This window comes from Streptomyces sp. NPDC079167 (assembly GCF_040686735.1).
Taxonomy (GTDB): domain Bacteria; phylum Actinomycetota; class Actinomycetes; order Streptomycetales; family Streptomycetaceae; genus Streptomyces.
In genome coordinates, this window is record NZ_JBFBLO010000001.1 from 848,462 (window position 1) to 903,734 (window position 55,273).

The following is a 55,273-nucleotide window of genomic DNA, read 5'->3' on the forward strand; positions in this document are numbered from 1 at the left end:
CGGCCGTGCCCGTGCGTATCGCCGGTGCGGCTGAGGCCTCGCCCGAGGGGCTTGCTTTCAGGATGCGTAGAAGCCGGAGCGGTTGTAGTCGGCGTCCGCGAACTTGAAGCGGTAGATGGTGCCGTCGTTGACGTCGGTGGCGATCGCCGTCCACTCGTTCGCCCTCGTCGTCTTGTAGTTGGTCTGGCAGTAGTTGAGGCTGCCCGAGGGCTTCTTGTAGAAGCAGACCTTCACGCTCTTGGCGTTCGGGATCTTGATGTTGATGTCGTCGCAGTTGCTGGTCGCCGACCAGTAGCTGTTGCCGGTCGGCGCGTACTGGGTGCCGTCCGACTTGTAGAAGGACTTGTAGCTGCCGTAGCAGGTGGCCGCACTCGCGGACGTCGCGCCGGCCAGGCCCCCGCCTGCCAGCGCACCGGTCAACGCGATCGTGACCAGCAGGCTCCGCTTCTTCATGGTGCTTTCTCCCCCGTGACGACCGACGCTGTGCCATCGCCCATCGTGGCGGCGTACGCCGGTCACGGGCACCTGGAATGTTCCAGGTACCCGTGTCACCGAGCGGCTGGTAGGCGACGGGGCCGGTCCGTCAGGGGGTCCGGTCCTGTCCGCTGCCGCTGGGCGCGTGGCTCAGGTCCACCACACAGAAGATGTTGCCGTCCGGGTCGGCGAGCACGACGAAGTCGGGGTCCGGCGGATACAGGTCCCAGTCGACCGTCTGCGCGCCGAGGCCGATCAGGCGGCGCACCTCCGCCTGCTGTTCCTCGGCCGTGTCCACGAAGAGGTCCAGGTGGACACGGGGGCGCGGCTCGGCCGGGGATGCGCTCTGCATCAGGCCGAGCGCCCGGCCCGAGCCGCCGGGGTACTGGAGTGTCCGCCATGTGTCGCTCGCCCACTCCTCAGCGACGACCAGGTTCAGCGCCTCGGTCCAGAAGGCCACTGCGCGAGGGATGTCCGTGACACCGATGACAGGGATTCCGAGTTTCAGCATGGGGCGAGCCTAATCAGGGGCCAGTCGTCCCCTCGCCCCGTCAGGGGGAGGGAAACAGGTCGAAGCGCCGGTGCCGCCCGTTGCCGGGCGTAACGGCATGTCGGCCGGTATCGGGACCGTGCCGGGCCCTGGAGCGCAGGGGGTCGGTCGGGCAGGCTAGTTTGCTCGGATGAGTCTCCTTGATGATGTGGCCGAGCGCGACGGCTGGCGGTGCTGGGTATGTGACGAAGCGGTCGATCCCGACGAGTCGGTGAACGACCCGCGGGGGCCCAGCGTCGACAGCCGGACCGCCGACCGGAAGGCCAAGGTCGCCGAACGGCTCGCCCACCGCGGATGCAACACCCGCAAGGGCGCGGTCAAGGTGGCCATCGCCTGGCCGGACCACCTGTACGTGGTCGAACCCGCGCCGCTGATCACCGTCGCCGGAAGGCTGGAGCGCAAGGGGGGTCGCGAGATGGTGGGCCGTTGTCCGACAAGGCGGGACGCCCAAGAGGCGGCGGACTGGCTGGTGGACCGGTTCTCCCGCCTGGTACCGGGACTGCCGGTGACGGCCGACATCGAACCGGGCGGCGGCCAGTTCCTCGTCATCCTGGCCGCAGGCCGCCGCTGACCATCACGAGCGCCCACTCGCGCCCGACGCCGGCCTGTCCTGGCCGAGCTGACCCACATCGCTCGCCTGTGCTCAGCTACGGTCGATATCGCCGGGCCGCACCCGTGACGGGGGCCGAACCGGAACACAGCACATGCTGCTCCGCGGCCTGGATGTGCTCCTCGTTCATCGACCGGGGTGCGGCCCTCGTCCCACGCCCACACGGCCTGAGCAAGTCCCGCTCCCTCCCGTCGCTCCCCCACGCCGAGGCCCACACCCGGTGGACATGGGCGTCGGCATCGACCGTATCGTCGGCCGGCTTCCCGTCGGGGCCTTTGCGCAGCCGGGCGCGGTAAGCCAGTTCGCAGCTCGCGCCGGTCAACTCTGGAACGAAGGAAACATATGGCTCGCCCTTACGCATCCGGACCGAAACAGTTCGTCTTCGTCGGCGGTGACGGTGACAGTCAGCAGGTCTCCGTAGGCGACCCCCAGGAAGCCTACGTAGCATTCTCCGCGTTCTTCCACGGTCGGGATTCCGACACCTACACCATCGAAGACGAACCGGCCGGTCAGAGCTTGGTGCTCATGCCCGGTCAAGGTGTGATCGCCCGGATCGAAGCGGCGGAGCAGCCGCGGTCGGAATATCTCCAGGTCGGCAGGGCCAATCGCTACCTGCCGAGCGCGATGCTGTTCTTCGAGAACGGATATGCGGGCCTCGACCACTTCGGCCAGTGGTTCCCGGACCTCGCCGACCTCGACGCGTCACCGGAGACCCGCGGCGCCACCCGCGCCGCCACTGTCACGACCGAAGCCGCGGCCATCAAAGAAGTCGCCCGGATCTGGGCGGACTCGGGCATTGTGGACCCGAGCAACCAGTACTACGTCTTCTTCGACTCGCATGATGTCGACGACGACCGAGCTGAACGAGCCGAACTGTTCAGGTTGATCGATTTCCTCGGCATCGAACGAGTCGACGCCCCGGCCGAGGCCGCCGAAGGTGAAGTCTGGGTGCGCACCGACGTGCGTCTCGACGCCGAATTCGAACGGTGGTCCTGACCAGGCACTGCGGCAACGATCCTCCTGCTGACCGGCTGCTTCCTGAAGCCCTCGATCCGCCGTCACCGTGTGCAAGCACCCTCGTCGGCGCGGGGTGGCTCGGCGGCCCGGAAGCCTGACACGCTGCATCCTGTCGTGCCGCCGAAGCCGCAGGCGGCCACTTCCCGCACTCCGGCCGGGGCGGGCGTACCCCGGAGGGCCCACGGCCGGCCTGCGGCCGGCCTTCCGGATACGCAGTACGCCGCAGGAGTCCTCGCCGCCCTCGTCAGCCCGTCCGGGGGCCGGGGCGGGGTGTGGGCCCGTGCGGTGGGGGCTCGTCCGGGGGCCGGGGGAGGAAGTTGATGCTGTCGTCCATCAGTTCCGTACGGGACCAGGTCCGGTAGTTCGCCGGAGGGATGTCCGCGTTCGGCCACTGCGGGTCGGCAGGCGCGTAGCTCTCCTCGGACAGGCCCGCGACCTGCAGCAGGTCCAGGAGCATGCGCTGCGTCAGGGGTTCGTCCAAATACTCGGCGGCGTCCTCGGCCCCCCAGCGGACCACTGTCTCGGCTGCCCGGGCAAGGCCCTCCACGCTGGCCGCCGGAAACGCCAGAGCGAGGGAGACCTTCACGATCTCGACGGCGTCCTCTCCGCGCACGGTCTACCGCCTCCTTTCGCAGACGATGCAGAGCCCGACGAGGGCGGTGAAGAGAAATCCCATCTTGCTCGTGTTCTGCGCCTGGCGCAGACACTCGCGCCGGTCGAGATGGGCGTACTGCGGAGTGGACATGATGTCCCGGACGTAGACCTCCCAGTGGTCCTGCGCCCGCTTCCAGTCGTTTCGGTGTGCGACCCGGACCCAGGCGTCGACGAACTCCTGCCGGGCGTGGTTGCCGTGGAAGTAGGGCCTCAGGTCGTCGATCAGCCCGGGTGGCCTGAGCCGCTGGCCCCAGGTGCGCTGTCGGAAGAGCGAGTTGGCGGAGATCGACTTCACGCTGCCGATACGCGTCGTGATCACGTGTCCGGCGAAGCCACCGATGATGGCCGGGACGAGGAGCCAGCCGAGAAGGGACAGGGCCCAGAGAAGGGTGTGCTTGGGCGCCTCGATCAGCGTGAAGACCTCGTACACGCCGCTCGGGCTGCCGGCTCTGGCGGCGAAGACGTACAGCACGAGCAGGCAGAGGGCGATGGGGACACCCCAGTCGAGCACCCACTGTGTGACGCCCTTCAGCGCCTTGCGCGATCTCCAGGCGCGGCGCAGTCGCGCCGTGAGCCCGGACCGGCCCGGCGGCAGATCCAGGTGACTCGGGACAGGAACAGGGCCGTGCACCAACTATCGCCCCCCGGCTGGTTTTTGTGACAGGCACGCGGCCACTGGTCGTCGTGCTCCCCGGCTGCCGCAGTCGGCTTCGCCAGGGCGATGGTCAGGATAAGGGTCGTGCCGTCGCCTCCGCTCCTCGCTGGGACATCGCGGGACCTCCCGGACCTGCCATGCTGCCCGAGCGCCCGCCGGTCGGTCCGCCCGGCGACGGCACCGGACTCGCCCTCCTCCCCCTTCAGCCGCCGCTCAGCGGCGAGCCCCATGCGGCTTCGTGCCGGGGTCGCCCCAGGAGGTGGGCGAGCAGTCGCTCCGCCGTCTCCGGCGCGGTCTCCTGCGGCGCTCCGGCCGAAACCAGGGCGGCCCCGAGCCTTGCCGGCGCCGCCTCCGGCACCTCCAGGTCGTCGAGGAGGGGGAGTGCCAGCAGGAGCCGTGCGGCGGCGTCCTCGACTCCTTCGGCCGTGCGGCATGGGTGGTCGGCCATACGGACGAGGTCCTGCCACGTCAGCCCGGCGCCCGAGAACTCCCCTTGCCGGCTGCCCGTCCGCTGCGCACCGCTCCCGCCCTGGTGGGTGAGGAGATAGTCGATGCCGTAGTCGCCGACGAGGTTGCGGTAGATCACCACGGCTCCGGGACCGTGCGCGGCGGGTATACGGAACACCGGCCACCGCCCGGGGTCGAACAGGGTCTCCGACAGGGCATCCGTATCAGCACCGTCGTCGCCGAACCACTCCGGAGAAGCGCGCCCGGCGCCCGTCCCCCCACCGCACATCGCCAGGAGGTGGTTCGACCAGAAGCCCCGGCGGGCCAGCAGCGGCTCCCCCGCGACCAGCGGAGCGTCATATCCCTCGATCAGCACCCTGTAAGCCTGCCACCGCCCACTGACACAGCCGGGTCAGCGATCCGCCAGGGCTCCGGCCTCGCAGCCGTACGCGTCCGTCCAGCACCCCGGGGTGCGGGACGGACGCGTACGGTGGCTCAGTCGCAGAGCAGCGCCCACGAGTTGTCGGGACGCCAGGTCTTCTCGCCCGAGGACGCACCCTTCCAGCTGAACGTCGCCACCACACCGAAACTCGACGTCGGCCACCTGCACGGGTCGACGGTGGTGGTGGCCGCCAGGTCCTGGGTGTCCTTCCAGCCGTCGTAGTCCTTCGTGGTCCGCAGCGTCACCCAGCCGTTGCCGCTGAAGCGCTGGAGCTTCACGTCGGTGACCTTGACCTGGTAGCTGCCGCCGCCGGCGACGTCGGTGATCTTCGCCCGCGCCCGGTAGGTGTCGGCCGTCTCGTCCCACCAGACGGCGGCGCACCGCTTGACCGCGGTCCCGTAGCACTCCCACGCGCTCTCCGCGGATGCCGGTGACGGTGTGAAGACGATCGACGCGCCGAGCGAAGCGGCGACCAACGCGCCTGTCGTACCGAACCGGCCCACACGCTTGAACCTCATGAAAACCCCCTCATGATTCACCAGTGATTCCGGGGGACCTTATCCAGCAGGCGGAGGCGATTGCGGCGACGTGCGGAGCGGTTGCCCCGCTGTGACAAAGTAAGAATTCGGTCCCCCGCAGCCCGCAATCCAAGCGTGTTACGGAACTGACGCGTCCCCACCACGTACTTCTGGAAGGCTGGTGACCGAGTACATCCCCGGCCCGTCGCTCCATGCCCCTCCACGGGGGCTGCGGGTCGTTGGGGAGTTACGGACACAGGTGTGCCCGATTTCAGGGGGTTTGGCCGTCCGTAACTTCCCAACGACGCCCGGCGGCGCCCCCTGCGCCCGCCCCGCTGAGCGTTACTTCTCCGGTGCGGGCTCCTGGTCTCGGGAGGGGGTGGGGGCCGGGGTCGGGGTGGACGTCCTTGTGGGGCGGGGGGCGATGGCCGGGGCCAGGAAGACGGCCACGGCTACGAATCCCAGGACGACGATCATGGCGGAACGCAGCCCGTAGTGGTCGCCGAGGAAGCCCAGCCCGGGAGGCCCGACGAGGAACGCGATGTAGCCGATCATCGCGACCAGGCTGACGCGCGCCGCCGCGTCAGGGCCCGAGTCGCCCGCCGCCGAGAGGGCGACGGGGAAGCCGAGCGAGGCGCCCAGGCCCCAGAAGAGGACGGCCGCGCCCGCCAGGACGGGCGAGTCGGCGAAGATGACGAGGGCGAGCCCGAGGGCCGCGGACAGTGCGCTGGCCCGGACGACGGGGGCGCGGCCGAAGCGGTCGATGAAGAAGCCGCCGCAGAAGCGGCCGAGCGTCATGGCTGCGGCGAAGCCCGCGTAGACGGCCGATCCCAGGGCGGGGTCGACGCCGTGGCCGTCGACCATGAGCAGGGGCAGCCAGTCGTTGGCGGCGCCTTCCGCCAGCGCCATCGCGAGGATGATGCCGCCGATCAGCAGGAGGCGCTGGTCCTTCCAGACGGCGGGGCGGGCCGGTGCGGTGCCGCCCTCGGCGGACCGCGCGCCCTTGGTCCTGCCGACGCCGGCGGGGATCGCGCGGATGGCGTACAGGAACATGCCGATCGCGATCACGGCCATGGCCGACAGGTGCCACAGCACCGGGAACTCGACTGCGGTGCACAGGATGCCGAGTGCGGCCCCCACGACGGTGCCGAGGCTGAAGAAGCCGTGCAGGGTGGGCAGGACGGTGCGGCGGGCGAGCTGCTCGACCTCGGCGCCGTCGATGTTGATCGCCACCTCGCCGCCGCCCATCCCCGCGCCGAAGAGGAACAGTCCGGCGGCGACGGTGGGCGCGGAGGTGAACACGGCCCCGCAGCCGATGACCACCAGGCCGGTGATGGTCAGCACCGCTCCCACGCCCATGACCGGCCGGGTGCCGAACCGTGCGACCAGTGCGCCGGAGCCGAGGATGCCGAGCATCGAGCCGACGGACAGGCCGAAGAGCACGAGGCCCATCTCGGCGGTCGACGCCCCGAGCTGGTCCCTGATGTCGGGTGTCCGTGTCACCCAGGAGGAGATCGACAGGCCGGGTATGAGGAAGAAGAGGAACAGTGCCGTCCGCCGACGACGTGTGGCCAGGTCCATCAGTGACGCGCTCTTTCAGGAGTGCACGGCCGGGCGGACGCCGCCCCCGGATGAGTATGTACAAACGTACACTCTTGTGCGGAGCGCGACACGGTCCCGCTCGTTCCAGGACCCGCCGGCGGCGGCGTCAGCGCGCCCGGCGCCGACGCCGGAAGTAGGCCACCGTGACTGCCGCGAGCAGGGGCCCCCAGGCCAGCAGTGGTAGGTAGCAGGCGGTCATCAGCCAGTGGCGGCCGCCTTGCGGGGACTCGGGGGCGCCCATGTTGTCCGGATCGTTCCAGACGAACGCGCCCGCGACCGTGACGAGCGTGACGAGCGCCGCGCCGAGCGCGGCGGGGACGACCGCCGCCATGACGGGAATTCTCCGGCCGCCCAGGACCGGTAACCGGTGCGGGAGTTCCTCGCCCCATCGGTGGACCAGGCCCAGGGTGAGCAGTCCGGCCGCCTCGGCGAGCAGGCTGAGACAGACGAGGTAGAAGGACTCGGTGCCGGGGAAGTTACGAGGGTGAAGGGACTCGTCGGTGAATCCGGAGTCCCATCCCAGGGCGATGGCGATACGCCACAGCCCGGACGGCACCGGAGTCAGGGCGGCTGCGTGCGCCGCCAGGCGGACGGCACGGTGGATCTGCGGCGCGGCCGGTGCGAGCGCTCCGGCCGACAGGGTGTCAGCCACGGCGGATGGCCGCCTCGGGCTGCGCGGGCGACTTGGTGATCTCGGCGTGGACCACCTTGTAGCCGCCTGTGATCACGGTCGTGAACGGCGCGGGTGCCATGCACGTGCCGACTCGCGGACTTACGTGCAGGCCGTTCTCGTCCACGTGCCCGGGGTCGACGTTGACCACGCCCCACGAGAAGCCGAGCCGGTCCGGCTCGCCCTTCCGGCCCTGCTGGACGCTGATTCCCAGCCGGGCGCCGATCTCCTCGACGTTCGACTTCGTCACCACTGCGGTCAGGGTCGCCGTCCGGCCGCTGGTGACCAGGCAGTCCACCGCGGCCTCCGCCCATCCCGTGGCCCCGCCCGGAGCGGTGTGGGAGATTTTCAGCGTGCCCCGGGCGTCCGTGGGCAGCCCCTCGGGCACTTCGGGAAGCACCGGCCGGGTGAACGGCTTCTGTTCCGCGTGGACGGTGAAACGGATGTCGTCGTCGAGCGACTCGATGTAGGAGATGCGCGCCGCCCCGTGGACGCTCGCCGCTTCTGCCGGCTTCTTCTCCACGGACGCGGCCGGGACGGCGGCGGTGACCAGCCCGGCTAGGACGGCGACGGCCGCCGTGGCGCCGATCACGGTGGTGCGCATCATGAAACCCCAACTCCCTTGTTCGCATCAGCGGTTGTGGGCATCAGCGGTTGTGCTGAGCCGGTTGGCTGAACGGCTCAAGCCTCGCCTCCGGCACACCCGGATCCCATCCGCCGATCGGCAGAACAATCCCGTCGTCGCCCGGCTCCTCTATGCCGTTGGGCATAGAGGCTCCCGGACCGCCCGCCCGTACGCTGATCACCATGTGGGAAGCAACCGGCCCGGCCCTCATGGCGCTTGGCGCTTTGCCGTCGCTCGTCGCGGCGTGCGCACTGGTGTGGGCCGTCGCCCGCCCCCGCGCCGCGGTCCGTGAGCGGCTCGGCCGCCTCGCCCCGCCGACCACGGCATGTGCGGTCCTCTCCCTGATCACCAGCTTCACCCTGCCGCAGGCCGGCCTCGCCGCCGGCTGGAAGCTCGTGGACTCCGCCGCCCTGTTGCTCCTGCTGGCCGTGGTCACCCGCTGGTCGCCCCTGCGCGGACTCGTGGCGGCCCTCCCGCCTGCCGCCCTCGCGGTGTCCCTCTGGCCGCTGCCGCTGGTCGCCGGTGTGTCCCTCCTGGAGGCCGTCGGGGTCGTCGCCGTCTGGCTGCTCCCCGTAGCCGCCGCGGTGACGGCCGGCGCCTACCCCCGCCGCCAGGAACTCCGCCGCCGGAACGCGGTGGCAGAGGCCCGCAGCGCCCAGCGCCTCCAGCTCTCCCGCGACCTGCACGACTTCGTCGCCCATGACATCAGCGGGATCGTCGTCCAGGCCCAGGCGGCCCGCTTCGTCGCCGCCTCCGATCCCTCCCGGGCCGTGCTCGCCCTGGAACGCATCGAGAAGGCGGGCCTGAGTGCTCTGGCCGCGATGGACCGGACCGTACAGATGCTGCACGATTCCGGGACCCCCACCACCGAGCCGCTCCCCGGCGTGTCCCGACTGCCCGACCTCGTGGAGGACTTCACCGCCGCGGGAGCCACCGAGGCGCATCTGGACCTGCCTCCCCGGGCCACACAGGCGCTGTCCCGCGAGGTCGGCGCCGTCGCCTACCGCATCGTCATCGAGGCACTGACCAACATCCGCCGACACGCCCCCGACGCCTCCCGTGCCACCGTCGCGTTCACCCCCACGGCCACCACAGTGGAAATCCGGGTCACCAACGACCGCGGTGCCGGACCGGCTCCGGCCCGCCGCCCCCGGGGCGGCCTCGGCCTTCCCGCTCTCGGCGAGCACGCCCGGGCCCTCGGTGGAACCCTCTCGGCGGGGCCGCACGGCGACGGCGGCTGGCAGCTCACCGCCGTCCTGCCTGCCACGCTCCCGGAAGAGATCCGATGACGACGCCCCCCGGCCCGACCCGCATCCTCATCGCCGACGACCAGGAGGACATACGCAGCGGCTTCCGCCTGATCCTCACCTCGCAGCCCGACATGACCGTGGTCGGCGAGGCTCCGGACGGCCTCACCGCCCTTGACCTGGCCCGGTCCCTGCGCCCCGACCTGGTCGTCGCGGACATCCGGATGCCGGGCCTGGACGGCCTCGAACTCACCCGGCGGCTCGCCGGCCCCGGCGTGGCCGACCCCACGCGTGTCCTGATCGTCACCACCTTCGACCACGACGACTACGTACGCACGGCGTTGCGCGACGGCGCCTGCGGGTTCCTGCTCAAGCGCTCGGGCCCTGGGCTGCTCATCGAGGGCGTGAGGGCGGCGATGGCCGGGGACCTCCTCGTCAGTCCTCAGATCACGGTCCGGCTGCTCCGGACCCTCGCCCCCGCCGCCGCCCCGGCACCGTCGCCTCTCACCGCGCGGGAGGGCGAGATCGCCCGGCTGGTCGCAGAGGGACTCACCAACGCCGAGATCGGGGACAAGCTCTTCATCTCGGCGGGTACCGCCAAGACGCATGTCGCGAACGTCCAGGCGAAGCTGAAAGCCCGTAACCGGGTGGGCATCGCCGCCTGGGTCTGGGAGAACGGCCTGGCCGGTCCGGCCCCACGGGCGTAGGCGCACGCTCCGGGCGTTCCGGCCCCCACGCGTCAGAGCCAGCCGTGCTCCCGGGCGATGCGTGCGGCGACGTGCCGGTTCTCCGCGCCGAGCTTCATCGCCGCGGCCGAGAGGTAGTTGCGGACGGTTCCGCTGGACAGCGACGCGCGGGCGGCGATGTCCGCGACCGGGGCCCCGTCCTCGGCGTACGACAGGACTTCCGCCTCCCGGGGTGTCAGGGGTGATTCGCCGGCGGCGATGGCGTCGGCGGCGAGTTCCTGGTCGACGTAGCGGCCGCCGGTGTGGACGGTCCTGATGATCTGCGCCAGTTGCTGCGCGGAGACCGTCTTGGGCACGAAGCCGCGCACCCCCACGCTCAGCGCGCGCTTCAGGGCCCCTGCACGGGCGTGGCTGGTGACGATCATCGCGGCGCAGCCGGGCACGACGGCGCGCAACTGGTCGGCGACCGCCACGCCGTCGAGGCCGGGCATCTGGAGGTCGAGCACTGCGACGTCGGGGCGGTGTGCCGTCGCCATGGCCAGCGCCTCGTCGCCGGTTCCGGCCTGTGCGACGACGGTGATGTCGTCCTCCAGGGTGAGGAGGGAGGCGAGCGCGCCCCGGATGAGGTGCTCGTCGTCCGCCAGCAGGACCCTGATCATTCGGCTTCCTCCCAGGGGATGCGCGCGGTGAGGCGGAAGACTCCGCCGGAGTGCTGTTCGAAGGCCAGCGTGCCGTTCAGCGCGGTCAGGCGTTCCTTCAGCCCGGCCAAGCCTGTGCCGGTGCCGGGCTCCGCCGCGGACGCGCCGTCGTTCTCCATCATGAGCAGGGCCGTGGCCGGACCCGCCGTACGGAGTGACATGGTGCAGCGGGACGCGCCCGGCGCGTGGCGGAGCACGTTCGTCGTCCCCTCGCGCACCACCCAGCCGAGGGCCGACTGCACCTCGGCGGGCAGACGGTCGGCGGGCCCGTATTCGATGCGGCAGTCGATGCCCGCGGCCTCCAGGACGGAGCGCGCTCCGGCGAGTTCGGTGTGGAGGTCGGCGGTGCGGTAGCCGCGGACCACCGAGCGGATCTCCCGCTGGGACTCCCGCGCGATGTTCTGCACCTCCTCCATGTGGTCGACCGCCTCGGGCCGGCCGCGCCGCGCGAGCTCTGCGGCGAGTTCGCTCTTGAGCGCCACGACCGCGAGGTTGCGGCCGAGTACGTCATGGAGGTCGCGGCCGAAGCGCAGGCGTTCCTCCGCGACGGCCAGGCGTGCCTGCGTCTCACGGGCGGCCGCCATCTCCTCGACGAGCCGCACACCCCAGCCGGAGGCCAGGGACGCGACGGCCATGAACGGCACCATGACCGTGGTCGCGCCGATGAGGAGGACCAGGGGCTCGCCCGTCAGCCCCGCCATGGCCGCCCCTGCCAGGGACGCCGCCGAGACGACCGCCACGAGGGCCGCCCCCGCGCGGGGTCCGAGTCCCAGCACGGGCGGGCCCGCGTAGAACATCAGCAGCCACAGCATGAAGGCCGTCAGGTCGCCGTTCTCGATGCGGCCGGACGACAGCAGCACGCATCCCCATGCCGCTGTGGCCGCGGTCACGGCCGTGTACACCGCCACGAGCAAGTAGGGCCGTGGGCCGACGGCGAGGTAGTGGTGCAGGGCGGAGCGCCACAGCAGGAGCTGGACTCCGGCGTGCGCCGTGCCCAGCACGATCACGGTCGCCGGCACCAGCACCCCGAAATCGCCGCGCACGACCCAGATGGTCCACAGCCCCACCTCGCAGACGGACATGAAGCCCACGCTGCTCACCGCGTAGCGGCGGTACCGGCTGGGGCCGTCCGGACCGCCGAGCCTCTCCACCCAGTCCTCCACGCTCATGGTGCTCATGGTGCTCATGGTCCCCGACTTCCTCGTCCGTGCGGGCATGTACGCCCTCGCGCGCACGGCCGGCGTCCATGCGCCCGTGTGCCCATGGCGCACTGTCAGCCGCGCGGGCCCCAACGGAACCACTGCCGCACGCCGAGGACCGCCACACCTGTCCAGGCCAGGGCGGCGAGCAGCAGGCGGATCTGGTCACCACCGCCGAGGCTGCCCGTCCAGCCGCCCTGGAGGAGGTCCATCACCGGCGAGAAGGGCAGCCAGGCGCTGATGTCTCCTGCCACGCCAGGCAGTACTCCACGCGGTACGAACATCCCGGAGCCGACCATGCTCAGCAGCCAGAACGGCAGGAAGGTCAGCTGCGCGCTCTCTGCCGTCCGGGTGACCGCGGCCGTCAGCGCGCTCGCGGCCACGAGCATCGCCCCTCCCACCAGGAGGCCGAGGACCACCAGATGCGGTGCCGCGGGTGCGGGGGCGTCCAGGACCACCGTCAGGCCGATGATCAGCAGGACGCACTGCACCAGCGCCAGCAGCAGAGCCGGGAGCGCTCCGCCCGCGAAGATCTCCCAGTCGCGCACCTCGCCCGTACGCAGCCGCTTGAGCACGAGGCTCTCACGACGCGTGACGTACACACCGACCAGATTCGAGTAGACCGAGAAGATCAGCGCCAGGCCCAGCGAACCGGGCAGCAGGACGGTGGCGATCGACAGGCCGGTGCCGCCCAGGTCCAGGCCCTTCACCATGCCCCGCATCCCGAAGGCCGTGACGGCCGGCACGAGGAGGGCGGTGACCAGCGCGGCCCGGCTGCGCAGGAGGAGCGTCAGCTCCGCACGGCCGAGGGCGGCCAGCCGGGCAGGGGCACCACTGCGCGTGGGCGCGGCCGTCCCCGGTCGTGTCACGCTCGCTGTCGTCGTCATCAGCGCGTCTCCTGCGTCTCGGTGTTCCCGGCGTTAGTGGCGTTCCCGGCGTTCGCGAAGCCCTTGGCGTCGTCGAAGCCCTCGGCGTCGTCGAAGCCCTTGGCGATCTCCATGAAGGCCTCTTCCAGCGACGCGGACCGGGCGTCGAGCGCGTGCAGGGCGACGCCCGCGTGGTGGGCCCAGGTCAGGAGTTCGGTGGTCGTGCGCTGGAGGTCCCGGGTCTCCAGCCGTACGGTCCCTCCCTCGTCGGAGTGCCGGGTCACGCCCATCGACGCGAGCGGCGGCAGTTCGCCGAGGAAGCGGTCCGGGGGCAGTCGGAAGCTGATCCGGGAGGGCCGCTCGGCCACCACGTCGGCCACCCGGCCCGTGGTGGCGATCAGCCCCTGGTGCATGATCGCCAGCCGGTCGGCGAGCTGCTCGGCCTCCTCCAGGTAGTGCGTGGTGAGGAGCACGGTCGTGCCCTGGGCCTTGAGCTCTCCGATCAGCTCCCAGGTGTCCCGGCGCGACTGGGCGTCCAGGCCGGTCGTCGGCTCGTCGAGGAACAGCACCTCGGGCCGGCCGAGCAGGGCCAGGGCGAGGTCGAGGCGGCGGCGCTCGCCGCCGGAGAGCTGCTTAACCCTGACCGTGCGCCGCTCGGAGAGTCGGGTCAGTTCGAGTGCCTCGTCGGCGGGGCGCGCGCCGGTCGTGCAGCCCGCCCACATCCGTACGGTCTCCAGGACTGTCAGCTCCGGCGGGAAGCCGCCCTCCTGGAGCATCACGCCGATGCGGTGCCGTACGGCCCTGCGCTCGTGGAACGGGTCATGGCCCAGCACCCGGACGGTCCCGCCGCTGGGGGTGTCCTGGCCCTCCAGGAGTTCGAGCGTGGAGGTCTTGCCCGCCCCGTTGGTTCCCAGCAGGGCGAAGAGCTCTCCGCGGGCGACCGTGAAGTCGACGCCGCGTACGGCCTCGAAGCCCCGGTAGCTCCGTTTCAGTCCGATGGTTTCGATGACTGCGTTCATGTCCTCCACACTCCCGGCGGCAGAGGCCGGACGGCAGTGCGGTGTGTCATCGGGTCCGTATGACGCCTGTCATGGGGGCGCATGACAGGCGTCATACCGCCGGGTACGGAAAATCCCCGTCCGGAATTGCGGGACGGGGATTTGCTCACGTATATTAAGTGGTTCTGTGTGCCCACAGAAAAGGCCCCTCACTGGGGGCCACTAGAAACACCATATCCGGCAGGGAGCGATTTTGTCAACTCGCGGAAACGTCGAATTGCAGAAGGAGCAGGAATTCATCGACCGGCTCTACGACCGTGTCGACGAGCTGCGCGGGGTCACCGCTCAGCGCGTCGAGGAGGCGCTGACACCGGTGGGGAACGGCCTGCAGGCCCGGCTCGAACGTGATGTGCTCGTCTCCGAGCGTTCCGGCCTGCTGGCCGCCCTGAATGCGGTGGACGGTTCGCTGTGCTTCGGCCGGATCGATCTCCGCGACGGCGCGGCGCACCATATCGGTCGTATCGGAATTCGTGAGGACGACACCGAGCACACGCCCCTTCTGATCGACTGGCGGGCACCGGTCGCGCGCCCCTTCTATCTCGCGACCGGTCACACGCCGATGGGGCTCCGCCGGCGCAGACACCTCACCACCGAGGGCCGTACGGTCACCGAGCTGCACGACGAGATCCTCGACCTCGGGGACGACGAGCGCAGCGGCTTCGAGGACCCGAGCGGTGACGCCGTGCTGCTCGCCGCGCTGAGCTCCGCCCGCACCGGCCGCATGGGCGACATCGTGCGGACCATCCAGGCGGAGCAGGACCGCATCATCCGCGCCCCGCACCGTGGGGTCCTCGTCGTCGAGGGCGGCCCCGGGACCGGCAAGACGGCGGTCGCGCTGCACCGGGCCGCGTTCCTGCTGTACGAACACCGTGAGCTGCTGGCCAAGCGGGCGGTCCTGGTCGTGGGCCCCAACCCGGCCTTCCTGCGCTACATCGGCGAGGTGCTGCCCGCGCTCGGCGAGACCGGCGTCATGCTCGCCACCCAGGCCGAGCTTTTCCCCGGCATTCACGCCCGCGCCACGGACACCCCCCGCGCGGCAGCCGTCAAGGGCGGTGCGGGGATGGCCGAGGCCCTCGCCCTCGCCGTACGCGACCGGCAGCAGCTGCCCGAGCCGGGCGCGCCCCTGGTCATCCCGCACGACGACGGCGACCTGATCCTCGACTGGGAGATCGCCTACGAGGCGCGGCAGTCGGCCCGTGAGATCAGGCTGCCGCACAACCTCGCCCGCCCGTACTTCACGTTCCAGGTGATCGACGCGCTGACCAGGCAGCTCACCGAACGCATCGGCGCCGACCCGTACGGCGGCCCCAACTTCCTGGGCCCGGACGACGTCGCTCAGCTCGGCAAGAGCGTCGCCACGAGCGAGGAGGTGCACGCGGCGGTCGGTGAGCTGTGGCCACTGCTCACCCCCGAGGACTTCCTCGCCGACTATCTGGCCGAGCCGGTGTACGTACCGGACGAGGACGCGCGGGCCATCAGGCGCGCCCCCGGCGACAGGGAGTGGACCCCGGCCGACGTGCCGCTCCTCGACGAGGCGGCCGAGCTGCTCGGCTCCGACGACAGTGCCGAGCGGGCCGCCGCAGAGGCGGAGCGCCAGGAGCGGGTGGCGTACGCACAGGGTGTCCTGGAGCTGTCCCGGGGTTCGGAGTCGTACGAGTTCGAGGACGAGGACGAGTCGGAGCTCCTGGCCGCCCACGACATCATCGACGCCGAGCGGATGGCGGAGCGGCACGAGGAGGCCGACCACCGCAGTGCCGCCGAGCGGGCCGCCGCCGACCGGACCTGGGCGTTCGGGCACATCATCGTCGACGAGGCGCAGGAGCTGTCGCCGATGGCGTGGCGGCTGCTGATGCGCCGGTCGCCGACCCGCTCCCTGACCCTGGTCGGTGACCCGGCGCAGACGTCCGAGGAGGCGGGCATCGGCTCGTGGGAGAAGATCCTGGAGCCGTATGTCGGCGACCGCTTCGAGCATGTGCGGCTGGGGGTCAACTACCGTACGCCCGCCGAGATCATGGAGCTGGCCGCCAGGGTGATACAGGCCGAGGACCCGTCGTTCGAGCCGCCCGGATCGGTGCGGTCCACCGGTGAGACCCCGTGGACGCGGGACTCCGGTGCCGATCTGGCGGGCGCGGTGGCGCGGGCCGTCGAGGAGCTGACACCCGAGGAGGGGCGCCTCGCGGTGATCGCGCCGCGCGAGCTGCACGACGAGATCGCGGCCCCGCTCGACGGGATCACCCCGGGCGCCGAACCCGATCTCACCCGCTCCGTGGTGCTGCTGGGCCCGCGTGAGGCCAAGGGACTCGAATTCGACCACGTGCTGGTGGTGGAGCCCGGGAGGTTCGGGACGAGCGACCTGTACGTGGCGCTGACCCGCGCCACGCAGCGGCTGGGCATCGTCCACCGTGAGGAGCTGCCCGCGTCGCTGCGCTGAGGGGGCGGGTGCTCGACCTGGCCGGCGGTTCGGGCGAGATGCTCTGCACCTGGGCCCGTGACCACGGCGTCACAGGGACCGGGGTGGACATCAGCGCTGTGTTCACCGAGGGAGCCCGCGCCCGCGCCGCCGAACTCGGCGTCGCCGACCGGGTCACCCTCGTGCACGACGACGCCTCCGGTTACGTCGCCGACGAGCCGGTGGATCTCGCCGCGTGCGTCGGCGCCACCTGGATCGGCACGGTGTGGCCGGCACCGCCGAGCTGCTGAGCAGGAGTCTGCGCCCCGGCGGCCTGATACTGATCGGGGAGCCGTACTGGCGCCGGGAAGTGCGGACAAGGAGCCTGCCAAGGCCTGCCACGCGGGCAGCAAGGTCGACTTCCTGCTGCTGCCGGAGCTGATCGAGCAGTTTGGCGAACTCGGTTACGACGTCGTCGAGATGGTGCTGGCCTCCCAGGACAGCTGGGACCGTTACCAGGCGGCGCAGTGGCTCAACCTCCGCCGCTGGCTCGACGCCCATCCCGATGACGGCCCGCGTCCTTACGGAAGCCGCGCAGCCGGGCACCCAGCGCCTCTCGTGTCTCCTGTGCCTTCTGCTCGCTCACGGAACGGTCAGGGCTTGTACTCGTTGTGTGGGATGGACTTGCCCCAGAGAAGGTCCCGGACTAGTACGCACTCGGCGACAACCGCGAGGTCCGTGATGATCTCAGAGCCCAGGACGCGCCCTGACTCGTCGAAGTGCCCCACGGCCAACGTCTTGTCGTCGAAGAGCCACCAGTCGTTGCCCGCGACGGGGAGCACCAGGCCCTCGGGCATCTCGTGGCGCGGCAGCCAACGAATGGACTCGCCGGCCTCCTCATTGACGTGGGTCGAGATGTACTCCCACCGGATGTACGGCGCGTGCGGCTCGGTGACGACGCGCACGCGGCGCACAGCCTTACCCGCGTCGGTGACGCGCTTCATGAGCTGCAACCACGGCGCCATGTACGAGTCGTCTTCCTCGGCCCCATCGAGCCACGCCCTGTACGGGCCGTCCTCGTTGGGGACTGAGTAGTCGTCCCTCAGCTCCAAGTGGAAGGCGTCGTGCGCGAAGCTCTCAAAGAGCTGGTTGCGCTCGTCGCTGGAGATCAGCTCCACGCGGTTCCTCCAGTAGCGCTGCGATCGCGGCCTTGGGGACCTCGACCACGGTTTCGTAGTCCGGAATTACCATCTGCGCCAGGGCTTCGGTGTCAGTCACCTCTTGGCCTTGCACAACGTACGTACCTTCAGGAGTGAGGACCATCAGGGGGTCCTCAAGGTGCTTGAACAGCTCGGTACATCGACACCGCATGTGTGCCGGCGGGCGACATCGCTCTCGTGATGTCGGGGCCCTCGCTGCACCCCGACTGCCATCGAACGGGCGGACGAACCGATCCCTCCAAGCTCCGCAAGCTCCAACACGACGGCTACACCGTTCGACTGGGGAACCTTCAGCGCGTGATCCCGTTCCTCGCGGAGGCGTCTCGAGCAATCCAGGAGGAGACGGGCTACAGCAACTACGTCTCCGCCTTCCTGACCCCACCGCGGAGTCAAGGGTTGCTCCATCACTGGGATCAGCAGATGGGGGTGATCGCTCAGGTCAAGGGCGTGAAGCGCTGGCAGCTCTGGCGACCGGAGTGTCCCGCGCCGATGCGCGAGTATCAGGAGTCCTTCCGCGTGTGGAACCCGGACTTCATCCCGAAGTGGGAGACGCTCGGCCCTGACATGGAAATCGCCCTGGAGCCGGGGCAGTCTCTCGTTCTCCCGCGCGGATGGGTGCACAACCCTCACGCCCTGGATTCCGATGAGGGGACGGTTCATCTCACGTTCGCGGTACGGGAGCGAACACCCCTCTGGCTGGCAGAGAAGCTCATTGCATCAGCGATCGAAAACCCGGAGTTCCGTCGCGTGGTCATGCCAAGCGATCTCCTTGGGGAGCGGGCACTCGCCGACACTCTGCGGGTGACGCGACGGGCGCTCGTGGAGCACCTCGAAGCGCTGGATGTGCACGGCTTGGCCCGCGCCGTGCGCCGGGCCTCCGTGACTGAGATGGAACCAGCGAGGTAGAACTCCAGCCCACGTGCGGTGACCCGGTCCCGGAGCTCGGGTCCCGGAGCCCGAGAGTCGGGAGGCCCTGTTCACACTTTCGGGGCCCGGAATCGAGGCTTCCGCCCGACGCTTGAGCTTCGGGATCCGGGCGTCGGGATCCGAGGGCCGGGATTCGAGCGATGCCTTTAACCGGTAGGGAAGTAAGGGGGTTTGGGAAAACCTCCCCGACCTCCCTGACCCGTCACGGCCAGCAAGTATGACTAATCGTGACCGGCTTGCGGCGGAGCGTGGCGACTGCTTACGGTGCGACAACCAAACGACCCCGGCTCGGTGTTGGAAGCACCAGACCGGGGTCTGACCGCAAGATCGAAGAAAGCGATCCCGTGGCTACCGAGCACAGTAACTCCGCCCTGCGCGCCCCCGCACCCTCGCGCCCGTACCCGATGGCCAGCCCCGGTTACGGCAAGCGCTCCATGCCTGATCAACGCCCGCGCGCAGCCGATGACTTCTCCCTGCTGCCCGCCCGCGAGCGGTACATCGCCGGGTTCATCGACCGGCTCCCCGACGGCGCCTCGATGGACGTCAAGAGCCTCGCCAAGCAGCTCCCGCTGTACGGCCAGCAGGCCGTGGGCTCGGCCCTGAAGGCGCTGGCCACCGCCGGGCATCTGCGCCGCGTACGGTGCCTCGTCGGCGAGCAGGGGCAGGTCCGCTGGGTCTCGCGGACGTTCTGGTCACGTACGGCCCGCGACAACGAGTGGTGGGCGGCCACCGAGGTCACCCCGGCGGCAGTTGATGCCGCCCTGGCAGCCCCCGGGGGCACCCCGGCGGCATCCGCTGACCCCTTGCCGGCCGCCGCCGCGCAGCCCTGCACTCCTGCGGAGTCCCCCGCGCCGCCGGAGCCCGCCCGTGCCGCGCCGGTCGCGCCTGCGGGGCCGGTTCCGCCCGTCGGGCCCGTGGTGCACGTGGTGCCCGTGGTGCCCGTGCAGCGTGTGGTGGCCTCCGCCGAGCCGTCCCCCGCCTATCTCACGTTGGCGCGGCTGGGCCGCGTCGACTCCCGTCTGACACTGTCGGCCGCCGACTGCGCGGTCCTGGAGGCCCTGGCCGCCGCGTGGTTCGACCGAGGCGTGGACGGCGACTACCTCACGCAGGCCCTCACCGCCGGGCTCCCGGCGCGGGTCGACTCCCCGGTCGCCTTCGTACGCCACCGCCTCACCGACAAGATCCCGGCGCACGTGCCCGCCGCCCCCGCGCCGCCCGCACCGGGCGCGCCCGTACACCGCGTGATGCTGGAGTGCACCAAGTGCGGTGCCCCCGGCCGCCCCGAAGCCCTCCCCGACGGCCTCTGCCGCCCGTGCCGCGCGCCGGGGGCCGATGCTGTGCCCGAGGTGGAGGTGGGCCGCCCCAGCGAGGAGGATGTCCGGGTGTTCACCGCCGGGCTCCGCGATCTGCTCAAGTCGCCCTGAGCCGAAAGGCCGACTCCCGGTACGGCCTCGCGGAACCGGGAACGCTGCCATGGGCCGCCTCGTTGACCCCACGCGCACCGCTGCGAACCGCGACCCGAGGAGTCCGAGTACATTGCCCGAAGCCCTGCCGGATGCTTCGTCCACCGCACCCCTGCCCCCGCTCCCGCCCGTCGCCGTCCAGGCGGAGCGGCTGATCGAGCTCGGGGTGCACGAGCTCGCCCGGATACCGGCCGACGACCTGCGCGCCTTCGCCGGGAGCGCGGGCCAGGACGCGGACAACGCCCTCCTGGTGGTCCACCCGGACCGTGTCCCGCCGTCCGCCCTCGCGCCGCTGCTCCGCCGCGAGGGCAAGCCCGGCTTCGTCGTCGTCGACATGCCCGACGTCGACCGGTTCGCGCCCACCTCCGCCGCGCCGCCCGACGCCCCGCTCTACCTCGTCACCGGCGTCGACCGGGGCGACCGCATGGCCAACTGGAGCCCGGAGGAGGCGCTGCCGGCCCTCGCCGAGGAGGGCCGCACCCCGCTGCTGCTCACCGAAGGCATCCACTGGGTGCTCCAGCAGCCGACGGCCCTCGCACGCAACCGCTGCTTCATGACCATCGGGTCCCGGCTGCGGAAGGCGAACGGCACCTTCGACGCGCGTACGCCCGCGATCTGGATCAGCAACGGCACCGGGCGGGACGGCCGCGAACGCCGGGGCGCGCCGAAGATCGGCTGGTGCTGGTGGGGCAACCGCCACACCTGGCTGGGCTTCGCCTCCGCGACGGGCCGCATGAGCCGGCTGCCCTGACTGCCCCGCCCGGCACGCTCCGGCCGCTCGGCCGTGCGCCCCGATACCGGCTGCGTGAGCAGCGGTTACGCACCCCACCGCATCGGGCACAGGATGTCGGGTCCGGCAGGGTGGGTCCTTCCTAACGTGAGGGACGAAAGGAAGGAGTCCGGGATGCTGGACCGGCTGAACCAGGCCCTGGATCACATCGAGTCCCACCTCGACCAGCCGGTCGACGTGGCCGGTCTCGCGCGCATCGCGGCGACGTCGGAATACCACTTCCGCCGGATGTTCTCCGCGCTGGCGGGCCTGCCGCTGTCGGAGTACATCCGGCGCCGGCGGCTGACCGTGGCGGGCGCCGAGGTGCTCGCCGGTGACCGGACGCTGCTGGACGTCGCGACCCGCTACGGCTACGGCTCCGGCGAAGCCTTCGCCCGAGCGTTCCGTGCCATGCACGGAGTGGGCCCGGGCGAGGCGCGGCGCACGGGAGCGGCGCTGCACTCGCAGCCACGGATGTCCTTCCGCCTCATCGTCGAAGGGAGCAGCAGCATGCGATACAAGATCGTGGACAAGGGTGATTTCCGTGTGGTCGGCAGGAAGGCTCGCGTACCGCTCGTGCACGAAGGGATGAATCCGGCGATCGCCGGCTTCATCCGGGGCCTCGGCAAGGACACACTGCGGCGCATCGCCGCCCTGGCCGATCAGGAGCCGTCGGGGATCGTCCAGGTCAGCGACCAGCTCGACCCGAGCCGGGCGGAGGGAACCGACTTCGACTACTACCACGGGGTGGTTACGGCCGCCGAGGTTCCCGGGGACATGGACGCCCTCACCGTCCCGGCGGGACTGTGGGCCGTCTTCGAGAACTCCGGCCCGTTTCCGCAGGCGCTCCAGCACCTGTGGCGGGATGTGTTCACGCAGTGGTTCCCGTCCAATCCGTACGCCAGCAGGCCGGGGCCCGAGATCCTGAGCGTGCGGCTGTCCGAGGACGGGTCGCAGGCCGAGGCCGAGCTGTGGATCCCGGTGGAGCGGTCCGGCGCCTGAGCGCGTCCCCTACCGGGCGCCGCCCACCTTCTCCTCGATCCACTCGATGCCGAAGCGCACGACTTCCCCGGCCTCGAAGAGGTGACTGTCGGCGGCGCCGACCCTGCCCCTGCGGCCGATCCCGGCGGCGACCATGGCCCGGCCGATCGTCTCGAACGGGTCCTGACCTTCGGGGGTGACGGCGGAGTAGTCGAAGGCCCCCTTCGACGAGTCGATGTCCCGGAAGTGGCGCCAGACGCGCCGGCCGTCGCTGTCCAGGACCGGCTGCTCGTACTCCACGAACCGTTTGCCGGGCGCCTCGGCGAGCGCCTCCGCATGGTGCAGGAGAGTGAGGGTCTCCAGCGGTGCGCCCAGCATCAGCACCCGCCCGCCCAGGGCGACCAGCCGGGCGAGCGGACTGCCGGGGCCGTGCGGGTCGTTCCATGGGTGGTCGGCCGTCAGCTCGACGGCCGCCGCACCGAGCGCGGCGCAGCTCACGTCGGGATGCCGGCTGCGGACGGCCCCCGGCCACCGGCGCAGCGCCTCGGGGAGACGGCCGTTGTCGTGGTCCGCCTCGCTCGACTCCGGTTCGTAAGCCGGGTGTTCCGCGTGTACGGCGTCCCGCCAGGGTTGCGGCCACGCGGAGAAGCCGTACGGCAGGGCGTCGTTCCAGCCGCAGGTCACCATCAGGGTCCCCCGCTCCCCCACAACGTCCCGCAGGGCGCCGATGAGGGCCTGGGAGCCGCCGGCCACGTAACCGATGGCGGACAGCCGTGTGTGGAACATGACGGTGTCGCCCTCGGCGAGGCCCAGCGCGGTCAGATCGCGGACGAGCCGTCCACGGGTGACGGGGCCGTCGGCGCGCGCGAGCAGGGCGTCCTGGTCCGGGGGTGGTTCGTCCATGGGGGCGACGGTATCGCTCCTTGCACCGCCCTGCGTGGCGGACGGACGAGTCTCTCGGCGGCGGACGGGCGGACCGACAGGCGGGCGGGCGGGCGGATGGAGAAGCCACCGGGGCGGCGTTCGACTGATCATGCGATCTTCCGGCCGGTCGCTCGTCGGTCCGGACATGGGCCGGGCACCTTGCGGGCGGCGAGCGGTGGCTTCTCGAACCGTATCCGCCGCCGTCCGCTCACCTCCGGGCCGTCGCGCGGGACAGCCGTCAGCCGAAGTCGTCGGGGACGATGCGGAGTCTTCGGGCGATGCGGGCGAGGGCCTTCTGGTCGGTCGTGTTGAGCGAGTCGAGGACGATCCGGCGTACGGCGCGCAGGTGTGTGGGCGCCGCCAGGCGCACGATGTCGTAGCCGTCGTCGGTGAGTTCGGCGAGGGTGTAACGGCCGTCGGCCGGGTCGGGTGTCCGCACGACCCAGCCGCGCTGTTCACAGCGCTTGACGACGTTGGACAGGCGGGAGAGCGACCCGCTGGCGAGGAAGGCGAGCTCTCCCATCCGCAGCTTGCGCTGCGGGGCCTCGGAGAGGGGGCTGAGCACGAGGTACTCGAACAGGGTGAGGCCGTGTTCCTGTCGCAGCGGCGACTCCAGCTTGCCGGGCAGCAACAGGACAACCGAACCGTCACATCCCGCGACCGAACGGTGAGCACCAAGGACTGAAGACGCTCCGTGGCGACCGTTCCGTTCCGGCTCCTGCGCCGATCCCGACCGCCTGACGCACGACGGGAACCGCCTGGCGCAGTTCGGCCGTCCTCACGCCCGAACTGCCGCGCGGGTCACCACGGGTGCCGTGCGGAACACGCCACGTATCCAAGGAGCAGCATGACCTCCCACGGCAGTACGCGCCCCCCGAACAGCCGCCCGAGCGGCGGCACCGGTTCCCCGTCGACGCGCGACACCCGCACGGCCCTCCGGGACTGCGCGAAGGGTCTCCTGATCCTCACGGTCGCGCTCGGTGCGGCGACGGCCTGCGGGCCGTTGTCGGACAGCGGCAGCGGGTCGCCGAAGGGGGGCAGCCAGAAGTCCAGGGACTGGAAGGTCGGCGACTGCGCGGGTCCGGACACCAGCCAGTCGAAGGACGGCTTCCAGGGCCTCGACTGCGACGACCCGAAGGCGACGATCAAGGCGCTCGCGGTGAAGGACGGCGAGTTCTTCGCCGGGGCCGTCGAGTGCCCGGCCGGGACCGACGAGATCATCTCGGTGAAGGTCTCCTTCGGCGGGGACGCCTCCACCGGCGGCATCCCCAGCAAGACGATCTGCGGCCGTAACCTCTCCGGCGACCACCCCGGGGACGCGGGCGCGGGTGGCGGGCAGCTCGTGGTGGGCGACTGCGTGAGCGACGAGGCGAAGGAGGTGCCCTGCGCGAGCGGCGGGAACAAGGTCCTCGCCCTGACCAAGACCGCCGAGGAGTGCCCGGCGGACGCCGACAACCCCATCGAGCTCTTCCCGAGCCCGGGACGCCCGTACGACGCGATCTGCACCAGCAAGGCCTGACGCGACGGCCCGCTGGTCCTCCGCCTTCGGGTGCGGGACCGGCGGCCAAGAGGCCGAAGTGTGCGCGACGTATTGACGTGCCCCTGCCGAGGTGGCTTTATGGGAGCGCTCCCATCAGCCATCCGATGTTTGCGTCACCCGACACCCACTTTCTGGAGTCGCAGTGAGATCAGCACCGAACACGGCACGGAGAAGCCCCTTGACCGTCCTGCTGAAGGGCCTGGCCGCCCTGCTCGGCGTCGTCCTGCTGGGCGCGCTCGGCCCGGCCGCGGCGCAGGCCAGGCCCGTTCAGGCGGAGGCCGCGGCCACCGGCCTGCACATCAGCGACGGCCGTCTGCTGGAAGGCAACGGCAACGACTTCGTCATGCGCGGCGTCAACCACGCGCACACCTGGTACCCGGGCGAGACGCAGTCGCTGGCCGACATCAAGGCCTTCGGCGCGAACACCGTCCGCGTCGTCCTCTCCGACGGCCACCGCTGGACGAGGAACGGCCCCGCCGAAGTCGCGGGCATCGTCGAGGACTGCAAGGCCAACCGGTTGATCTGCGTCCTGGAGGTGCACGACACCACCGGTTACGGCGAGGACGCCGCAGCGGGCACCCTGGACCACGCGGCCGACTACTGGATCAGCCTCAAGGACGTACTCGCGGGCCAGGAGGACTACGTCATCGTCAACATCGGCAACGAGCCGTGGGGCAACACCGACCCCGCAGGCTGGACCGCGCCCACGACCGCCGCCGTCCAGAAGCTGCGCTCCGCGGGCTTCGCCCACACGATCATGGTGGACGCGCCCAACTGGGGCCAGGACTGGCAGGGCGTCATGCGCGCCAACGCCCAGGCCGTGTACGACGCCGACACCACCGGCAACCTGATCTTCTCGATCCACATGTACAGCGTCTACAGCACGGCCCAGGCGGTCACCGACTACCTGAACGCCTTCGTCGACGCCGGACTGCCCCTTCTCATCGGTGAGTTCGGCGGCCCCGCCGACCAGTACGGGGACCCGGACGAGGACACCATGATGGCCACCGCCGAGCAGCTGGACCTCGGATATCTGGCCTGGTCCTGGAGCGGCAACACCGACCCGATCCTCGACCTGGCCATCGACTTCGACCCGAGCCGGCTGAGCTCCTGGGGCGAGCGGATCTTCCACGGTGCGAACGGCATCGCCCAGACCTCCCGGGAGGCCACCGTCTTCGGCGGCGGCGGCGACCCGGACGACACGGAGGCCCCGGCCGCCCCCGGCACCCCCACCGCCTCCGCGGTGACGGCCACGTCGGCCACCCTGAACTGGTCCGCGTCCTCCGACAACGTTGCCACCACCGGCTACGACGTCGTCCGCGTCAGCGGCACCACCGAGACCGCGGCCGCCTCCTCCACGGCCAACAGCGCCACCGTGACCGGCCTCACCGCCGGCACGGCGTACGAGTTCGCGGTCTACGCACGCGACGCGGCGGGCAACCGCTCGGCCCGGTCCGCCACGGTGAGTGTCACCACCGACGAAAGCGGCCCCACACCGGGTGTCGGCTGCTCCGTGGGCTACCGGGTGATCGGCGACTGGCCCGGCGGGTTCCAGGGCGAGATCACCATCCGTAACACCGGGACCAGCACGGTCAACGGCTGGAACCTGGGCTTCACCTTCGCCGACGGCCAGACCGTCTCCAACATGTGGGGCGGGACCCCCACACAGAACGGTGCGACGGTCAGCGTGGCCCCCGCCGGGTACACGGCATCGATCGCCGCGAACGGCTCGGTCACGGTCGGCTTCACCGCCACCAGGAGCGGAACCAACACCGCCCCTGCCGCCTTCACGCTCAGCGGCACCACCTGCACGAAGGCCTGACCCCGGCCGTTCCACCGGCCGGCAGGGGCCCACCCCCTGCCGGCCGGCTCTCTTCCCGCCGGACCTCGGCTCCGCCATGATCAGGCAATGCAGACCGACAGCAGGGCGGAACAGCTGGTCCGGGCGGCGGAGACCGGCGAGGTGGCCCTGGTGGACCGACTCCTCGGCGAAGGCGTGCCGGCCGACGCCTACGGGGCCGAGAAGCGCACGGCCCTGGACCTCGCGGTGCGCCACGGCCACGGAGCGGTGGTCCGTCTCCTGGTGGCGGCGGGGGCCGATCCGGACCAGCGGGCGGGCGAGTGGGGCGAACTGAACGTCCTGACCCTGGCGGCGACGTTCAGCAGGACGGACATCGCGCGCGTCCTGCTCGACGCCGGCGCGCACCCGGACGCCCGGTGCCGGATCGGCTTTCCGCTCCTGCTGGCCTCCACCTGCACCGACCCCGGTCCGACCTGCCCGGAGATCGTGGACCTGCTGCTGGACCGGGGGGCCGACATCGGCCAGCGGCTGAGGGACCTCACCAGCCTGGAGTGGGCCGTGTGGTTCAGGCTGCCGGACATGGTGCGTCAGCTGCTCGGCCGGGGCGCGGAACCTTCCGCCCACGCCCTCGAACTCGCCCATGAGCGGATGGGGCGCTGTCCGGAGGCCAGGCAGGACTGCGAACGCGTCATCGAGGCGCTGCGCGTGGCCGGCGCCCCTGAAAGGATGGGCCGGTGATCCGTGACCTGTACAACGTCCACCCCGTGGGGCCCGAGCCCGGCCCCACACCGCTGACGCCCGACGAGGAACAACGGGTCAGGGGCACCCTGTTCACCGAGTTGGGCAACGCGATCGCCGATCGCGGCTGGACGCGCTTCCCCGCGTACAGCCCCGAGGAGCGCCGACGGCTCGTCGCCGTCGGACGCATGCTGAGCGAGCACTGGGGCATCCCCGTCACCGTCGAGGCGGAGGACGCGTGCGCCATGCGGCTCTCCCTGGCGGGGCACGCCCTGAGCGCCTGACGCCGGGGCGGCATGGCCCCGTGATCCCTCACGCAACTCCCGCGCAGGCGTGACGCCGGTGTCACCGTCCGCGCGGCGGAGGTGGCGTTCGCGGCGGTGCCTTCGGCCGCCGGTTCCTGAACTCCCCTTCCCGGCACGGCATCCGGCGAAAGTTTTCGAAGCTTTCGGAGCATTGACCGAAATTTGTCGGAGCGGCTAGCCTGCCGCTCGAATCCCCGGACGCCGGAGAAGAGGCCGTCCACACCTGTGGATTCGCCCTGCTTCCCCCACCCAGCCAGAGGGAGCACCACCGTGATCCGAAGATCCTCGATCATCGGCCTGTTCGCCGCCGCCGCGCTCACCGCCGCCGTCGTCACCCCCGCGCTCGGCGCCGGGGACGGACACGGCCCTGGCAGCTCACCGGCGCCCGGCGAGCGCGGCGCCCGCTGGGTGAGCACCTGGACGTCCATGCCGCAGCTGACGGAGCCGGGCAACATGCCCCCGGCCCCGTTCACCCAGGACGACTCGGTCCTCGACGACACGACCCTGCGCCAGACGGTCCACGTGTCCACGGGCGGCGAGCACATCCGGCTCCGCTTCTCGAACGCTTTCGGTGGCGCGGCGCTCCCGATCACCAAGGTGTCCGTGGCCCTGCCGCTCGGCGGAAGGGCGGGGGTCAGCGCGGTGAAGGCGGGGACCACGCGGCCCGTGACCTTCCAGGGCAACCCCTCGGTACGGGTCCCGGTCGGCGCCCAGGCGGTATCCGACCCGCTGGACCTCACGCTCGCGCCCGGATCCGACCTCACGGCGACGGTGTATCTGGCGACCGGCCAGGCGTCCACGTCCATCACCTCGCACCCTGGTTCCCGTACGACGTCCTTCCTGCTGGCCGGGGACCACGTCGGCGACGCGGACCTGCCCGGGGCGACGCCCACCGACCACTGGTACTTCCTCAGCGGGGTCGAGGTCTGGTCGAGGAGCACCACCTCGGCGGCCGTCGTGCTCGGCGACTCACTCACCGACGGCCGGGGCTCCACCACCAACATGAACGACCGCTGGCCCGACCTGCTGCAGAAGCGGCTGCGGGCGGGCGCCGCCACGTCGAAGACCGCCGTCGTCAACCAGGCCGCCGGCGGCAACCGGCTGCTCGACGACGGCCTGGGCCCCAACGGCCTGGCCAGGCTCGACCGTGACGTCCTGGCACAGAGCGGCGTGGACTGGCTGCTCGTCTTCGAGGGCATCAACGACATCGGCACCGCCGAAGCCACTCCGGCCGCCCAGAAGCAGGTCGCGGCCGACGTCATCGCCGCGTACGAGCAGATCATCACCCGCGCCCACACCCAGGGCATCCGCGTGTACGGAGCGACGCTGACGCCGATGGGCGGCAACACGGGGTACGACGACCCGGACGGCCACCGCGAACAGGCCCGGCAGGCCGTCAACACCTGGATCCGCACGAGCGGACGCTTCGACAGCGTGATCGATTTCGACCGGACCGTCCGCGACCCGCAGGAGCCGCGCCGGCTCCGGGCGGAGCTGGACACCGGCGACCACCTCCACCTCAACCCGTCCGGCTACCGGGCGATGGCGGACTCCGTCCCCACCCGGCTGTTCCGGCAGGCGCCGCTGCCCCGGGGCTTCGGATACAACTGACGCGGCCGTGCGGTCCGTACGGTCCTCCCCGCGGGCGAGGGAGGCCGTACGGTCCTCCCCGCGGGCGACGGAGACCGTACGGGCGGCTCGGTGCGGAGAGCGGCACGGCAGCGGTCACCCGTCGTCGATCCCGCTGACCACGCGCCGGAGCTCACGGGCCCCGCGCGGCGACAGCGCCCCCATCACGGTGCCGAGGAGCTCCCGCGCCTCCAGCGGATCACCGCAGCAGTCCCGGTGGCTGCTTCCCAGCTCGTGCTCGCGCCACAGCACGCGCGGTGACTGCCGCCTGTGCTGCTTCCACGTACGCACGGCCTCGCTGACCTCACCGGGCGTGAGGTAGTTGCGGCTCAGCTCCAGGCGGGTGATCTCGGCGAGCGTGCGTGAGGAGAGCCCGTCGATGACGGTGCTCGTGCCGTCGGGCCGGCGACCGTACGCCCGGCCCCTGCGGTGGCGTCCTGACCGGCTACGCGGCATGGACCTTTCGGTTCGTCGTCATGGCGGCCATGGTGCCATGCGCACACGCGTGCGTACCGGTCATTTTTCGGCGCCCCAACTGATGCGACGAGCACCTGCCGGGCCGCCGACCAGGCGTGGAGAGTGTCCGCAGGCCCGGCGGCGTCACCGCTGAGAAGCTGGTGCCATGGCCTCTCTGCCCCGGATCGCCCCCATGCTCGCCACCCCCGGCCGCCTGCCGTCGGCCGCCGTGGACGAGCAGTGGGCGTACGAGGTGAAGCAGGACGGCCAGCGCGCCATGGTCTATCTGCCGGGGGACGGATCGGTCGAGCTGCTGGCCAGGTCCGGGGCCGTCATCACCCCCGCCTATCCGGAGCTGGCCGCGCTCGGGCCCGCGCTCGGCGGCGTACCGGTGGTGCTGGACGGCGAGATCGTCGCGCTGGACGACCAGGGGCGCAGCGACTTCGAGCGGCTGCAGTCACGGATGGGGCTCTCCGGATCGCCCGCGAAGGCCGCCCGCATGGCGCAGCGGGTACCGGCGCACCTGATGCTGTTCGACGCGGTGTTCCTGCGCGGGCGGAGCCTCGTACCGCTGCCCTACGCCGAGCGCCGGGCCGCGCTGGAGGGGCTCGGGCTGGACGGGCCGCGCTGGTCGACTCCCTCGGTGGTCGTGGGGCACGGCGAGGAGGCCCTCGCCATGACCCGGGAGGCCGGTCTCGAGGGCGTGATCGCGAAGCGGTTGACGTCGGTGTACGAGCCGGGGGTCCGCGCCCGTACGTGGATCAAGATCCGCCATGCCCGCACCCTGGACGTGATCGTCGGCGGCTGGGTGCCCGGGCGCGGCCGGCTGGGCGGCCTGCCGGGGGCGCTGCTGGTCGGCGAGCGGCACCCGGGCGGCCTGCGCTACGCGGGCAGCGTCGGGACGGGGTGGAGCGACGCCGAGCGGACCAGGCTCGCCGAACTGCTCCGGGTCGCCGCGGTCGACACCTGCCCCTTCGACGAGACGCCGCCGGTGGCCGGGGCGCGCTGGGTGCTGCCTCGGCTGGTCGGCGAGGTGCGGTACTCGACGCGGACGAAGGCGGGGAAGCTCCGTCAGCCCTCCTGGCACCGGCTCCGCCCGGACCTGGCGCCCGACGACATCGGGTGACGGGCCGGGCCGCCGCCCGTTCCGGTCCGCGAGGCGGAACCGGCAGGCGGCCCGCAGAGGGGGGCGGGTCAGGACGCGGTGCGCTTCTTCGCCGCCGTCTTCCTCGCGGGCTGCTTCTTGGCCGCCGTCTTCCTGGAGGCCGTCTTCTTCGCCGCCGGGGCGGCCTTCTTCCGGGCGCGGGACTTGCCGGGCGTCATCTCGTGCACCGTCGCGTCCTCGCCCCGCGTCTCCTTGGCCGCCTTCACCGAGGCGTTCAGCGCGGCCATCAGGTCCATGACCTTCCCCGGCTCCTCCTCCTCTTCCCCTGCCGCCGCCGGGAGCGCCTTGCCCTCCGACTTGGCCGCGAGCAGCTCCTCCAGGGCCTCGCGGTAGCGGTCCCGGAAGCCGGAGATGTCGTCCAGGGCCATGCTGTCGGTGAGCTGCACGGCGCGTTCGATCTCGTCCTCGTCCAGCTCGGTCTCCCGGGGGGCGAGGGACTCCGGGTCGCGGATCTCGTCCGGCCAGCGCATCGAGTGCAGCACGATCGCGTCGTCCCGCACCCGCAGCAGCCCGAGCCGCTCACGGTTGTGCCAGGCGAACTTCGCCACGGCGACCTTGTCGCTGCGTTCCAGCGCCTTCCGCAGCAGGGCGTACGGCTTCGCGGCGACCTGGCCGTCGACCGCGAGGTAGTAGCTGTCGCTGATCCGTACGGGGTCGATGCTGTCGGCCTCGACGAACGCGACGATCTCGATGGCCTTCGCCGTCGGCAGCGGCATCCGGTCGAGCTCTTCGTCGGTGACGGGCACGGTCCGGTCCTTGGCGACCTCGTACCCCTTGCCGATCTCGTCCTGCGAGAGGACCTTGCCGTCGATCTCGCACACCTTGCGGGTGCGGATCCGGCCCATGTCCTCCTGGTGGTACTGGTGGAAGGAGATCGAGTGGTTCTCGGTGGCGGAGACCACCTTGATCGGGATCGTGACCAGCCCGAAGCTGATCGCTCCTGTCCACAGGGGCCGCGGCATCCAGTACCTCCATACCCCCCTGACGGCTTGGCCGGGAGGCGGACCGGAGCGCCTGGAAGGGAGAACCGACCCGAGAGGGCCGAGGCGCGGCCGGGCCACCGCCCGTAATCCCGATCCTCGCGCCCCCGCCCCCGGACCGCATGTGGATCACCGGGGCCCCGGGAGGCGTCAGCCGCGCGGCAGGTCCGTCTCGCCGACCACCTGGCCCCCGCTCGTCTCGCCGGTCGTGCGGAAGCCGAGCCGCAGATAGAACTCCTCAGGGCCGTGCTCCCCCTGCCCCCAGGTCACCGTCACGCGCGTCTGTCCGCGCCGGAGGATCTCCTCGCAGACGGCGTCCACCGCGAAGCGCCCGTACCCCTTGCCCTGCTCGTCCGCGGCGACGGCCAGCCGCCAGAGTCCGGAACGGAGCCGGTTCCCGGGATCGGCGGGGCCCCCGAGCCCGAACCGTACGTCGAAGAAGGCCATCACGAAGGCGACGAGCCGGTCACCGTCGTAGACCAGCCGGGGCCAGGCCTTGTCCGGATCGGCGTACGCCTCGGCCAGTGACCGGGCGACCGGGGCGACGAACCGTTCCTGCTCGGGTGCGACCTTCAGTCGGCACGCGTCGAGGACGTTGTCCGGGGTCACCTTTTCCAGGCGGAGCTGTGCGGTCATGCGCGCACCGTACGGGCGCACCCGGGCGCCGGGCCACCGAATTCCGCCCGGCGCGGGATCACCAGGCGGCGGGCCCGTCCTCGTCGAAGAAGCCGCCGGTCGGTCCGTCGGCGCCGACGAGAGCCATACGGACGATGATGTCCGCGCCCTCCTCCACCGTCCTGGGGCCCGAGTGGCCGTTGAGGTCGGTGGCGGTGTAACCGGGGTCGACGGCGTTGAACCTGATGCCCGGAAACGCCTTCGCGTACTGCGAGGTCACCATGACGAGTGCCGTCTTGGACGAGTTGTAGTCGAGAGCCGCCACGGAGAACTCCACACGTGCCGGGTCGTTCGTCGCCGCCAGCGAGCCGAGGCCGCTGGACACGTTCACGACGACCGGGTCCTTCCCGGCCTCCAGCAGCGGCAGGAAGGCCCTGGTCACACGTACGGCACCGAAGACATTGGTCTCGAACGTGCTCCGCATGTCCGCCCCGGTCACCTCGCCCACCGGCTTGCGGACGCCGACGATCCCGGCGTTGTTGACCAGGACGTCCAGCCGGCCCGCGTCCTTCCGCACGAAGGCGGCGGCGGCATCGACCGAGTCCTCGTCCGTGACGTCGAGCTGGACGAAGCGCGCACCGAGCCGCGCCGCGGCCTCCTCCCCGCGCAGGGCGTCGCGCGCCCCGGCGTAGACGGTGTGGCCTGCCTCGATGAGGCGCCGGGCGGTCTCGTAGCCGAGTCCCTTGTTCGCTCCGGTGATGAGGGTGGTGGTCATGGTGGCGCTCCCGTGTCCGTCGGTCGGTGGGGTGATGCCTCCACCCTGCTCGCGCCCGCGGCGGACAGGGAGTGCCCGCATCAGCGGGTGGACTGCCAGTACCAGGCTGCGCGGCGGGCCTGCCCGGATACTGGAGAGGTGAGCGCATCCAGAGATCTGGGCAAGGCCCTGCACGGCTGGCGGGACCGGATCCTCCCGGCCACGGTCGGGCTGCCCGCCGGCGGGGTGCGGCGGGCGGCGGGACTCCGGCGCGAGGAACTGGCCCAGCTCGCTTCCCTGTCCGTCGACTACGTCACCCGACTCGAACAGGGCCGGGCCACGTCCCCTTCCCCCCAGGTACTCGCCTCCCTGGCCCGCGCGCTGCGCCTCTCGGACGCCGAACGCACGTATCTGTACCTGCTCGCGGGACAACCGGAGCCCGGGCCCGGCCACATCTCGGACCACATCCCGCCGGGGCTCCGCCGGCTGCTCGACCAGCTGAACGGCGCCCCGCTGAGCGTCCACGACGCCGCCTGGAACCTCGTCGAATGGAACCCGTCCTGGGCGGCCCTGCTCGGCGACCCCTCCGCGCTGCGCAGCCGTGAACGCAACATGATCTGGCGTCACTTCACCGGCCTGCCTGGCCGGGTCCGCCAGACTCCCGAGCAGAAGGCCGACTTCGAGGCGTCGATGGTGGGCGACCTCCGGGCGGCCACCGCCCGCTACCCGGCCGACCAGGGGCTGCGCTCGCTGGTCAAGGACCTGCGGGAGACCAGCACCGCCTTCGCCGGGCTGTGGGACTCCGGCATCGTGGGCATCCACCGGTCCGGCGCCAAGGCCATCGTGCACCCCGAGATCGGCACGCTGACCCTCGACTGCGACGTACTGGTCGCCGCGGGCAGCGACCTGCGGGTCGTCGCGTACACCGCGGCCCCCGGCAGCGACGCCGCAGAGCGGCTCGGCCTGCTCGCCGTCATCGGCACCCAGGCCATGGTCTGAACCGCCTCCTTGTAGGCCACACGCGGGAGCCCGGACCACTCGACAGCCCCTCCACATTTTCAGCACATCTTCATCACGGTTTCGCCACTCTTCAGTGGAAGCCGACGCACCCCCCGGCCGCCGCTGCGAGCATCACCCTCCTGCCGCACAGCGGCACGGAAGCGCCTTGGGGGACACATGAACACACACGTGACGAACAGCAGGCTCAGGATGTCGGCGGGGGCCGCTGTCCTGGCACTGGCCCTGGCGGGCTGCGGGGGCGAGGACGGCGGCACGGGGCAGGACGCGAAGCCCGCGGCGGCGTCCGCGTCGCCCTCAGCCGAGCGGGCACTCGCGCTCGCCGACGACACGGCGGGCGCGGAGGCCGGCCAGGAGATCGTGGTCGACGCGCTGGCCAACGACCTCGTGACACTGGAGGACGGCACCGACGCCGAGTTCCTCACCACGTACGAGCCCGCCGAGTTCACCCTCACCGCGCAGAGCCCGACCCTGCACGGAACCGTCACGGTCGAGGGGACCACGCTCGTCTACACCCCTGCGGACGGTTACGCCGGCGAGGACGAGTTCACGTACGAGGTCACGGTGAAGGGCAAGGGGAAGGCGAAGGGGCCGGCGGACGACAGCGCCGTCGTGCGGATCACCGTCTCCAAACCCACCCCGTCCCCGACACCCACGCCCACCCCGAAGCCGACGCCGACGGTCGCGCCGAAGCCGAAGGCGAAGGCCCCGGAGCCGGCCGAACCCTCCGTGTACTACGAGAACTGCGACGCCGCACGAGCCGCCGGCGCGGCCCCCGTCCGGCGGGGCGACCCCGGCTACGCCGCCCACCTGGACCGGGACGACGACGGAGTCGGCTGCGAGCCGTACGGATCGTCAGGCGGCGGCTCGACGGGCGGGAGTTCGGGCGGGGGCTCCACCAGCGGCGGCTCCAGCGGGGGCTCCAGCGGGGGCTCCAGCGGGGGCGGTGACGTCTCGTACGCCAACTGCACCGCCGTACGCGCCGCAGGGGCCGCCCCCATCCACCGCGGGGACCCCGGGTACGGCTCCCACCTCGACCGCGACGGCGACGGTGTCGCCTGCGAGTAGCCCCACTTCCCCCGCCACCACCCCAGCAGCCGCCTCCGGATCGCTTCGGAGGCGGCTGCTCTTTTCTAATCTGCTTCAAGCAGGCTATAAATGAGCAACTTCGAGCACCATTCGCCTGGGTTCACGCAGCCCGCATCCGCGAAGGACGCCCATGCCGCTCATATCCACCGGTGTCATCACGCACGGCGCCCGGACCGGCGCGACCGGCGTCGGGGCCTTCAACGTCGTCCAGATCGAACACGCACAGGCCATCGCGAGCGGGGCGGAGGCCGCCGGGCTGCCGGTGATCCTCCAGGTCAGCGAGAACACCGCCCGCTACCACGGCGCCCTCGAACCCATCGGGCTCGCCTCGCTCGCCGTCGCCCGGGCGGCGGGCGTGCCGGTCTCCGTGCACCTGGACCACGCCGAGTCGGCCGAGCTGGTGCACGAGGCGGTCCGGCTCGGCTTCACCTCCGTGATGTTCGACGCGTCGGCGCTCCCGTACGCCGACAACGTCGCCGCCACCCGCGAGATCACCGCCTACTGCCACAGCCACGGCGTCTGGGTGGAGGCGGAGCTCGGCGAGATCGGCGGCAAGGACGGGGCGCACGCCCCCGGCGTGCGTACCGACCCGGACGAGGCCCGCGCGTTCGTGGAGGCCACGGCTGTCGACGCGCTCGCCGTGGCCGTCGGCAGTTCGCACGCCATGCTGACCCGTGACGCCGTCCTCGACTTCGCGCTCATCTCCCGGCTGCGCGACGCGGTGGGGGTCCCGCTCGTCCTGCACGGCTCCTCGGGGGTCGGTGACACGGGTCTCGCTGCGGCGGTCGGCGCCGGCATGACGAAGGTCAACATCTCCACGCACCTGAACAAGCTGTTCACCCGGGCCGTGCGGGGCTATCTGGACACCCACGCCGAGGCCGCCGACCCCCGCGCCTACCTCGGCCCGGCGCGCGACGCGGTCGCCGCGGAGGTGGCACGGCTGCTGGGCGTCCTGGCGCGGCCCGGGCGATAGGCTTGTGAGCTGCGAGCGAGGAGGATCCGGTGGCGGCACACACACGGTGGACCCGGCTGCTGGAGATCCTCAGCGACCAGGGCCACCTCGACGTACTCGAAGCCGCCGAACAGCTCGGCTGTTCCGCCGCCACCGTCCGCCGCGACCTGGACGAGCTCGCCCGGCAGAACCTGCTGACCCGCACCCGGGGCGGCGCGGTGGTGAGCGCCGTCGCCTATGACCTGCCGCTGCGCTACAAGGCCGCCCGCAGGGCCGACGAGAAGCAGCGCATCGCGAAGGCGGCGGCCGAGCTGATCCCGACGGGCTCCACCGTCGGCCTCAACGGCGGCACGACGACCTCCGAGGTGGCCAGGGAGCTGGCACTGCGGCCGGAACCGTCCGGCGGGGGCGTGGCGCTGACCGTGGTGACCAACGCGATCAACATCGCCAACGAGCTTGCGGTCCGTCCCCAGGTGAAGATCGTCGTCACCGGCGGGGTGGCCAGACCGAATTCGTACGAACTCGTCGGCCCCCTGGTCGACTCGGTCCTGCGCGGCCTCGCGCTCGACTACACGATCCTCGGTGTGGACGCCGTGCACGCCCGGTTCGGCGCGGCCACGCACGACGAGTCCGAGGCCGGCGCCAACCGTGCCCTCGCCGAGTGCGCGGGCACGGTGATCGTCGCCGCCGACTCCTCCAAGCTCGGGCGCCGGGCGTTCGCCCAGGTGTGCGAGACCGGCGCGGTGTCGGTGCTGGTCACGGACAAGGACGCGCCCGAGGACATCGTCGAGGAGTTCACCGCCCTGGGGATCGACGTCCTGCGGGTGTGACCCGGCAGGTCCGCGGCAACGGCCGCCGCGCCGCACACCACCACCAGCAGCGCCCGGCGGCCCCGCTCACCCACATTTGCATATACATACAATCGAGTGCATACTCTTCCTATGTCTAAGGTTCTCACCTCCCTGCCCACCGGCGAGCGCGTCGGCATCGCTTTCTCGGGCGGCCTCGACACCTCGGTCGCGGTCGCGTGGATGCGCGACAAGGGTGCCGTCCCGTGCACCTACACCGCCGACATCGGCCAGTACGACGAGCCCGACATCGCTTCGGTGCCCGGTCGCGCGAAGGCCTACGGCGCCGAGATCGCGCGCCTGGTCGACTGCCGTGCGGCACTGGTCGAGGAGGGCCTGGCAGCACTCGCCTGCGGCGCGTTCCACATCCGCTCGGGCGGGCGTGCCTACTTCAACACGACGCCGCTCGGCCGCGCCGTCACCGGCACCCTGCTGGTCCGGGCGATGCTCGAGGACAACGTGCAGATCTGGGGCGACGGCTCCACCTTCAAGGGCAACGACATCGAGCGGTTCTACCGCTACGGCCTCCTCGCCAACCCGCACCTGCGCATCTACAAGCCGTGGCTCGACGCCGACTTCGTCACCGAGCTCGGCGGCCGCAAGGAGATGTCGGAGTGGCTGGTCGCCCACGACCTGCCCTACCGCGACAGCACGGAGAAGGCGTACTCCACCGACGCCAACATCTGGGGCGCCACCCACGAGGCCAAGACGCTGGAGCACCTCGACACCGGTGTGGAGACCGTCGACCCGATCATGGGCGTCCGGTTCTGGGACCCCTCGGTCGAGATCGCCACCGAGGACGTCACCATCGGCTTCGACCAGGGCCGCCCGGTGACGATCAACGGCAAGACGTTCGCCACCCCGGTCGACCTGGTGATGGAGGCCAACGCGGTCGGCGGCCGTCACGGCCTGGGCATGTCGGACCAGATCGAGAACCGCATCATCGAGGCGAAGAGCCGCGGCATCTACGAGGCGCCCGGCCTGGCCCTCCTGCACGCGGCGTACGAGCGCCTCGTCAACGCGATCCACAACGAGGACACCCTCGCCCACTACCACAACGAGGGCCGGCGCCTCGGGCGGCTGATGTACGAGGGCCGCTGGCTGGACCCGCAGGCCCTGATGGTCCGCGAGTCGCTGCAGCGCTGGGTCGGCTCGGCCGTCACCGGCGAGGTGACACTGCGGCTGCGGCGCGGCGAGGACTACTCGATCCTCGACACCACCGGCCCCGCCTTCAGCTACCACCCGGACAAGCTGTCGATGGAGCGGACCGAGGACTCGGCGTTCGGCCCCGTGGACCGCATCGGCCAGCTCACCATGCGCAACCTCGACATCGCGGACTCGCGCGCCAGGCTCGAACAGTTCGCCGGCCTCGGCCTCGTCGGCACCTCCCAGCCCTCGCTGATCGGCGCCGCGCAGGCGGCGGCGACCGGTCTGATCGGCGCCATGTCCGAGGGCGGCGCGCAGGCCATCGCCTCGCGCGGCGAGGTCTCCCGCGACGACGAGCTGCTGGACCGCGCCGCGATGGAGTCCGGCACCGACTGACGTCCCGGGCCCGTCGGCCGACCGGCTGACGGGCCCGCCGCGCCGGGACCTTTATCCTCGGAATCCCGGCGGTCACGCCGGCAGGAACGCAGGAAAGCGAAGGTGGCGGCAATGGCGAAGGTCCCGGCAGCGGCAGTGGCGGCAGGCGGACTCGTCGGCGGGTACGGAATCGCCCGCTGGACCAGGAAGCGCCCGCTGGGCGGCGTCGCGCTGGCCGCCGCGGGCTCCGTGGCGGCGTACGAGTGGAACCGGCAGGCCGGGCCCCGCGCGGCCACCGCGCTGAGCGTCGCCTACGTCGCCGCCTTCGCCGGCTCGCACCCCCTGGCCAAGAAGCTCGGCGCCTGGCCCGCGGTGTTCACCGTGGCGGGCGGTGTCGCCGCCGCGTCGTGGGCGGTCACCCGGCGCGGCACCCGCTAGACCAACCGGGGAGCGGTGCCGTCTCCGAGAAAGTCCGGCCCCGGGGATTGAACACGGGCGCCGCGGGGTGCGTACTGAAGAGCAACTCCCCGCGTGACCCGGGGGCGTGCCCGTACGACAGGACGGGCACGTCTCCGGTCAGCCTCCCAGCGCGTGGGACACCGAATGGATCGCCAGGCCGGCCAGCGCACCCACCACGGTGCCGTTGATCCGGATGAACTGCAGGTCACGGCCGATGTGCGCCTCGATCTTCTTCGACGTCTGGTCCGCGTCCCAGCCGGCCACCGTGTCGCTGATCAGCGACGTGATCTCCGTGCGGTACGTCGTGACGACATACGCCGCCGCGTCCTCCAGCCAGCCCTCCAGCTTCGCCTGCAGCCGCTCGTCCGTGGAGAGCCTGGCCCCCAGGGAGATCAGCGAGGCCCGGGCCCGCATCCGCAGCTCGCTCCGCTCGTCCTCGGCCGCCGCGATGATCATCGTACGGACGGAGGACCAGGCGGAGGCGATGACGTCCTGGACCTCACCGCGCCCCAGGATCTCCGACTTCAGCCGCTCCACCCGGGCGCGGGTGTCGCTGTCGGTCTGGAGGTCGGCCGCGAAGTCCGTCAGGAACGTGTCGATCGAACCGCGCGCCGGGTGGCCCGGCATGTCACGCATCTCCGTGACGAAACGCAGCAGCTCCTTGTAGACCCGCTCCCCCACCCGCTTGTCGACGAACCGGGGCGTCCAGCCGGGCGCCCCGCCCTGGACCGCGTCCATCACGGACTCACCGTGCAGGACCAGCCAGTCGTGCGCCCGTACGCAGACGAGGTCGACGACCCTGCGGTGACCGCCGTCCTGGACGACCTTCTCCAGCATCTTCCCCATGCCCGGCCCGACTTCCGCCGCGTCCGCCCGCCGGGTGATCGCCTCCCCGACGACCGCCTGCACATCGGAGTCCCGCAGCACGGTCAGCGCGCCGCGCAGCGCGGTGGCCAGCTCGGCGGTGACCCGGTCCGCGTGCTCCGGCTCCGCCAGCCACGCCCCGAGCCTCCTACCGACCCCCAGGGCGTGAATTCGGTCACGAACGACGTCCCCGGAGAGAAAATTCTCGCCCACGAAGGAACCGAGTGACTCCCCCAACTGGTCCTTCTTGGTGGGAATGATGGCGGTGTGGGGGATGGGCAGGCCGAGCGGACGCCGGAACAGCGCCGTGACGGCGAACCAGTCCGCCAGCGCACCGACCATTCCCGCCTCGGCTGCCGCCGCGACGTAGCCCGGCCAGCCGCCCACACCCTCGTTCTCCGCCCAGGTGGCGAGGACGTACACGAGCGCGACGAGCAGGAGGAGACCCGTGGCGGTGGTCTTCATCCGGCGCACACCGCGCCGCTTCTCCTCGTCGGCGGCGGTGTACGCGAACCCGCCCAACCCGGTCCCGCGGCCCTCCGCCCCGGATGCCGTTCCCTGTCCCGCGTCCTGTTCCATCCGCTCCACCTGTCCGCGTACACGTCACCCAGTGCCGTACGCATTGTCCCTACCTCACCTACTCCCGGGCCGCACGTCGAGTTCCCCTCGGCCTGCCGCATCATGAGAACGACCCGAACACCGACCCGAACACCGGGCCGGACACCGCAAGGAGAACCACCACAGATGCCCAGGCGCCAGGGGTATGCCCTGCTCATCGCCCTCGTAGCAGGCACCGTCGCGCTCGCCGCCGCCGTCGCCTTCGGCACGTCGCTGATCGCCGGGAAGCGTCAGGAAACGCTGAGCGGCTCCCAGAGCCACGCCGCGGCCCGCAACCCCGCCGCACCGGCCAACTCCCTCGGCACCTGGGTCGCCACCTGGACCGCGGCCCCCGTGAGCGCGGAGCCGAACGCCGCACAGGGCTACCCCGGCAGCACCATCCGCAACATCGTGCACACCAGCGTCGGTGGGGACGCCGCCCGCATCACGCTGTCCAACCTCTTCGGCACCACACCGCTCGTCATCGACCAGGCCACCGTCAACACCCGCCCGGTGACCTTCCGCGGCCGGCCCGCCGTCACCGTCGCCGCCGGCCTCCAGGTCGTCAGCGACCCGGTCGTGGTACCCGTCGCCCCGGACGCCGATCTGGAGGTCACCCTCCGCACCCCGTCCGCCGGCGGGCCCGTCACCCAGCACTCCAACGCGCACCAGACGTCCTACCTGGCCGACAGCCGGGGCACCTGGAGCACCACCCGGTGGCGCTACCTCACGGCCGTCGACGTCCGCAACGAGGCATCACCCGGCGCGATCGTCGTGCTCGGCGACTCCCTCACCGCGGGCAGCGGCTCCACGACCGACGCCAACACCCGCTGGCCGGACGTCCTCTCCGACCGGCTGCGGCACGCCTACGGCATCGCCAACCAGGGGATAGCCGGCAACCGGCTCCTGCGCGACAGCCCGGCCGCACGGAAGGGCGCGGGCGGGCAGAGCGGCGCCCACCGCTTCGAGCGCGACGTCCTGTCCGTCGCCGGAGCGAAGACCGTGATCATCGCCCTCGGCATCAACGACGTGCAGCAACACCCCCAGGAGACAGACCCCCAGCGCATCACCGCCGGGCTCCGCGCCCTCACCGAGCGCGCACACGCCCGCGGGCTGCGGGTCGTCGGGGCGACACTGACGCCCTTCCAGGGCTACTCCACCTGGACACCCGGGAGCAACAGCGTGCGCCTGGCCGTCAACAAGGAGATCCGCTCCGGCCGGATCTTCGACGCGTTCGTCGACTTCGACCGCGCCGTACGCGACCCCTACGCGCCCAACCGGATCCTGCCCGAGTACGACTCCGGGGACCGGCTGCACTTCAACGACGCCGGCTACCGCGCCCTGGGCCACGCGATCGACCTCGGCGCCGTGGACGGGACACCGAAGGCCGACACCTTCTGAAGGTCAGCCGAGCTCCTTGCGCCCGTCCCCGGTGTCCGGCTTCTGCAGCCGCAGCCGCTCCTGCTCCTGAAGCCGGCGCTTCTCCGCCTTGCTCCGCTTGCGCTCCACACCGACCCCGCCCATCAGCGCGAACCCGGTGATCCTCACCTGCGGAGCGTCCGGAGCGGGCTCCGGCTCCTCGTCGAGCTTGGAGTGCTCGCCGAAACCGCCCATGATCCCGAGGCCGTTGACCTGGACGTTCAGGTCCGGCGGGACCGTCACCTGCATGCCGCCCATGATCGTGTAACAGCGGATCACGACATCACGCTCCGCGAAGCGGGCGTCGCGCAGATCGATCTCGCCACCGCCCCACATCGCGAACGCGGTGAACTTCGGGCCCACCGTCCAGCGGCCCTTGCGGCTGAAACCGCCCCAGAAGGCGAAGGCCCCCGACGAGGTGGCAGCACCGCCGATCCGCGCGGGCCAGTTCCCGGACGACCCCGTGCGCCCGGCCACCGCCCCCGTCACCGGCCGGGCGACATCGCCCGGCACCGGCAGGTCGCGTACGAGCGGCACCAACTCCCCGTGCGTACGCGCCTTGAACGTCGCGCCGAGCCGCTGCTCGAACTCGTCCATCTCCAGCCGGCCCTCGGCCACGGCCTCCCGCAGGGTCTCCGCGACCCGCTCACGTTCCGCGTCGGAGGCACGCATGTCCGGGCTTTCACTTGTCATACCGGCACCCTATAGAGCAACAGCGGGACGGGCCTAGACACCAGAATCCGACACGTACATCTTCGCGATCACGGACTCGATGTCCGGCTCCCGCACCGAGAGGTCCACCAGCGGATAGTCCGCCGCGATCCGCGCCACCAGCGGCGCGGCCGACGCCGCGGCCGGGAACGCCAGCCACTGCCGGGGCCCCTCCACCTTCACCACCCGCACCGAAGGCTCCATCCCCAGCTCGACCGGCGGCAGCTCCCTCTCCAGGTCCACGACGAGCGTGCGCTCGCTCTCCCCCACCTCGTGCAGCCCGGCGAGCGCACCGTCGTACACCAGCCGGCCGTGGTCGATCACCATCACCCGCTTGCACAGCTGCTCGATGTCGGTCAGATCGTGCGTGGTCAGCAGCACCGTCGTGGACCGCTCCGCGTTCAAGTCCCGCAGGAACCCCCGCACCTTCGCCTTGGAGACCACATCCAGCCCGATCGTGGGCTCGTCCAGATACAGCACCTCGGGATCGTGCAGCAGCGCCGCAGCGATATCGCCCCGCATCCGCTGCCCCAGCGACAGCTGACGCACCGGGACCTCCAACAGCGCCCCCAGGTCCAGGAGTTCCACACAACGGTCAAGGTTCTCCCGGTAACGACTGTCCGGGATCCGGTACATCCGGTGCATCAGCCGGTACGAGTCACGCAACGGCAGGTCCCACCACAGCGTCGTACGCTGCCCGAACACCACACCCATCCGGTGCGCCAGCTTCGTACGCTCCCGGCTCGGATCGATCCCCGCGACCCGCAGCCGGCCGCCGCTCGGCGTCAGAATGCCCGTCAGCATCTTGATCGTCGTCGACTTGCCCGCACCGTTCGGGCCGATGTAGCCGACCATCTCACCGCGCGGCACCCGGAAACTGATCCCGTCCACCGCCCGCACCTCACGCCGCTCACGGCGCATGAAGCCCGTCTTACGGCGCACGTCGAAGACCTTCTCGACGCCGTCCAGCTCGATGAAGTCCATGTCGTCCACGCCCACTCCTCAGCTTCCCGTGCTGCGGTACGACCGCAGCCCCACACGCCACGCCAGCCCCGCAAGCACCCAGCACCCCACCGCCACCACCGGAGGCAGGAACGCCACCCACCCCGGCAGATCCAGCGGATAGTCCCGCCCCAGCACGTACAGAGCCGGCAGCCAGCTCACGAACGCCAGCGGCACCACGAACGTCACCCCGCGCACCAGGTCCTTCGCGAACACCGTCGGCGGGTACTGCAGCATCGTCGTCCCCCCGTACGTGAACGCGTTCTGCACCTCGGAGGCGTCCTGGGCGTAGAACTGGAAGGCCGCCCCCACCACGAACACCGCCCCGAAGATCGCCGCCCCGCTCAGCACCATCAGCGGCAGCATCACCACCTTCAGCGGCGACCAGTCGATGTCCAGCGTCCACAGCGCATAACCCAGCACCAGCAGCCCCTGCGTGATCCGCCCCAGCCTGCGCAGCGCGAACCGGTCCGCCGCCACCTGCGCCAGCACCGGGACGGGCCGCACCAGCAGCGTGTCCAGAGTCCCGTCCCGCACCCGCCGCCCCAGCCGGTCCATCGACCCCAGCACCAGATCGGACAGCCCGAACGCGGTCGCCGACGTCCCGTACAGCAACGCGACCTCCGGCAGGGTGAAACCTCCCAGCACGTCGACGTGCGCGAACATCAGCATGATCGTGACGAAGTCGAACGCCGTCGACACGAAGTTCCCGACGGTCGTCATCACGAACGACGCGCGGTACGCCATCGTCGAGCGCAGCCACATCGCCACGATCAGCCCGTACGCCCGCACCCCCTCGACCAGCGGGGACCGCCGGCCGAACGCGGGCTCCGGCTCCACGGCCGCGACACGCTCCACCCGGACCTCAGCCACCCTGGACCACCACCCTCCTGGTCGCCACCGACTGCAGCAGCCTCCCCGCCAGCAGCAGCACCACCGCCCAGCCGGCCTGGAAGGCGTACGCCCGCAGCACGTCCCAGCCCGCGTACTTGCCGAGGAACACATCGGCCGGAACCTGGAGCAGCGACGACCACGGCAAAGTGCGGGCCAGCTCCCCCAGCCAGCCGGGGAACAGCGTCAGCGGCAGCATCATCCCCGAGAAGAACAGCCCGGCCAGCCAGGCCATCTGCATCGCGCCCGCCCCGTCCATCAGCCAGAACGCCGACAGCGCCACCAGGAAACGCACCGCGAAGCTCACCACGACGCCCAGGGCCACCGACACGAGGAAGGCCAGCCAGGTCCACCCGGAACCCGGCAACGCCAGATCGAAGGCCAGCGCCCCCAACGCCATCGGCACGATCCCGCGCCCCAGCAGATGGAACCCGGCCCGGCCCAGGTCCCCCGCCAGCCACCACAGCTGCAGATCGGCGGGCCGGTACAGATCGACCGCGATGTCACCCGTACGGATCCGCTCCATGAGCTCGTCCTCGAAGCCGCCGCCCATCATCGCGCAGGTCATCAGCAGGGCCTGACCCAGCCACACATAGGTCAGCGCCTGCGACATGTCGTAGCCACCCAGCTGGGGCCTCTCGTCCCACAGGGCGATGTAGGTGTACGCCATGATGAAACCGAAGACGGTGTTGGTGAACACCCCCGCGAACGTCGCCACCCGATAGGTGGCATACCGCCGGAACCCACCGGCCGCCACCACGGCATAGAGCCGCACCTCGCCCCCCTCAATCCGCCAAAGCGCACGAGCCTAGGCCACGGCGTTCGGCCGCCGCGACCCCATTTCCCTGGAGGGATCCGAGGGTTATCCGCCCGAAAAGTGCACTATAGGAAAATCATCCGCAGTCGAGGAGCCTCCACAGTCATGAGCCAAGAGCCACCGCAGCACGGCGGAGACCCTGGTCAGCAGGGCCCCGAGGGCTGGGCCCCCCGAGACGCCTCGGCCGCGGCCCCCACCCCCGACTCCCCCCACCCGAACGGCGCACAAGACCCCAAGGGGCGCAAAAAACACCCCAAGCGGCCCAAACGCACCGGCTGGCGCCGCGCCATCCCCACCTGGCGCATGACCCTCGGCGGCGTACTCCTCCTCGCACTGCTCATCGTCGGCGGATTCATCGCGGGCTACCAGCTCATCGACATCCCCGCCGCCAACGCCGCCGCGACCGCACAGGCCAACGTCTACGTCTACGCGGACGGAAAGACCGTCATCGCCCGCGACGGCGAGATCAACCGCGAGAAGATCCCGCTGGACCGCATCCCCCCCACCATCCAGCACGCCGTACTCGCCGCCGAGGACCGGGACTTCTACTCCGAGGACGCCATCGACATCAAGGCCACCCTCCGCGCCGGCTGGAACACCGTCACCGGCAAGGGCAGACAGGGCGGCTCCACCATCACCCAGCAGTACGTCAAGAACTACTACCTCGGCCAGGAACAGACCGTCATCCGCAAGGCCAAGGAATTCTTCATCTCCATCAAGCTCGACCGCGAACAGAGCAAGGACGACATCCTCGAGGGCTACCTCAACACCAGCTACTTCGGCCGCAACGCCTACGGCATCCAGGCCGCCTCCCACGCCTACTACGGCAAGGACGTCGAAGACCTCGACACCGGCGAAGGCGCCTACCTCGCCTCCCTGCTCAACGCCCCCAGCTCGTACGACGTCGTCGCCCACCCCGAGAACAAGAAAGCCGTCCTCGCCCGCTGGGACTACGTACTCGACGGCATGGTCAAGCACGACTGGCTCACCGACGCCGACCGCGAGGCGATGACCTTCCCCGTCCCCGACAAGGCCAAGCCCGCCACCGCACTCTCCGGCCAGCGCGGCTACATCGTCCAGGCGGTCGAGGACTACCTCACCACCAACAAGATCATCGACGCGGACACCCTCGCCACCGGCGGCTACCGCATCACCACCACACTCCAGAAGAAGAAACAGGACGCCCTCGTCGAAGCCGTCGACGACAACGTCCTCTCCAAGACCAGCGACGAACGCGAAGCCGACCGCAACGTCCGCGCCGGCGGCGCCTCCATCGACCCCGCCAACGGGCACGTCGTCGCCCTCTACGGCGGCGTCGACTACACGAAGCAGTACGTCAACAACGCCACCCGCCGCGACTACCAGGTCGGGTCCACCTTCAAACCGTTCGTCCTCGCCGCCGCCCTCGCCAACGGGTCCACCACCCAGAAGCACCGCGCCATCACCCCCAACACCCGCTACGACGGGACCAACAAGCGCACCGTCCAGAGCGCCGCCGGCTCCACCGGCTACTCCCCCGCCAACGAGGACGACGTCGACTACGGCTCCATCACCGTCCGCGAGGCCACCGACAAATCCGTCAACGCCGTCTACGCCCAGATGGCCCAGGACGTCGGTCCCCAAGAGGTCAAGGACACCGCCGTCGCCCTCGGCATCCCCGAGGACACCCCCGACCTCACAGCCTCCCCCTCCATCGCACTCGGCCCCGCCACCGCCAGCGCCGTCGACATGGCCTCGGCCTACGCCACCCTCGCCGACCACGGCAGACAGCGCCCCCACACGCTCGTCGCCAAGATCAGCAAGGACGGCACCGCACTGGACCTCCCCGCCAGGAACACCCGTCAGGCCATCAGCCGCGAAGCCGCCGACACCACCACCTCCGTCCTGCGGAGCGTCGTCGACGGCGGCACCGGCACCGCCGCCCTGGGCGCGGGCCGCCCCGCGGCGGGCAAGACGGGCACCGCCGAAGAGGACAGGGCCGCCTGGTTCGCCGGCTACACCCCCGACCTCGCCACCGTCATCGCCGTCATGGGCCAGGACCCGAAGACAGGCGTACAGAAACCCCTCTACGGCGCACTCGGCCTCGCCCGCATGAACGGCGGCGGCGCCCCCGCCCAGACCTGGGCCGACTACACCCGGGCCGCACTCGAAGGCAGCGAGGTACAGGGCTTCGATCTCCAGGCCGACGAAGGCCCCGAGGAGCCCGATCCGGACGAGAGCGCGGAAGGCGAGGACACGGAGGACACTGAGGACACCGGGGACACCGAGGAAGCCGGAGGCACCGGGGACTCCCGCGAGAAGCGCGACAGCGCCCGCTCCCGCACCCCGGACGGCCCCTCGGGAGCCTCTCGGGCCCCACGGGCACGCCGCACCGCCACCCCCGCCGCGGCACCCTCCCACGCGCCCGCGGACGAAAGCACCGACCGGGACCCCACCGCGCAGGGACCCGACGCCCGGCAGCAGCCCGGCATCCGGCCCGCCCGGCCCGCCTCCGGCCTCCCCGTCACCCGACGCGAAAGGGGCGGGCAGGACCACCACGGCCCCACCCGCCCCTGAACACTCAGCGCCGCACGCTCAGTGCCCGGACGCTCAGTGCCCGGACGCTCAGTGCCCGGACGTCGCCTTCAGACCCACCACAGCCACCAGCAGCAGACAGACGAAGAAAATGCGGGCGGCCGTCACCGGCTCATTCAGCACCACCATGCCCAGCACCGCCGCACCGGCCGCACCGATCCCCACCCACACGCCGTACGCCGTACCGATCGGCAGCGTCTTCGCCGCCTGCGACAACAGCATCATGCTGGCCACGATCCCCAGGCCCGTGAACACACTCGGCCACAGCCGGGTGAACCCCTCGGTGTACTTCATCCCGATCGACCAGCCCACTTCCAGCAGACCGGCCACGATCAACAGAACCCACGCCACGACAGAACCTCCACGACGAAACACGCGAACAACACGGGTGCGTCGTCTTTGCGGAAACCCGGTACGGCGCGTCTCGTCGGGATCACCCCAGCCTAGCAAAAACAGCAGAAGGGCCTGGTGACAACAGTCACCAGGCCCACTCACCCCACACCCGCCTACAGATACAGCCCGGTCGAATCCACCGAACCCTCGAACCGGTCCGCGGCCACCGCGTGCAGATCCCGCTCCCGCATCAGCACGTACGCCACACCCCGCACCTCGACCTCGGCACGGTCCTCCGGGTCGTACAGCACCCGGTCACCCGGCTCCACGGTCCGCACGTTCTGGCCGACAGCGACCACCTCGGCCCACGCCAGACGCCGGCCGACCGCCGCCGTCGCCGGAATCAGAATGCCGCCGCCCGACCGCCGCTCGCCCTCGGGCGAATCCGACCGCACCAGCACACGGTCGTGCAGCATCCGGATCGGCAGCTTGTCGTCGGTGTTGCTCATGCCGTTGTCGCTCACGCCCCGAAACCTACCTGCCCCGGACCGGTCCGCACGCCCCAGGGCCGCACGGAACCCACCCTCAGCGCCTCCTGCGCCGACCGGACCGCGAGGACCGCGAGGACACCGTCAGCAGCACGACCGCACCGGCCACCACCAGCGCCGCCGGAATCACCCGCTCCAGCCGCGGCGAACCGTCCTCCGCCACGAACTGCGCCTTCACGTCCGAAACCGAACGGTTGACGGCGACGAACGCACGCCCGGCCGTCCGGTCCACCGTCGACGCGACCTTGGCCTTCGCGTCACCCATCATCGTCTTCGGGTGCACCCGCACCCCGATCTCGTCCAGCACCACCGCAAGCTGCTCACGCCTGCTGATGATGTCCGCCTCGATCTGCGCAGGGGTCCTGGTATCCGACACTGCGCCGCCTCCGTGGTCGTCGTCGGGTAAACCTTCATCGACAGTCTGTCAGCTCGGGCGCCCCCACACCCGGCGGCACCCCCTATTACGCTCGGTGCCACACAGCACACGTGCCACTCGAGGAGAAACATGAGCGAGCGACTCCAGACCGGCGACACCGCCCCCGCCTTCACCCTTCCGGACGCCGACGGAAACGAGATCTCGCTCGCGGACCACAAGGGCCGCAAGGTCATCGTCTATTTCTACCCCGCGGCGCTTACCCCCGGCTGCACCAAGCAGGCCTGCGACTTCACCGACAACCTGGACCTCCTCACCGGAGCCGGCTACGACGTCATCGGCGTGTCGCCGGACAAGCCGGAGAAGCTCGCGAAGTTCCGCGAGACGGAGAACCTCAAGGTCACACTGGTCGGCGACCCCTCCAAGGAGACCCTGGAGGCCTACGGCGCCTTCGGCGAGAAAAAGCTCTACGGCAAAGTGGTGACAGGTGTGATCCGCTCCACGATTGTGGTCGACGAAGAAGGCAAGGTGGAGAAGGCCCTCTACAACGTCAAGGCGACCGGCCACGTCGCCAAGATCATCAAGGACCTCGGAATCTGACCCCGGTTCATGGGGATCTCGACCGAAAAGGGTGTGAGCGAGCTCGCAATCATCCGTTGATTCGGTTTGCAACCGCCATGACTGCGCAGAAGCCTTTCCTGGAACACCGTTCGACGAAAGGAACCGGCCATGGCGGCCTCCGACCCCCACCAGGCGGCCGACCCTGATGCGGTCAAACGCCACCCAGCGCTCTTCCGCGCCATCCGGAAGCGCCAGAACCCCCGGCTCCGTCGGACCGACATCACCATCACCGACGACCAGGCGGTCAAGCGTGCGGTGAAGGCGGCGTCACTCGGTAACGCCATGGAGTGGTTCGACTTCGGCATCTACTCCTACCTGGCCGTCACCATCGGGCATGTCTTCTTCCCGTCGGGAAACGACACCACCCAGCTCCTTTCGTCATTCGCGACCTTCGCCGTGGCTTTCCTCGTCCGGCCCCTCGGCGGCATGTTCTTCGGCCCCATGGGTGACAAGATCGGCCGCAAGAAGGTCCTGGCCCTCACCATGATCCTCATGGCGGTCGGCACCTTCGCGATCGGCCTCATCCCCTCCCACGACACCATCGGCGTCTGGGCAGCGGTGCTCCTGATCTTCTTCCGGATGCTCCAGGGCTTCTCCACCGGCGGCGAGTACGGCGGCGCCTCGACCTTCATCGCCGAGTACGCCCCCGACAAGCGCCGCGGCTTCTTCGGCAGCTTCCTGGAATTCGGCACCCTGGCCGGCTACGTCGGCGCCGCCGGGCTCGTCACCCTCCTGTACGCCGTCCTGGACACCGGCCAGATGGAGTCCTGGGGCTGGCGCATCCCCTTCCTCGTCGCCGGTCCCCTCGGCCTCGTAGGCCTCTACCTGCGACTCCGCCTGGACGAGACGCCCGCCTTCCAGAAGCTGGAAGGCGGCACCGCACACGCCACGGAGGCCGCCGACCACGTCGAGTCCACCGCCAAGGGCGACCTCGCCAAGATCTTCCGCCAGTACTGGCCGACGCTGATCCTCTGCATCGCCCTGGTCGGCGCGTACAACATCACCGACTACATGCTGCTGTCCTACATGCCGACGTACCTCTCGGACGAGCTCGGCTACAGCGAGACCCACGGGCTGCTCATCCTGCTCGCCGTCATGGTCTTCCTGATGCTGATCATCAGCCAGTTCGGCAAGCTCTCCGACCGCTTCGGCCGCAAGCCGATACTGATGACCGGCATGGTGGGCTTCCTCGTCCTCTCGCTCCCGGCCTTCCTCCTGATCCGCCAGGGCAGCATCCCGGCGATCACCATCGGCATGCTGATGCTGGGCCTCTCCCTGGTCTGCATGCTGGGCACGATGTCCGCCGCCCTCCCGGCGCTGTTCCCGACCAACGTGCGCTACGGCTCCCTGTCGGTCGGCTACAACCTCTCGGCCTCGATCTTCGGCGGCACGACCCCGCTGGTGATCACCGCCCTGATCAGCTGGAGCGGCTCGAACCTGATGCCGGCGTACTACGCGATGGCGGCGGCACTGATCGGTGTGATCGCGGTGGCCTGCATGAAGGAGACCGCCAACCAGCCCCTGGCCGGCTCCCCGCCCTCGGTGGAGACGGAAGAAGAGGCGGCCGAAATGGTCCACGCCCAGAGTCCTGACCCGAAGTTCTGACCCACCCTGCATGAAGGGCCCGTACCGCCACAAAGCGGTACGGGCCCTTCCGCATCTCATCGCATTACGGACGTGACCATCCGATGAGCGGTTCGTTGCTCCGTACGAGGCTGCGAACGCGCGGCCGGATGCGGAGGGGGAAATGCCTGCCAGCCCGTACACCCGAGAGCGCCTCGCGGAGGCGGCCTCGTCGTCACGAACGCTCTCCGAGGCGCTGAGGAAGCTCGGGGTCGACCCGAAGAGTTCGACACGGCGATATCTCCTCGACCGTATGCGAAAGCTCGGCGTGGACACTCAGCACTTCGAGAGCGAAGGCGTGCGTTGGACGAAGGATGTCCTTCAGGAGGCGGTGGCGTCGTCGACGACCATGTGCGAAGTGCTCCGCCGCCTCGGTCTTGAGGTGGTGGGAGGGCAGCACACCCACATCAGCCGTCGCGTCAAGGCTCTGGGGATCGACACGTCGCACTTCGCGGCGTCATCGAGGAATGGCGAGGTGCGCCGTCGGCGTCCGGAGGAACTGTTGGTGGAGCAAGGACAGACCCTGGCCCGTCGCATACCTGGCGAGCGGCTCAAACGGGCCATGATCGCTATGGGCACATCGGAACACTGCGCCCGGTGCGGCACTGGCCCCACGTGGCGGGGCCGGCCCCTGCCGCTCGAGGTCGACCACATCGACGGCAACTGGCGAAACAATCAACCGCAGAATCTGCGGCTGCTCTGTCCCAACTGCCACTCGACGACCGACACGTACCGAGGTCGGGGCAAGGCTCGTCGTGCCTCCGTGCAGGGTGAGGGCCGATGAGCAGCGGCAGTTCTTACACACGAGAACGGCTGGTCGAGGCAGCCGACAAATGCGCAGACATCCAAGAGGTCATCGCCTTCCTGGGTACCCGCCCTTACGGGCGGCTCAGCCGATACCTCTTCGATCGCTTCGAGTACTTCGGGATCGATGTGTCCCACCTCCCCCGCCGCGGCTACCACAGGGCTGGGAAACGTCCCTCCCTCACGGAACTTGCGGAGGCCGTCACCTCTGCCGTGTCCATCGCCGACGTCCTCAGGCGGCTGGGACGGAAGGACAACGCGAGCCAGCGAAAGCAGCTGAGCAACTGGATCGCCGAGGACGGACTCACCACTGAGCACTTCCTGGGCCAGGGACACCAACGAGGGCGGATCGGCCCCACCCCGCGTAAGACAGCTGCACAGGTGCTGGTCAGACACGAGGGCAAGCGCCGCACGAAGACAATGCTGCTGCGCCGCGCTCTGCGGGACATCGGCATCCCGGAGGAGTGCGCCGCCTGCGGAACCGGCGCAGCCTGGTTGGGCGAGCCCATGACGCTGGAGGTGGATCACATCAACGGCGACTGGAGCGATGACCGCAGGGAGAATTTGCAGCTCCTGTGCCCGAACTGTCACGCGGTGACCCGTACCTGGTGCAGAGGCGGCACCATCTCAAGACCCTGAAAGGCTCTCCCCCATACCCACCGCGCTCCCTCGCAGAGGGCAGTATGCTGAGACCAGCTGCGCGGCCGTAGCCAAATCTGGTATCGGCGGGTGTTTTAGGGGCATCTGGGAGAAATCCTGTGTGGGTTCGAATCCCACCGGCCGCACGCCGAGGAAGAGGGGCCGTCCCAATCGGGGCGGCCCCTCTTCGCCTGTCAGCCCACCAGCTCCCGCACCACCGGCACCAGCGCCCGGAACGCCTTGCCGCGGTGGCTGATCGCGTTCTTCTCGTCCGGGGTGAGCTCCGCGCAGGTCCTGCTCTCGCCGTCCGGCTGGAGGATCGGGTCGTAGCCGAAGCCGTAGCCGCCGGCGGGGGCGGTGCGCAGGGTGCCTTCGAGGCGGCCCTCGACCACGCGTTCCGTGCCGTCGGGGAGGGCCAGGGCCGCGGCGCAGGCGAAGTAGGCGCCCCGGTGGGGGTCGGAGATGTCGCCGAGCTGGGCGAGGAGCAGGTCCAGGTTGGCCGCGTCGTTGCCGTGGGCGCCGGACCAGCGGGCCGAGAAGATGCCGGGGGCTCCGCCGAGCACGTCGACGCAGAGGCCGCTGTCGTCGGCGATGGCGGGGTGGCCGGTGGCCTGGGCCAGGGCGTGGGCCTTGAGGAGGGCGTTCTCGGCGAAGGTGACGCCGGTTTCCTTGACGTCGGGGATGTCGGGGTACGCGTCCGCGCCGACGAGGTCGTGCGTGAGGCCCGCGTCGGCGAGGATCGCGTGGAGTTCGGTGATTTTCCCGGCGTTGCGGGTGGCGAGGATCAGGCGCGTCATGCGTCGATTATCGCCGCCAGGTCACGGCGTGCAGACCTTGCCGATCTCCGTGGCCGCATCGGTGACCGGGGTGATGTCGGGGGTGGCGTCGCCCTTGTCGATGGAGTCGCGGACGTTGGTGACGCCTGCCTGGAGGTCGTCGACGGCCTTGCTCAGGTCGGCGTTGTCCGTGGTGTCGCCGAGGTCCTTGAGTTCCTTGTCGATCTGGTCCAGCGCTTCCGATGCCTGCGTCGGGTCGTTGGAGGCGTTGGATATGGCCTGCTGGAGGTTGTCGACGCTGGTGGCGATGGCGTCGGCGGTGCGGACGCAGTCCATGGCCTTGTCGACGGCGCCGCAGCCGACGGCGGCGGTGAGGGTGAGCAGGGTGGTCGTGACGACGAGTGCGGTGCGGTGGCGGCGCGAGGCCATGGCGCGGTCCCTCCCCGGGGGTGGATACGTGGACGGACGCACGGTTCGACCCGTGCGCCCGTATCCGGTACGACGCTCTGCGCTGCGTATTTGGTTGCTTCTTTACTCGCCGAGGGTGCGGGCGAGTGCCTCTTCCTGGAGCTTGGCGAGGTCGGTGCAGCCGGCGGTGGCGAGGTCGAGGAGTGCGTTGAGCTCGGCGCGGTCGAACGGCTCGGCCTCGGCGGTGCCCTGGACCTCGACGAAGCGGCCGTCGCCGGTGCAGACGACGTTCATGTCGGTGTCGGCGCGGACGTCCTCCTCGTAGCAGAGGTCGAGGAGGGGGGTGCCGTCGACGATGCCGACGCTGATCGCGGCGACGGTGCCGGTGAGGGGCTTGCGGCCGTGCTTGATGATCTTCTTGCCCTGGGCCCAGGCGATGGCGTCGGCGAGGGCGACGTAGGCGCCGGTGATGGCGGCGGTGCGGGTTCCGCCGTCGGCCTGGAGGACGTCGCAGTCCAGGACGATGGTGTTCTCGCCGAGGGCCTTGTAGTCGATCACGGCGCGCAGGGAGCGGCCGATGAGGCGGCTGATCTCGTGGGTGCGGCCGCCGATCTTGCCGCGGACGGATTCGCGGTCGCCGCGGGTGTTGGTGGAGCGGGGAAGCATGGAGTACTCGGCGGTGACCCAGCCTTCGCCGCTGCCCTTGCGCCAGCGGGGGACGCCTTCGGTGACGGAGGCGGTGCAGAAGACCTTGGTGTCACCGAAGGAGATGAGTACGGAGCCTTCGGCGTGCTTGCTCCATCCGCGTTCGATGGTGACGGGGCGGAGCTGTTCGGGGGTGCGGCCGTCGATACGAGACATGGCGTCGAGCCTATCGGCTGGGGCGGCCGGGTCCGTTCGGGTGCATCACAGGCCCCGCTCCGGGCCGGCGGGGGCGGGTGGAGCGGGGCCTGGGTGCGGACCTGGGTGGGCCGGCCGGGTCAGCCGGTCACATCATGTCTTCGATGTCGGCGGCGATGGGGTCGGCGTCGGTGCCGATGACGACCTGGATCGCGGTGCCCATCTTGACGACGCCGTGTGCTCCGGCGGCCTTGAGCGCGGCTTCGTCGACCTTGCTGGGGTCGTGGACCTCGGTGCGGAGGCGGGTGATGCAGCCTTCGATCTCGTCGATGTTCTCGATGCCGCCGAGCCCGGCGACGATCTTCTCAGCCTTGCTGGCCATGTCCTTCTCCCTGGTCTGTTCGTGCGTGGGGCGGCCCACCGTGGGTCCGTTTCGTCACGGTAACGCACGGTTGGCCCAACTTCACGGGCGGGTAACCGCGCAGTCCCCAATGATGACGATCACCGGCGCCCTGCCTTCCGGCGGGGCTCCGCACCGTATCGCGACTGGTCTACACCAGTTTGCAACGCCCGCCAAACCTTGCGCGTTCCGGGAGGATGCCGATGAGTTCGAACGCGGCCACGCAACCGCAGCGGAAGTGGTGGAACGCGCCGGTCCAGGGCTTGCAGAAGGTCGGCCGGAGTCTTCAGCTGCCGGTCGCCGTGCTGCCGGCGGCGGGCCTCCTCGTCAGCCTCGGCAATCTCTTCGACTCGTACCTGGACGGCGCCTTCTGGAACAAGACGTCCAAGGTGCTGCTCAGCGGCGGGAACGCCATCCTCGACGGCACCGTGGGGCTCCCCCTGCTGTTCTGCATCGGTGTCGCGATCGGCTTC

Annotated in this window: 59 protein-coding genes, 1 tRNA gene, 2 pseudogenes and 1 riboswitch (1 of these 63 only partly in view); of the genes and pseudogenes, 30 read left to right on the forward strand and 32 right to left on the reverse strand. The window is 70.7% G+C overall.

The features are described from left to right. Positions 1–57: 57 nt before the first annotated feature. Together AB0P41_RS03940 and AB0P41_RS03945 are read right to left on the reverse strand one after the other, a co-directional pair. Entirely contained in the window at positions 58–453 is a 396-nt protein-coding gene (locus tag AB0P41_RS03940; RefSeq protein WP_356708478.1) for a hypothetical protein, read from the reverse strand. A 130-nt stretch (positions 454–583) separates the two neighbouring features. After that, positions 584–985 carry a VOC family protein gene (locus tag AB0P41_RS03945; protein WP_365929885.1) on the reverse strand — a complete coding sequence of 134 codons (402 nt, stop codon included), beginning with the start codon at positions 983–985 and terminating at the stop codon, positions 584–586. Between the two features lie 169 nt (positions 986–1,154). Here AB0P41_RS03945 and AB0P41_RS03950 point away from each other — a divergent pair, with 169 nt between their 5' ends. Further along, positions 1,155–1,595, forward strand: coding sequence for a hypothetical protein (locus AB0P41_RS03950; RefSeq protein ID WP_356708481.1), 441 nt, complete (start codon positions 1,155–1,157; stop codon positions 1,593–1,595). A gap of 381 nt (positions 1,596–1,976) precedes the next feature. Continuing rightward, positions 1,977–2,630 (forward strand): DUF6357 family protein, encoded by a 654-nt coding sequence (locus AB0P41_RS03955; RefSeq protein WP_365929887.1) that lies wholly within the window; start codon positions 1,977–1,979, stop codon positions 2,628–2,630. A gap of 265 nt (positions 2,631–2,895) precedes the next feature. On the opposite strand, the gene AB0P41_RS03960 is transcribed toward AB0P41_RS03955, so the two are convergent. From AB0P41_RS03960 to AB0P41_RS03990, 7 genes are all read right to left on the reverse strand, one after another. Then, complete coding sequence (locus tag AB0P41_RS03960; RefSeq protein ID WP_356708485.1) at positions 2,896–3,264, reverse strand: hypothetical protein; 369 nt, start codon at positions 3,262–3,264, stop codon at positions 2,896–2,898. A 3-nt stretch (positions 3,265–3,267) separates the two neighbouring features. Then, positions 3,268–3,936 (reverse strand): DUF6313 family protein, encoded by a 669-nt coding sequence (locus AB0P41_RS03965; protein ID WP_365929890.1) that lies wholly within the window; start codon positions 3,934–3,936, stop codon positions 3,268–3,270. 226 nt (positions 3,937–4,162) lie between these two features. Continuing rightward, a complete protein-coding gene (locus AB0P41_RS03970) occupies positions 4,163–4,783 on the reverse strand; it encodes a hypothetical protein (RefSeq protein ID WP_365929892.1) in 621 nt (206 codons plus the stop codon). Between the two features lie 119 nt (positions 4,784–4,902). Next, the gene (locus tag AB0P41_RS03975) at positions 4,903–5,367 is read right to left on the reverse strand and encodes a hypothetical protein (protein WP_356708488.1); all 465 of its coding nucleotides are present in this window, start codon (positions 5,365–5,367) and stop codon (positions 4,903–4,905) included. Between the two features lie 342 nt (positions 5,368–5,709). Beyond that, the gene (locus tag AB0P41_RS03980; RefSeq protein ID WP_365929894.1) at positions 5,710–6,948 is read right to left on the reverse strand and encodes an MFS transporter; all 1,239 of its coding nucleotides are present in this window, start codon (positions 6,946–6,948) and stop codon (positions 5,710–5,712) included. A gap of 127 nt (positions 6,949–7,075) precedes the next feature. After that, positions 7,076–7,621: a hypothetical protein gene (locus AB0P41_RS03985; RefSeq protein WP_356708492.1), complete on the reverse strand. Its 546-nt coding sequence runs from the start codon at positions 7,619–7,621 to the stop codon at positions 7,076–7,078. Next, positions 7,614–8,243, reverse strand: coding sequence for a hypothetical protein (locus AB0P41_RS03990; RefSeq protein ID WP_365929963.1), 630 nt, complete (start codon positions 8,241–8,243; stop codon positions 7,614–7,616). Before AB0P41_RS03990 ends, AB0P41_RS03985 begins: the two co-directional genes overlap by 8 nt. Before the next feature lie 203 nt (positions 8,244–8,446). Between AB0P41_RS03990 and AB0P41_RS03995 the strand changes: the two genes are divergently transcribed. Continuing rightward, positions 8,447–9,553 (forward strand): histidine kinase, encoded by a 1,107-nt coding sequence (locus AB0P41_RS03995; protein WP_356708494.1) that lies wholly within the window; start codon positions 8,447–8,449, stop codon positions 9,551–9,553. Next, on the forward strand, positions 9,550–10,218 hold the full coding sequence (locus AB0P41_RS04000) for a response regulator transcription factor (protein WP_356708496.1): 669 nt from the start codon (positions 9,550–9,552) through the stop codon (positions 10,216–10,218). The genes AB0P41_RS03995 and AB0P41_RS04000 overlap by 4 nt, the downstream gene beginning before the upstream one ends. 32 nt (positions 10,219–10,250) lie before the next feature. Here the strand turns inward: AB0P41_RS04000 and AB0P41_RS04005 are convergent, their stop codons facing one another. The 4 genes from AB0P41_RS04005 to AB0P41_RS04020 all read right to left on the reverse strand — a co-directional run bounded on the left by AB0P41_RS04005 (position 10,251) and on the right by AB0P41_RS04020 (position 13,979). Further along, positions 10,251–10,856, reverse strand: a complete 606-nt coding sequence (locus AB0P41_RS04005) for a response regulator transcription factor (protein ID WP_365929897.1) — start codon at positions 10,854–10,856, stop codon at positions 10,251–10,253. Further along, positions 10,853–12,082, reverse strand: a complete 1,230-nt coding sequence (locus tag AB0P41_RS04010; protein WP_365929899.1) for a histidine kinase — start codon at positions 12,080–12,082, stop codon at positions 10,853–10,855. Before AB0P41_RS04010 ends, AB0P41_RS04005 begins: the two co-directional genes overlap by 4 nt. Positions 12,083–12,168: 86 nt before the next feature. Beyond that, on the reverse strand, positions 12,169–12,981 hold the full coding sequence (locus tag AB0P41_RS04015; protein WP_365929900.1) for an ABC transporter permease: 813 nt from the start codon (positions 12,979–12,981) through the stop codon (positions 12,169–12,171). After that, positions 12,981–13,979 (reverse strand): ABC transporter ATP-binding protein, encoded by a 999-nt coding sequence (locus AB0P41_RS04020; RefSeq protein WP_365929902.1) that lies wholly within the window; start codon positions 13,977–13,979, stop codon positions 12,981–12,983. The genes AB0P41_RS04015 and AB0P41_RS04020 overlap by 1 nt, the downstream gene beginning before the upstream one ends. 256 nt (positions 13,980–14,235) lie before the next feature. On the opposite strand from AB0P41_RS04020, the gene AB0P41_RS04025 reads away from it, so the two are divergent. Together AB0P41_RS04025 and AB0P41_RS04030 are read left to right on the forward strand one after the other, a co-directional pair. Then, positions 14,236–16,449: a helicase gene (locus AB0P41_RS04025; protein ID WP_365929965.1), complete on the forward strand. Its 2,214-nt coding sequence runs from the start codon at positions 14,236–14,238 to the stop codon at positions 16,447–16,449. A 5-nt stretch (positions 16,450–16,454) separates the two neighbouring features. Then, a pseudogene (locus AB0P41_RS04030) lies at positions 16,455–16,977 on the forward strand (class I SAM-dependent methyltransferase); the annotation flags it as partial. Between the two features lie 83 nt (positions 16,978–17,060). On the opposite strand, the gene AB0P41_RS04035 reads toward AB0P41_RS04030, so the two are convergent. After that, complete coding sequence (locus AB0P41_RS04035) at positions 17,061–17,585, reverse strand: DUF6879 family protein (protein WP_356708503.1); 525 nt, start codon at positions 17,583–17,585, stop codon at positions 17,061–17,063. Positions 17,586–17,924: 339 nt separating this feature from the next. Here AB0P41_RS04035 and AB0P41_RS04040 point away from each other — a divergent pair, with 339 nt between their 5' ends. From AB0P41_RS04040 to AB0P41_RS04055, 4 genes are all read left to right on the forward strand, one after another. Continuing rightward, entirely contained in the window at positions 17,925–18,533 is a 609-nt protein-coding gene (locus AB0P41_RS04040) for a cupin domain-containing protein (protein ID WP_365929904.1), read from the forward strand. A gap of 365 nt (positions 18,534–18,898) precedes the next feature. After that, a complete protein-coding gene (locus AB0P41_RS04045) occupies positions 18,899–19,978 on the forward strand; it encodes a MarR family transcriptional regulator (protein WP_365929906.1) in 1,080 nt (359 codons plus the stop codon). A gap of 124 nt (positions 19,979–20,102) precedes the next feature. Next, a complete protein-coding gene (locus AB0P41_RS04050) occupies positions 20,103–20,768 on the forward strand; it encodes a DUF5701 family protein (RefSeq protein WP_356708822.1) in 666 nt (221 codons plus the stop codon). Between the two features lie 153 nt (positions 20,769–20,921). Next, positions 20,922–21,788, forward strand: coding sequence for an AraC family transcriptional regulator (locus AB0P41_RS04055; RefSeq protein WP_365929907.1), 867 nt, complete (start codon positions 20,922–20,924; stop codon positions 21,786–21,788). Positions 21,789–21,797: 9 nt separating this feature from the next. Here the strand turns inward: AB0P41_RS04055 and aac(3) are convergent, their stop codons facing one another. Together aac(3) and AB0P41_RS04065 are read right to left on the reverse strand one after the other, a co-directional pair. Continuing rightward, a complete protein-coding gene (gene aac(3), locus AB0P41_RS04060; protein ID WP_365929909.1) occupies positions 21,798–22,670 on the reverse strand; it encodes an aminoglycoside 3-N-acetyltransferase in 873 nt (290 codons plus the stop codon). A gap of 259 nt (positions 22,671–22,929) precedes the next feature. Next, a pseudogene (locus tag AB0P41_RS04065) lies at positions 22,930–23,334 on the reverse strand (MarR family transcriptional regulator); the annotation flags it as partial. A 204-nt stretch (positions 23,335–23,538) separates the two neighbouring features. On the opposite strand from AB0P41_RS04065, the gene AB0P41_RS04070 reads away from it, so the two are divergent. The 5 genes from AB0P41_RS04070 to AB0P41_RS04090 all read left to right on the forward strand — a co-directional run bounded on the left by AB0P41_RS04070 (position 23,539) and on the right by AB0P41_RS04090 (position 28,686). After that, positions 23,539–24,210 (forward strand): hypothetical protein, encoded by a 672-nt coding sequence (locus AB0P41_RS04070; RefSeq protein WP_365929910.1) that lies wholly within the window; start codon positions 23,539–23,541, stop codon positions 24,208–24,210. 163 nt (positions 24,211–24,373) lie between these two features. Further along, the gene (locus AB0P41_RS04075) at positions 24,374–26,053 is read left to right on the forward strand and encodes a cellulase family glycosylhydrolase (protein ID WP_365929912.1); all 1,680 of its coding nucleotides are present in this window, start codon (positions 24,374–24,376) and stop codon (positions 26,051–26,053) included. Positions 26,054–26,140: 87 nt separating this feature from the next. Then, positions 26,141–26,770, forward strand: coding sequence for an ankyrin repeat domain-containing protein (locus AB0P41_RS04080; protein ID WP_365929913.1), 630 nt, complete (start codon positions 26,141–26,143; stop codon positions 26,768–26,770). Next, positions 26,767–27,054: a hypothetical protein gene (locus AB0P41_RS04085; RefSeq protein ID WP_356708519.1), complete on the forward strand. Its 288-nt coding sequence runs from the start codon at positions 26,767–26,769 to the stop codon at positions 27,052–27,054. The genes AB0P41_RS04080 and AB0P41_RS04085 overlap by 4 nt, the downstream gene beginning before the upstream one ends. A gap of 291 nt (positions 27,055–27,345) precedes the next feature. Continuing rightward, entirely contained in the window at positions 27,346–28,686 is a 1,341-nt protein-coding gene (locus AB0P41_RS04090) for an SGNH/GDSL hydrolase family protein (RefSeq protein ID WP_365929915.1), read from the forward strand. A gap of 114 nt (positions 28,687–28,800) precedes the next feature. On the opposite strand, the gene AB0P41_RS04095 is transcribed toward AB0P41_RS04090, so the two are convergent. Further along, positions 28,801–29,160: a hypothetical protein gene (locus AB0P41_RS04095; protein WP_365929917.1), complete on the reverse strand. Its 360-nt coding sequence runs from the start codon at positions 29,158–29,160 to the stop codon at positions 28,801–28,803. A 166-nt stretch (positions 29,161–29,326) separates the two neighbouring features. On the opposite strand from AB0P41_RS04095, the gene ligD reads away from it, so the two are divergent. Further along, positions 29,327–30,286: a non-homologous end-joining DNA ligase gene (gene ligD, locus AB0P41_RS04100; protein WP_356708525.1), complete on the forward strand. Its 960-nt coding sequence runs from the start codon at positions 29,327–29,329 to the stop codon at positions 30,284–30,286. Between the two features lie 68 nt (positions 30,287–30,354). Here the strand turns inward: ligD and AB0P41_RS04105 are convergent, their stop codons facing one another. The 3 genes from AB0P41_RS04105 to AB0P41_RS04115 all read right to left on the reverse strand — a co-directional run bounded on the left by AB0P41_RS04105 (position 30,355) and on the right by AB0P41_RS04115 (position 32,695). Then, positions 30,355–31,287: a Ku protein gene (locus AB0P41_RS04105; RefSeq protein WP_365929919.1), complete on the reverse strand. Its 933-nt coding sequence runs from the start codon at positions 31,285–31,287 to the stop codon at positions 30,355–30,357. A gap of 168 nt (positions 31,288–31,455) precedes the next feature. Continuing rightward, positions 31,456–31,941 (reverse strand): GNAT family N-acetyltransferase, encoded by a 486-nt coding sequence (locus AB0P41_RS04110; protein WP_365929921.1) that lies wholly within the window; start codon positions 31,939–31,941, stop codon positions 31,456–31,458. A gap of 58 nt (positions 31,942–31,999) precedes the next feature. Then, the gene (locus AB0P41_RS04115) at positions 32,000–32,695 is read right to left on the reverse strand and encodes an SDR family oxidoreductase (RefSeq protein ID WP_365929923.1); all 696 of its coding nucleotides are present in this window, start codon (positions 32,693–32,695) and stop codon (positions 32,000–32,002) included. Positions 32,696–32,833: 138 nt separating this feature from the next. Between AB0P41_RS04115 and AB0P41_RS04120 the strand changes: the two genes are divergently transcribed. The 6 genes from AB0P41_RS04120 to AB0P41_RS04145 all read left to right on the forward strand — a co-directional run bounded on the left by AB0P41_RS04120 (position 32,834) and on the right by AB0P41_RS04145 (position 38,539). Continuing rightward, on the forward strand, positions 32,834–33,673 hold the full coding sequence (locus AB0P41_RS04120; protein ID WP_356708533.1) for a helix-turn-helix transcriptional regulator: 840 nt from the start codon (positions 32,834–32,836) through the stop codon (positions 33,671–33,673). Positions 33,674–33,850: 177 nt separating this feature from the next. Beyond that, on the forward strand, positions 33,851–34,759 hold the full coding sequence (locus AB0P41_RS04125) for an excalibur calcium-binding domain-containing protein (RefSeq protein ID WP_365929925.1): 909 nt from the start codon (positions 33,851–33,853) through the stop codon (positions 34,757–34,759). A 151-nt stretch (positions 34,760–34,910) separates the two neighbouring features. Next, the gene (locus AB0P41_RS04130; RefSeq protein ID WP_356708537.1) at positions 34,911–35,753 is read left to right on the forward strand and encodes a class II fructose-bisphosphate aldolase; all 843 of its coding nucleotides are present in this window, start codon (positions 34,911–34,913) and stop codon (positions 35,751–35,753) included. A 29-nt stretch (positions 35,754–35,782) separates the two neighbouring features. Next, positions 35,783–36,562, forward strand: a complete 780-nt coding sequence (locus AB0P41_RS04135) for a DeoR/GlpR family DNA-binding transcription regulator (protein ID WP_356708539.1) — start codon at positions 35,783–35,785, stop codon at positions 36,560–36,562. Between the two features lie 111 nt (positions 36,563–36,673). Beyond that, positions 36,674–38,122 carry an argininosuccinate synthase gene (gene argG, locus AB0P41_RS04140; protein WP_356708541.1) on the forward strand — a complete coding sequence of 483 codons (1,449 nt, stop codon included), beginning with the start codon at positions 36,674–36,676 and terminating at the stop codon, positions 38,120–38,122. A 111-nt stretch (positions 38,123–38,233) separates the two neighbouring features. After that, positions 38,234–38,539 carry a hypothetical protein gene (locus tag AB0P41_RS04145; protein ID WP_365929928.1) on the forward strand — a complete coding sequence of 102 codons (306 nt, stop codon included), beginning with the start codon at positions 38,234–38,236 and terminating at the stop codon, positions 38,537–38,539. Positions 38,540–38,677: 138 nt separating this feature from the next. On the opposite strand, the gene AB0P41_RS04150 is transcribed toward AB0P41_RS04145, so the two are convergent. Continuing rightward, positions 38,678–40,003: a DUF445 domain-containing protein gene (locus AB0P41_RS04150; protein WP_356708545.1), complete on the reverse strand. Its 1,326-nt coding sequence runs from the start codon at positions 40,001–40,003 to the stop codon at positions 38,678–38,680. 165 nt (positions 40,004–40,168) lie between these two features. Here AB0P41_RS04150 and AB0P41_RS04155 point away from each other — a divergent pair, with 165 nt between their 5' ends. Beyond that, a complete protein-coding gene (locus AB0P41_RS04155; RefSeq protein ID WP_365929930.1) occupies positions 40,169–41,422 on the forward strand; it encodes an SGNH/GDSL hydrolase family protein in 1,254 nt (417 codons plus the stop codon). A gap of 3 nt (positions 41,423–41,425) precedes the next feature. Here AB0P41_RS04155 and AB0P41_RS04160 read toward each other — a convergent pair whose 3' ends face one another. The 4 genes from AB0P41_RS04160 to AB0P41_RS04175 are packed head-to-tail and all read right to left on the reverse strand — an operon-like array spanning position 41,426 to position 44,819. Next, on the reverse strand, positions 41,426–42,112 hold the full coding sequence (locus AB0P41_RS04160; protein ID WP_365929966.1) for a DUF1707 domain-containing protein: 687 nt from the start codon (positions 42,110–42,112) through the stop codon (positions 41,426–41,428). Positions 42,113–42,166: 54 nt separating this feature from the next. Beyond that, positions 42,167–43,135: an ATP-binding cassette domain-containing protein gene (locus tag AB0P41_RS04165; protein WP_356708826.1), complete on the reverse strand. Its 969-nt coding sequence runs from the start codon at positions 43,133–43,135 to the stop codon at positions 42,167–42,169. Between the two features lie 18 nt (positions 43,136–43,153). Further along, a complete protein-coding gene (locus AB0P41_RS04170) occupies positions 43,154–44,011 on the reverse strand; it encodes an ABC transporter permease (RefSeq protein WP_356708828.1) in 858 nt (285 codons plus the stop codon). 7 nt (positions 44,012–44,018) lie between these two features. Continuing rightward, positions 44,019–44,819, reverse strand: coding sequence for an ABC-2 family transporter protein (locus AB0P41_RS04175; protein WP_356708548.1), 801 nt, complete (start codon positions 44,817–44,819; stop codon positions 44,019–44,021). A 147-nt stretch (positions 44,820–44,966) separates the two neighbouring features. On the opposite strand from AB0P41_RS04175, the gene AB0P41_RS04180 reads away from it, so the two are divergent. After that, positions 44,967–47,417 (forward strand): transglycosylase domain-containing protein, encoded by a 2,451-nt coding sequence (locus AB0P41_RS04180; RefSeq protein ID WP_365929932.1) that lies wholly within the window; start codon positions 44,967–44,969, stop codon positions 47,415–47,417. Between the two features lie 48 nt (positions 47,418–47,465). On the opposite strand, the gene AB0P41_RS04185 is transcribed toward AB0P41_RS04180, so the two are convergent. The 3 genes from AB0P41_RS04185 to AB0P41_RS04195 form a co-directional block, all read right to left on the reverse strand. Then, complete coding sequence (locus AB0P41_RS04185; protein ID WP_014156030.1) at positions 47,466–47,786, reverse strand: multidrug efflux SMR transporter; 321 nt, start codon at positions 47,784–47,786, stop codon at positions 47,466–47,468. 36 nt (positions 47,787–47,822) lie between these two features. After that, positions 47,823–47,889: riboswitch (guanidine-III (ykkC-III) riboswitch) on the reverse strand. Between the two features lie 52 nt (positions 47,890–47,941). Continuing rightward, positions 47,942–48,277, reverse strand: a complete 336-nt coding sequence (locus AB0P41_RS04190; protein ID WP_099173024.1) for a co-chaperone GroES — start codon at positions 48,275–48,277, stop codon at positions 47,942–47,944. Between the two features lie 76 nt (positions 48,278–48,353). Continuing rightward, positions 48,354–48,692 carry a DUF3618 domain-containing protein gene (locus AB0P41_RS04195; RefSeq protein WP_356708552.1) on the reverse strand — a complete coding sequence of 113 codons (339 nt, stop codon included), beginning with the start codon at positions 48,690–48,692 and terminating at the stop codon, positions 48,354–48,356. A 129-nt stretch (positions 48,693–48,821) separates the two neighbouring features. Between AB0P41_RS04195 and bcp the strand changes: the two genes are divergently transcribed. The 5 genes from bcp (at position 48,822) to AB0P41_RS04220 (ending at position 52,522) form a co-directional block, all read left to right on the forward strand. Next, positions 48,822–49,289 carry a thioredoxin-dependent thiol peroxidase gene (gene bcp / locus AB0P41_RS04200; RefSeq protein WP_356708554.1) on the forward strand — a complete coding sequence of 156 codons (468 nt, stop codon included), beginning with the start codon at positions 48,822–48,824 and terminating at the stop codon, positions 49,287–49,289. A 129-nt stretch (positions 49,290–49,418) separates the two neighbouring features. Then, positions 49,419–50,915 carry a glycine betaine/L-proline transporter ProP gene (gene proP / locus AB0P41_RS04205; RefSeq protein WP_356708556.1) on the forward strand — a complete coding sequence of 499 codons (1,497 nt, stop codon included), beginning with the start codon at positions 49,419–49,421 and terminating at the stop codon, positions 50,913–50,915. 142 nt (positions 50,916–51,057) lie between these two features. Then, the gene (locus AB0P41_RS04210) at positions 51,058–51,717 is read left to right on the forward strand and encodes an HNH endonuclease signature motif containing protein (RefSeq protein WP_365929935.1); all 660 of its coding nucleotides are present in this window, start codon (positions 51,058–51,060) and stop codon (positions 51,715–51,717) included. Then, positions 51,714–52,376 (forward strand): HNH endonuclease signature motif containing protein, encoded by a 663-nt coding sequence (locus AB0P41_RS04215; protein WP_365929938.1) that lies wholly within the window; start codon positions 51,714–51,716, stop codon positions 52,374–52,376. Before AB0P41_RS04210 ends, AB0P41_RS04215 begins: the two co-directional genes overlap by 4 nt. Positions 52,377–52,437: 61 nt before the next feature. After that, positions 52,438–52,522 (forward strand) — tRNA-Leu (locus tag AB0P41_RS04220). 48 nt (positions 52,523–52,570) lie between these two features. Here AB0P41_RS04220 and rdgB read toward each other — a convergent pair. The 4 genes from rdgB to AB0P41_RS04240 all read right to left on the reverse strand — a co-directional run bounded on the left by rdgB (position 52,571) and on the right by AB0P41_RS04240 (position 54,821). Then, positions 52,571–53,173: an RdgB/HAM1 family non-canonical purine NTP pyrophosphatase gene (gene rdgB, locus AB0P41_RS04225; RefSeq protein WP_356708562.1), complete on the reverse strand. Its 603-nt coding sequence runs from the start codon at positions 53,171–53,173 to the stop codon at positions 52,571–52,573. Positions 53,174–53,194: 21 nt separating this feature from the next. Further along, the gene (locus tag AB0P41_RS04230; RefSeq protein WP_356708564.1) at positions 53,195–53,581 is read right to left on the reverse strand and encodes a hypothetical protein; all 387 of its coding nucleotides are present in this window, start codon (positions 53,579–53,581) and stop codon (positions 53,195–53,197) included. A gap of 102 nt (positions 53,582–53,683) precedes the next feature. Then, positions 53,684–54,421, reverse strand: a complete 738-nt coding sequence (rph, locus tag AB0P41_RS04235; RefSeq protein WP_356708566.1) for a ribonuclease PH — start codon at positions 54,419–54,421, stop codon at positions 53,684–53,686. Between the two features lie 127 nt (positions 54,422–54,548). Continuing rightward, positions 54,549–54,821, reverse strand: a complete 273-nt coding sequence (locus tag AB0P41_RS04240) for a PTS glucose/sucrose transporter subunit IIB (RefSeq protein ID WP_262346750.1) — start codon at positions 54,819–54,821, stop codon at positions 54,549–54,551. A 182-nt stretch (positions 54,822–55,003) separates the two neighbouring features. On the opposite strand from AB0P41_RS04240, the gene AB0P41_RS04245 reads away from it, so the two are divergent. Further along, on the forward strand, positions 55,004–55,273 hold the beginning of the coding sequence (locus AB0P41_RS04245) for a PTS transporter subunit EIIC (RefSeq protein ID WP_365929941.1). The gene runs 990 nt beyond the window's last position; the window shows 270 of its 1,260 coding nt (coding positions 1–270); the start codon lies at positions 55,004–55,006; its stop codon lies off the right edge, out of view.

Coding starts and splice junctions, on each gene's coding strand:
- AB0P41_RS03940 (WP_356708478.1), bottom strand. CDS start 453: ATGAAGAAGCGGAGCCTGCTGGTCACGATCGCGTTGACCGGTGCGCTG.
- AB0P41_RS03945 (WP_365929885.1), bottom strand. CDS start 985: ATGCTGAAACTCGGAATCCCTGTCATCGGTGTCACGGACATCCCTCGC.
- AB0P41_RS03950 (WP_356708481.1), top strand. CDS start 1,155: ATGAGTCTCCTTGATGATGTGGCCGAGCGCGACGGCTGGCGGTGCTGG.
- AB0P41_RS03955 (WP_365929887.1), top strand. CDS start 1,977: ATGGCTCGCCCTTACGCATCCGGACCGAAACAGTTCGTCTTCGTCGGC.
- AB0P41_RS03975 (WP_356708488.1), bottom strand. CDS start 5,367: ATGAGGTTCAAGCGTGTGGGCCGGTTCGGTACGACAGGCGCGTTGGTC.
- AB0P41_RS03980 (WP_365929894.1), bottom strand. CDS start 6,948: ATGGACCTGGCCACACGTCGTCGGCGGACGGCACTGTTCCTCTTCTTC.
- AB0P41_RS03990 (WP_365929963.1), bottom strand. CDS start 8,243: ATGCGCACCACCGTGATCGGCGCCACGGCGGCCGTCGCCGTCCTAGCC.
- AB0P41_RS03995 (WP_356708494.1), top strand. CDS start 8,447: ATGTGGGAAGCAACCGGCCCGGCCCTCATGGCGCTTGGCGCTTTGCCG.
- AB0P41_RS04000 (WP_356708496.1), top strand. CDS start 9,550: ATGACGACGCCCCCCGGCCCGACCCGCATCCTCATCGCCGACGACCAG.
- AB0P41_RS04005 (WP_365929897.1), bottom strand. CDS start 10,856: ATGATCAGGGTCCTGCTGGCGGACGACGAGCACCTCATCCGGGGCGCG.
- AB0P41_RS04010 (WP_365929899.1), bottom strand. CDS start 12,082: ATGAGCACCATGAGCACCATGAGCGTGGAGGACTGGGTGGAGAGGCTC.
- AB0P41_RS04015 (WP_365929900.1), bottom strand. CDS start 12,981: ATGACGACGACAGCGAGCGTGACACGACCGGGGACGGCCGCGCCCACG.
- AB0P41_RS04020 (WP_365929902.1), bottom strand. CDS start 13,979: ATGAACGCAGTCATCGAAACCATCGGACTGAAACGGAGCTACCGGGGC.
- AB0P41_RS04055 (WP_365929907.1), top strand. CDS start 20,922: ATGCTGGACCGGCTGAACCAGGCCCTGGATCACATCGAGTCCCACCTC.
- AB0P41_RS04070 (WP_365929910.1), top strand. CDS start 23,539: ATGACCTCCCACGGCAGTACGCGCCCCCCGAACAGCCGCCCGAGCGGC.
- AB0P41_RS04080 (WP_365929913.1), top strand. CDS start 26,141: ATGCAGACCGACAGCAGGGCGGAACAGCTGGTCCGGGCGGCGGAGACC.
- AB0P41_RS04095 (WP_365929917.1), bottom strand. CDS start 29,160: ATGCCGCGTAGCCGGTCAGGACGCCACCGCAGGGGCCGGGCGTACGGT.
- ligD (WP_356708525.1), top strand. CDS start 29,327: ATGGCCTCTCTGCCCCGGATCGCCCCCATGCTCGCCACCCCCGGCCGC.
- AB0P41_RS04105 (WP_365929919.1), bottom strand. CDS start 31,287: ATGCCGCGGCCCCTGTGGACAGGAGCGATCAGCTTCGGGCTGGTCACG.
- AB0P41_RS04110 (WP_365929921.1), bottom strand. CDS start 31,941: ATGACCGCACAGCTCCGCCTGGAAAAGGTGACCCCGGACAACGTCCTC.
- AB0P41_RS04115 (WP_365929923.1), bottom strand. CDS start 32,695: ATGACCACCACCCTCATCACCGGAGCGAACAAGGGACTCGGCTACGAG.
- AB0P41_RS04125 (WP_365929925.1), top strand. CDS start 33,851: ATGAACACACACGTGACGAACAGCAGGCTCAGGATGTCGGCGGGGGCC.
- AB0P41_RS04130 (WP_356708537.1), top strand. CDS start 34,911: ATGCCGCTCATATCCACCGGTGTCATCACGCACGGCGCCCGGACCGGC.
- argG (WP_356708541.1), top strand. CDS start 36,674: ATGTCTAAGGTTCTCACCTCCCTGCCCACCGGCGAGCGCGTCGGCATC.
- AB0P41_RS04145 (WP_365929928.1), top strand. CDS start 38,234: ATGGCGAAGGTCCCGGCAGCGGCAGTGGCGGCAGGCGGACTCGTCGGC.
- AB0P41_RS04150 (WP_356708545.1), bottom strand. CDS start 40,003: ATGGAACAGGACGCGGGACAGGGAACGGCATCCGGGGCGGAGGGCCGC.
- AB0P41_RS04155 (WP_365929930.1), top strand. CDS start 40,169: ATGCCCAGGCGCCAGGGGTATGCCCTGCTCATCGCCCTCGTAGCAGGC.
- AB0P41_RS04160 (WP_365929966.1), bottom strand. CDS start 42,112: ATGCGTGCCTCCGACGCGGAACGTGAGCGGGTCGCGGAGACCCTGCGG.
- AB0P41_RS04165 (WP_356708826.1), bottom strand. CDS start 43,135: ATGGACTTCATCGAGCTGGACGGCGTCGAGAAGGTCTTCGACGTGCGC.
- AB0P41_RS04180 (WP_365929932.1), top strand. CDS start 44,967: ATGAGCCAAGAGCCACCGCAGCACGGCGGAGACCCTGGTCAGCAGGGC.
- AB0P41_RS04190 (WP_099173024.1), bottom strand. CDS start 48,277: ATGAGCAACACCGACGACAAGCTGCCGATCCGGATGCTGCACGACCGT.
- bcp (WP_356708554.1), top strand. CDS start 48,822: ATGAGCGAGCGACTCCAGACCGGCGACACCGCCCCCGCCTTCACCCTT.
- proP (WP_356708556.1), top strand. CDS start 49,419: ATGGCGGCCTCCGACCCCCACCAGGCGGCCGACCCTGATGCGGTCAAA.
- AB0P41_RS04210 (WP_365929935.1), top strand. CDS start 51,058: ATGCCTGCCAGCCCGTACACCCGAGAGCGCCTCGCGGAGGCGGCCTCG.
- AB0P41_RS04215 (WP_365929938.1), top strand. CDS start 51,714: ATGAGCAGCGGCAGTTCTTACACACGAGAACGGCTGGTCGAGGCAGCC.
- rdgB (WP_356708562.1), bottom strand. CDS start 53,173: ATGACGCGCCTGATCCTCGCCACCCGCAACGCCGGGAAAATCACCGAA.
- AB0P41_RS04230 (WP_356708564.1), bottom strand. CDS start 53,581: ATGGCCTCGCGCCGCCACCGCACCGCACTCGTCGTCACGACCACCCTG.
- rph (WP_356708566.1), bottom strand. CDS start 54,421: ATGTCTCGTATCGACGGCCGCACCCCCGAACAGCTCCGCCCCGTCACC.